Origin of the sequence: Agreia pratensis (assembly GCF_900177685.1) — a bacterium.
Classification (GTDB): domain Bacteria; phylum Actinomycetota; class Actinomycetes; order Actinomycetales; family Microbacteriaceae; genus Agreia; species Agreia pratensis.
Window position 1 is genome coordinate 111,319 of record NZ_FXAY01000003.1, and the last position, 56,540, is coordinate 167,858.

The 56,540-nt window shown below is 64.9% G+C and carries 55 protein-coding genes and 1 tRNA gene (2 of these 56 only partly in view); 35 read left to right on the forward strand and 21 right to left on the reverse strand.

Going from position 1 to position 56,540, the window contains the following annotated elements; all coding sequences use genetic code 11:
• From B9Y86_RS10105 to B9Y86_RS10120, 4 genes are all read right to left on the reverse strand, one after another.
• Window positions 1-595, reverse strand: the 5' portion of a protein-coding gene (locus B9Y86_RS10105; protein ID WP_085485632.1) for a sensor histidine kinase. The gene continues 572 nt to the left of window position 1, outside the view; only the first 595 of its 1,167 coding nucleotides appear in the window; the start codon lies at window positions 593-595; its stop codon lies beyond the left edge, outside the window.
• 204 nt (window positions 596-799) lie between these two features.
• Window positions 800-2,005 carry a homoserine O-acetyltransferase MetX gene (gene metX / locus B9Y86_RS10110; RefSeq protein ID WP_085485634.1) on the reverse strand — a complete coding sequence of 402 codons (1,206 nt, stop codon included), beginning with the start codon at window positions 2,003-2,005 and terminating at the stop codon, window positions 800-802.
• An 83-nt stretch (window positions 2,006-2,088) separates the two neighbouring features.
• Window positions 2,089-3,417: a bifunctional o-acetylhomoserine/o-acetylserine sulfhydrylase gene (locus B9Y86_RS10115; protein ID WP_085485636.1), complete on the reverse strand. Its 1,329-nt coding sequence runs from the start codon at window positions 3,415-3,417 to the stop codon at window positions 2,089-2,091.
• 51 nt (window positions 3,418-3,468) lie between these two features.
• On the reverse strand, window positions 3,469-4,575 hold the full coding sequence (locus B9Y86_RS10120; RefSeq protein WP_244894712.1) for an acyltransferase family protein: 1,107 nt from the start codon (window positions 4,573-4,575) through the stop codon (window positions 3,469-3,471).
• 133 nt (window positions 4,576-4,708) lie between these two features.
• On the opposite strand from B9Y86_RS10120, the gene B9Y86_RS10125 reads away from it, so the two are divergent.
• Window positions 4,709-5,497, forward strand: a complete 789-nt coding sequence (locus B9Y86_RS10125; RefSeq protein ID WP_085485640.1) for an SDR family oxidoreductase — start codon at window positions 4,709-4,711, stop codon at window positions 5,495-5,497.
• Between the two features lie 6 nt (window positions 5,498-5,503).
• Here B9Y86_RS10125 and B9Y86_RS10130 read toward each other — a convergent pair whose 3' ends face one another.
• Complete coding sequence (locus tag B9Y86_RS10130) at window positions 5,504-6,988, reverse strand: MFS transporter (RefSeq protein ID WP_085485642.1); 1,485 nt, start codon at window positions 6,986-6,988, stop codon at window positions 5,504-5,506.
• 53 nt (window positions 6,989-7,041) lie between these two features.
• Here B9Y86_RS10130 and B9Y86_RS10135 point away from each other — a divergent pair, with 53 nt between their 5' ends.
• From B9Y86_RS10135 to B9Y86_RS10150, 4 genes are read left to right on the forward strand one after another with little or no spacing between them, the layout of a single operon-like run.
• Complete coding sequence (locus B9Y86_RS10135; protein ID WP_085485644.1) at window positions 7,042-7,560, forward strand: phosphoribosyltransferase; 519 nt, start codon at window positions 7,042-7,044, stop codon at window positions 7,558-7,560.
• Entirely contained in the window at window positions 7,515-8,285 is a 771-nt protein-coding gene (locus B9Y86_RS10140) for a Type 1 glutamine amidotransferase-like domain-containing protein (protein ID WP_244894713.1), read from the forward strand. The genes B9Y86_RS10135 and B9Y86_RS10140 overlap by 46 nt, the downstream gene beginning before the upstream one ends.
• A 3-nt stretch (window positions 8,286-8,288) precedes the next feature.
• Entirely contained in the window at window positions 8,289-8,990 is a 702-nt protein-coding gene (locus B9Y86_RS10145; RefSeq protein ID WP_085485646.1) for a uracil-DNA glycosylase, read from the forward strand.
• A 9-nt stretch (window positions 8,991-8,999) separates the two neighbouring features.
• Entirely contained in the window at window positions 9,000-9,578 is a 579-nt protein-coding gene (locus tag B9Y86_RS10150; RefSeq protein WP_085485648.1) for a GNAT family N-acetyltransferase, read from the forward strand.
• A gap of 50 nt (window positions 9,579-9,628) precedes the next feature.
• Here the strand turns inward: B9Y86_RS10150 and B9Y86_RS10155 are convergent, their stop codons facing one another.
• Window positions 9,629-10,153 carry a DinB family protein gene (locus B9Y86_RS10155; RefSeq protein WP_085485650.1) on the reverse strand — a complete coding sequence of 175 codons (525 nt, stop codon included), beginning with the start codon at window positions 10,151-10,153 and terminating at the stop codon, window positions 9,629-9,631.
• A 29-nt stretch (window positions 10,154-10,182) separates the two neighbouring features.
• On the opposite strand from B9Y86_RS10155, the gene B9Y86_RS10160 reads away from it, so the two are divergent.
• Together B9Y86_RS10160 and B9Y86_RS10165 are read left to right on the forward strand one after the other, a co-directional pair.
• Complete coding sequence (locus B9Y86_RS10160) at window positions 10,183-11,640, forward strand: amidase (RefSeq protein WP_085485652.1); 1,458 nt, start codon at window positions 10,183-10,185, stop codon at window positions 11,638-11,640.
• A gap of 41 nt (window positions 11,641-11,681) precedes the next feature.
• Window positions 11,682-12,092: a siderophore-interacting protein gene (locus B9Y86_RS10165; protein WP_176223331.1), complete on the forward strand. Its 411-nt coding sequence runs from the start codon at window positions 11,682-11,684 to the stop codon at window positions 12,090-12,092.
• A 42-nt stretch (window positions 12,093-12,134) separates the two neighbouring features.
• On the opposite strand, the gene B9Y86_RS10170 is transcribed toward B9Y86_RS10165, so the two are convergent.
• The 10 genes from B9Y86_RS10170 to B9Y86_RS10215 form a co-directional block, all read right to left on the reverse strand.
• Entirely contained in the window at window positions 12,135-13,415 is a 1,281-nt protein-coding gene (locus B9Y86_RS10170) for a GNAT family N-acetyltransferase (protein ID WP_176223332.1), read from the reverse strand.
• Between the two features lie 44 nt (window positions 13,416-13,459).
• Complete coding sequence (locus B9Y86_RS10175; RefSeq protein WP_085485658.1) at window positions 13,460-15,967, reverse strand: glycoside hydrolase family 65 protein; 2,508 nt, start codon at window positions 15,965-15,967, stop codon at window positions 13,460-13,462.
• Window positions 15,964-16,761 (reverse strand): HAD family hydrolase, encoded by a 798-nt coding sequence (locus B9Y86_RS10180; RefSeq protein ID WP_425319471.1) that lies wholly within the window; start codon window positions 16,759-16,761, stop codon window positions 15,964-15,966. Before B9Y86_RS10180 ends, B9Y86_RS10175 begins: the two co-directional genes overlap by 4 nt.
• A gap of 109 nt (window positions 16,762-16,870) precedes the next feature.
• The gene (locus B9Y86_RS10185; protein WP_244894714.1) at window positions 16,871-17,746 is read right to left on the reverse strand and encodes an SDR family NAD(P)-dependent oxidoreductase; all 876 of its coding nucleotides are present in this window, start codon (window positions 17,744-17,746) and stop codon (window positions 16,871-16,873) included.
• The gene (locus tag B9Y86_RS10190) at window positions 17,743-18,114 is read right to left on the reverse strand and encodes a Fe-S oxidoreductase (protein WP_085486316.1); all 372 of its coding nucleotides are present in this window, start codon (window positions 18,112-18,114) and stop codon (window positions 17,743-17,745) included. Before B9Y86_RS10190 ends, B9Y86_RS10185 begins: the two co-directional genes overlap by 4 nt.
• 23 nt (window positions 18,115-18,137) lie before the next feature.
• Window positions 18,138-19,589, reverse strand: coding sequence for a dihydrolipoyl dehydrogenase family protein (locus tag B9Y86_RS10195; RefSeq protein WP_085485662.1), 1,452 nt, complete (start codon window positions 19,587-19,589; stop codon window positions 18,138-18,140).
• Between the two features lie 14 nt (window positions 19,590-19,603).
• On the reverse strand, window positions 19,604-20,410 hold the full coding sequence (locus B9Y86_RS10200) for a crotonase/enoyl-CoA hydratase family protein (protein ID WP_085485664.1): 807 nt from the start codon (window positions 20,408-20,410) through the stop codon (window positions 19,604-19,606).
• The gene (locus tag B9Y86_RS10205; RefSeq protein ID WP_085485666.1) at window positions 20,407-21,264 is read right to left on the reverse strand and encodes an arginase family protein; all 858 of its coding nucleotides are present in this window, start codon (window positions 21,262-21,264) and stop codon (window positions 20,407-20,409) included. The genes B9Y86_RS10200 and B9Y86_RS10205 overlap by 4 nt, the downstream gene beginning before the upstream one ends.
• 41 nt (window positions 21,265-21,305) lie before the next feature.
• A complete protein-coding gene (locus B9Y86_RS10210; RefSeq protein ID WP_085485668.1) occupies window positions 21,306-22,052 on the reverse strand; it encodes a PspA/IM30 family protein in 747 nt (248 codons plus the stop codon).
• Window positions 22,053-22,091: 39 nt separating this feature from the next.
• The gene (locus B9Y86_RS10215; RefSeq protein WP_176223333.1) at window positions 22,092-24,191 is read right to left on the reverse strand and encodes a TPM domain-containing protein; all 2,100 of its coding nucleotides are present in this window, start codon (window positions 24,189-24,191) and stop codon (window positions 22,092-22,094) included.
• Window positions 24,192-24,296: 105 nt separating this feature from the next.
• Between B9Y86_RS10215 and B9Y86_RS10220 the strand changes: the two genes are divergently transcribed.
• A complete protein-coding gene (locus B9Y86_RS10220) occupies window positions 24,297-25,040 on the forward strand; it encodes a gamma-glutamyl-gamma-aminobutyrate hydrolase family protein (RefSeq protein ID WP_085485672.1) in 744 nt (247 codons plus the stop codon).
• A gap of 17 nt (window positions 25,041-25,057) precedes the next feature.
• On the opposite strand, the gene B9Y86_RS10225 is transcribed toward B9Y86_RS10220, so the two are convergent.
• The 3 genes from B9Y86_RS10225 to B9Y86_RS10235 form a co-directional block, all read right to left on the reverse strand.
• Window positions 25,058-25,504, reverse strand: coding sequence for a MarR family winged helix-turn-helix transcriptional regulator (locus tag B9Y86_RS10225; RefSeq protein WP_085485674.1), 447 nt, complete (start codon window positions 25,502-25,504; stop codon window positions 25,058-25,060).
• A 60-nt stretch (window positions 25,505-25,564) separates the two neighbouring features.
• On the reverse strand, window positions 25,565-27,319 hold the full coding sequence (locus B9Y86_RS10230; protein WP_085485676.1) for a pyruvate dehydrogenase: 1,755 nt from the start codon (window positions 27,317-27,319) through the stop codon (window positions 25,565-25,567).
• Between the two features lie 96 nt (window positions 27,320-27,415).
• A tRNA-Arg gene (locus tag B9Y86_RS10235) sits at window positions 27,416-27,487 on the reverse strand.
• A gap of 112 nt (window positions 27,488-27,599) precedes the next feature.
• On the opposite strand from B9Y86_RS10235, the gene B9Y86_RS10240 reads away from it, so the two are divergent.
• The 26 genes from B9Y86_RS10240 (at window position 27,600) to B9Y86_RS10365 (ending at window position 53,521) form a co-directional block, all read left to right on the forward strand.
• The gene (locus tag B9Y86_RS10240; protein WP_085486318.1) at window positions 27,600-28,394 is read left to right on the forward strand and encodes a transglutaminase-like domain-containing protein; all 795 of its coding nucleotides are present in this window, start codon (window positions 27,600-27,602) and stop codon (window positions 28,392-28,394) included.
• A gap of 58 nt (window positions 28,395-28,452) precedes the next feature.
• Entirely contained in the window at window positions 28,453-30,132 is a 1,680-nt protein-coding gene (gene argS, locus B9Y86_RS10245; RefSeq protein WP_085485678.1) for an arginine--tRNA ligase, read from the forward strand.
• Between the two features lie 23 nt (window positions 30,133-30,155).
• On the forward strand, window positions 30,156-30,911 hold the full coding sequence (locus B9Y86_RS10250; protein ID WP_085485680.1) for an LmeA family phospholipid-binding protein: 756 nt from the start codon (window positions 30,156-30,158) through the stop codon (window positions 30,909-30,911).
• Entirely contained in the window at window positions 30,908-31,813 is a 906-nt protein-coding gene (locus tag B9Y86_RS10255) for a Vgb family protein (RefSeq protein ID WP_085485682.1), read from the forward strand. Before B9Y86_RS10250 ends, B9Y86_RS10255 begins: the two co-directional genes overlap by 4 nt.
• 120 nt (window positions 31,814-31,933) lie before the next feature.
• Complete coding sequence (gene lysA, locus B9Y86_RS10260) at window positions 31,934-33,367, forward strand: diaminopimelate decarboxylase (protein WP_085485684.1); 1,434 nt, start codon at window positions 31,934-31,936, stop codon at window positions 33,365-33,367.
• Window positions 33,364-34,722: a homoserine dehydrogenase gene (locus B9Y86_RS10265; RefSeq protein ID WP_085485686.1), complete on the forward strand. Its 1,359-nt coding sequence runs from the start codon at window positions 33,364-33,366 to the stop codon at window positions 34,720-34,722. The genes lysA and B9Y86_RS10265 overlap by 4 nt, the downstream gene beginning before the upstream one ends.
• 4 nt (window positions 34,723-34,726) lie before the next feature.
• Window positions 34,727-35,824: a threonine synthase gene (gene thrC, locus B9Y86_RS10270; RefSeq protein WP_055780736.1), complete on the forward strand. Its 1,098-nt coding sequence runs from the start codon at window positions 34,727-34,729 to the stop codon at window positions 35,822-35,824.
• A complete protein-coding gene (gene thrB / locus B9Y86_RS10275; RefSeq protein ID WP_085485688.1) occupies window positions 35,821-36,753 on the forward strand; it encodes a homoserine kinase in 933 nt (310 codons plus the stop codon). Before thrC ends, thrB begins: the two co-directional genes overlap by 4 nt.
• 167 nt (window positions 36,754-36,920) lie before the next feature.
• Entirely contained in the window at window positions 36,921-39,161 is a 2,241-nt protein-coding gene (gene rho / locus B9Y86_RS10280) for a transcription termination factor Rho (protein ID WP_085485690.1), read from the forward strand.
• A gap of 4 nt (window positions 39,162-39,165) precedes the next feature.
• A complete protein-coding gene (prfA, locus tag B9Y86_RS10285; protein WP_085485692.1) occupies window positions 39,166-40,248 on the forward strand; it encodes a peptide chain release factor 1 in 1,083 nt (360 codons plus the stop codon).
• Window positions 40,248-41,159, forward strand: coding sequence for a peptide chain release factor N(5)-glutamine methyltransferase (gene prmC / locus B9Y86_RS10290; RefSeq protein ID WP_085485694.1), 912 nt, complete (start codon window positions 40,248-40,250; stop codon window positions 41,157-41,159). Before prfA ends, prmC begins: the two co-directional genes overlap by 1 nt.
• Before the next feature lie 65 nt (window positions 41,160-41,224).
• Window positions 41,225-41,416, forward strand: a complete 192-nt coding sequence (locus B9Y86_RS10295) for a PLDc N-terminal domain-containing protein (protein WP_085485696.1) — start codon at window positions 41,225-41,227, stop codon at window positions 41,414-41,416.
• A 21-nt stretch (window positions 41,417-41,437) separates the two neighbouring features.
• A complete protein-coding gene (locus B9Y86_RS10300; RefSeq protein ID WP_085485698.1) occupies window positions 41,438-42,700 on the forward strand; it encodes an acyltransferase family protein in 1,263 nt (420 codons plus the stop codon).
• Window positions 42,701-42,735: 35 nt separating this feature from the next.
• Window positions 42,736-43,410 (forward strand): L-threonylcarbamoyladenylate synthase, encoded by a 675-nt coding sequence (locus B9Y86_RS10305; protein WP_085485700.1) that lies wholly within the window; start codon window positions 42,736-42,738, stop codon window positions 43,408-43,410.
• A 3-nt stretch (window positions 43,411-43,413) separates the two neighbouring features.
• Entirely contained in the window at window positions 43,414-44,628 is a 1,215-nt protein-coding gene (locus tag B9Y86_RS10310) for an MraY family glycosyltransferase (protein ID WP_085485702.1), read from the forward strand.
• A 1-nt stretch (window position 44,629) separates the two neighbouring features.
• The gene (locus B9Y86_RS10315) at window positions 44,630-45,103 is read left to right on the forward strand and encodes a Cg1360 family ATP-synthase-associated protein (protein ID WP_085485704.1); all 474 of its coding nucleotides are present in this window, start codon (window positions 44,630-44,632) and stop codon (window positions 45,101-45,103) included.
• Window positions 45,104-45,304: 201 nt separating this feature from the next.
• The gene (gene atpB / locus B9Y86_RS10320; RefSeq protein ID WP_085485707.1) at window positions 45,305-46,102 is read left to right on the forward strand and encodes a F0F1 ATP synthase subunit A; all 798 of its coding nucleotides are present in this window, start codon (window positions 45,305-45,307) and stop codon (window positions 46,100-46,102) included.
• A gap of 46 nt (window positions 46,103-46,148) precedes the next feature.
• A complete protein-coding gene (gene atpE / locus B9Y86_RS10325; RefSeq protein WP_035837596.1) occupies window positions 46,149-46,382 on the forward strand; it encodes an ATP synthase F0 subunit C in 234 nt (77 codons plus the stop codon).
• A gap of 34 nt (window positions 46,383-46,416) precedes the next feature.
• Entirely contained in the window at window positions 46,417-46,986 is a 570-nt protein-coding gene (locus B9Y86_RS10330) for a F0F1 ATP synthase subunit B (protein ID WP_085485709.1), read from the forward strand.
• A gap of 4 nt (window positions 46,987-46,990) precedes the next feature.
• Window positions 46,991-47,788: a F0F1 ATP synthase subunit delta gene (locus tag B9Y86_RS10335; protein ID WP_085485711.1), complete on the forward strand. Its 798-nt coding sequence runs from the start codon at window positions 46,991-46,993 to the stop codon at window positions 47,786-47,788.
• A gap of 59 nt (window positions 47,789-47,847) precedes the next feature.
• The gene (gene atpA, locus B9Y86_RS10340; protein WP_055929403.1) at window positions 47,848-49,485 is read left to right on the forward strand and encodes a F0F1 ATP synthase subunit alpha; all 1,638 of its coding nucleotides are present in this window, start codon (window positions 47,848-47,850) and stop codon (window positions 49,483-49,485) included.
• Window positions 49,486-49,488: 3 nt separating this feature from the next.
• Window positions 49,489-50,388 carry a F0F1 ATP synthase subunit gamma gene (locus tag B9Y86_RS10345; protein WP_085485713.1) on the forward strand — a complete coding sequence of 300 codons (900 nt, stop codon included), beginning with the start codon at window positions 49,489-49,491 and terminating at the stop codon, window positions 50,386-50,388.
• Between the two features lie 20 nt (window positions 50,389-50,408).
• Entirely contained in the window at window positions 50,409-51,872 is a 1,464-nt protein-coding gene (gene atpD, locus B9Y86_RS10350) for a F0F1 ATP synthase subunit beta (RefSeq protein ID WP_044438700.1), read from the forward strand.
• Window positions 51,873-51,874: 2 nt separating this feature from the next.
• Entirely contained in the window at window positions 51,875-52,138 is a 264-nt protein-coding gene (locus B9Y86_RS10355; protein WP_055780777.1) for a F0F1 ATP synthase subunit epsilon, read from the forward strand.
• Between the two features lie 21 nt (window positions 52,139-52,159).
• Window positions 52,160-52,912, forward strand: a complete 753-nt coding sequence (locus B9Y86_RS10360) for a YaaA family protein (protein ID WP_085485715.1) — start codon at window positions 52,160-52,162, stop codon at window positions 52,910-52,912.
• A gap of 72 nt (window positions 52,913-52,984) precedes the next feature.
• Window positions 52,985-53,521 carry a DUF5684 domain-containing protein gene (locus tag B9Y86_RS10365; RefSeq protein ID WP_085485717.1) on the forward strand — a complete coding sequence of 179 codons (537 nt, stop codon included), beginning with the start codon at window positions 52,985-52,987 and terminating at the stop codon, window positions 53,519-53,521.
• A 1-nt stretch (window position 53,522) separates the two neighbouring features.
• Here the strand turns inward: B9Y86_RS10365 and B9Y86_RS10370 are convergent, their stop codons facing one another.
• Window positions 53,523-54,128 carry a DNA-3-methyladenine glycosylase I gene (locus tag B9Y86_RS10370; protein WP_085485719.1) on the reverse strand — a complete coding sequence of 202 codons (606 nt, stop codon included), beginning with the start codon at window positions 54,126-54,128 and terminating at the stop codon, window positions 53,523-53,525.
• A gap of 190 nt (window positions 54,129-54,318) precedes the next feature.
• Here B9Y86_RS10370 and B9Y86_RS10375 point away from each other — a divergent pair, with 190 nt between their 5' ends.
• Window positions 54,319-55,404: a DUF4192 domain-containing protein gene (locus tag B9Y86_RS10375; RefSeq protein WP_176223334.1), complete on the forward strand. Its 1,086-nt coding sequence runs from the start codon at window positions 54,319-54,321 to the stop codon at window positions 55,402-55,404.
• Window positions 55,405-55,411: 7 nt separating this feature from the next.
• Here the strand turns inward: B9Y86_RS10375 and B9Y86_RS10380 are convergent, their stop codons facing one another.
• Window positions 55,412-56,540, reverse strand: the 3' portion of a protein-coding gene (locus B9Y86_RS10380; protein WP_085485721.1) for an aspartate aminotransferase family protein. The gene runs 263 nt beyond the window's last position; only the last 1,129 of its 1,392 coding nucleotides appear in the window; its start codon lies beyond the right edge, outside the window; its stop codon occupies window positions 55,412-55,414.

Sequence of the window (56,540 nt, forward strand, 5' to 3'; positions counted from 1 at the left end):
CCTGCCGGCGCTGAGCCTCGGTCTCCGTGGCATGCCGTTCAGCGAGATGCGCCCGCCCGAGGCGGGCGATGCGGTCGAGCGCGCGGGAGATGCTGACGGATAGCCAGACGGCGACGCCGACGAGCACAGACCAGCCGACGATGACGGAGACCAGAGTCTCGACCAGAGACAACGTACGCGACGTGGTGATGAGAGTCGCGGCAATGACAAGCGCCGCTCCCACGGCCAGGGTGATGATGCGGGCGGGGGTATCGAGATTGCAGACGACAAGGGCGGGAAACGCGGCTGAGCCGAGGAGGAAAGCTGCCGTCACCGTCGATCCCGCGCTGCCCCCGAGCGCGTCGGCACCGAGGAGGAGGATGGTCGCCACGCCCGCCAGGAGCACAGTCGCCGTCCAGCCCAGCGACCGATTTCTGCCGATCATCGTGAAGCCAGCCGCGATAAGACCGTAGAGCGGGAGCGTCACGGCAAGCACATCGAGGTCAGACGGGACGTCGAGGATGAGGGCGGCGAACGATGCGGAGAGAAAAGTGAGGCCGACGAGGCGCGTCGTGCGGGCGAGAAATCGCCGCTGACCGCTCGCGCTCAACGGCATGGTCGGCGCCCGACGACTGCGGAAAACCGGCGTTCTGTCACGAGAGTCATGCTAGCGACTCTGTGCCCTGAAGTGGGGGGACATGCACATATTGTGTTGCAGATTGGAGAAGCGTAACCTGAGTGAACTGCTTGGGGGGAACCGCCGGGAGTGTCGTTGGCAAGGCGACACTCTCGGCCTTTTTTCTGATGTCGCGCGCCCGGGTCAGGCATCCAGCAGTCGCCTGAGTTGCCGTCCTACTGCCTCGTTCTCGATGAGGAACCCGTCGTGCCCGAACGGCGACGACAGCACGACAGCGTCGTCGCCGTCGATGTTTCCCGGAACGTGCCTGGCGATCTCGAGCTGGTCCTCGATCGGAAACAGCCGGTCGCTGTCTATGCCGATGATGATCGTGGGGATCGTGACCTCCGAGAGAGCATTGGTCAGTCCGCCGCGCCCCCGGCCCACGTCGTGCGAGTTCATCGCCTGCACCAGTGTCACGTACGAGTTGGCATCGAAGCGGCGCGTGAATTTATTGCCATGAAAGTCGAGGTACGACTCGACGGCGAACCGCCCGTCGCTGCCGAGCGGACTGATGCCCGACTGCCAGCTTCGCTCGAATCTGTCGTTCAGCTCAGACGGGCTCCGGTAGTTGAGAAGGGCCATACGACGAGCCAGAGCGAGACCTCGGTGAGGGCCTTCTCCGTCGGCCGCGTCGTAGTAGTCGCCCCCGGAGAATCGGGGATCGATGTGGATGGCCTCGACCTGAACGGAATTCAGTGCGACCTGGTCTGCATTCGAGCGTGCGGGCGCGGCGATGACGGCCAGCCTGTCGATGCGCTCCGGCTGGGAGACTCCCCACTCGATCGCGTGCATTCCTCCCATGGAACCACCGATGACAGCGGCCCAGCGATCGATGCCGATGGCGTCGGAGAACGCTGCTTGGGCCCGAACCTGGTCGCCGACAGTCGTGTAGGGGAAGGATGCGCCCCATTCGATCCCGCCGGGACCGAGCGACGCCGGGCCGGTGCTTCCCTGGCAGCCTCCCAGCATGTTGGGGCTCACCACGAACCACCTGTTCGTATCGATCGCCAAGCCGGGTCCGACGATGCCGCTCCACCACCCGTCGGTCGGATGCCCCGGCGCAGCATGTCCGACGAGGTGGCTGTCGCCGGTCAGCGCGTGAAGAACGAGAACGGCATTGTCGCGCTCGGGAGAGAGTGTGCCCTGAGTCTCGTAGGCGATGCGTACATCGGGAATGCTCGCTCCGATATCGAAGTCGAACGACCCGATCGAGACGAAGCTGCGGCTTCCGATCGGGTCGCCGTCGCGCCAGGCTCCGGATGCGGGCGGCTTGCCGAGAATCGACCGGATCTGCGCGTCGGTGATGAAGCCGCTCGGAACGGTGTCTTCGGGTGTCTGCCAGTCCATATCACTTCATTCTGGCGTGCAGCGGGCGACCCGGTCCGATTGTTACGTCGGACCGGGTCGCCGGATGCGTCGGGAGGGCTGAACTAGACGGCAGCGTTGGCGCGTGCCACCTCGCGTGCGGCGCTGAGGCCGGCCTCGAGGTCGGCCTTGATGTCGTCGATGTTCTCGAGCCCCACAGAGAGCCGCACGAGTCCCGGGGTGACGCCGGAGGTGAGTTGTTGCTCGGGCGTGAGCTGAGAGTGCGTCGTCGACGCGGGGTGGATGACGAGACTCCGCACGTCGCCGATGTTGGCCAGGTGGCTGAACAGCGTGAGGTTGTCGACCAGCGCGCGCCCCGCATCCACCCCGCCTTTCAGCTCGAACGAGAGCACGGCGCCGACACCCTTGGGGGCGTACTTGTTGGCTGTGGCGTACCAGGGGCTCGTGGGGAGGCCCGCGTAGTAGACCGTGGCGATGTCGTCGTGCGCGTCGAGCCACTCCGCGACGTCTTGAGCGTTCTGAACATGGCGTTCGATGCGCAGGCTCAGCGTCTCGATGCCCTGGATGAGCTGCCACGCGCTCGCCGGAGCGATCGACGAACCCAGGTCGCGGAGCAGCTGCACGCGCGCCTTGATGATGTAGGCGATGCCATCTCCGAGTGCCTCGGAGTAGTTCACTCCGTGGTACGAGGGATCGGGCGACGTGAGACCGGGGAAACGGTCGGGATTCTTGCTCCAGGCGAACTTTCCGCCGTCGACGATGACGCCGCCGATGACGGTGCCGTGGCCGCCGAGGAACTTGGTGGCGGAGTGCACGATGATGTCGGCGCCGTGCTCGAACGGGCGGATCAGGTAGGGCGTCGCGATCGTGTTGTCGACGATGAGCGGCACGCCCGATTCGTGGGCGACGTCGGCGACGAGCTCGATGTCGAGGATGTTGATCTTCGGATTGCCGATCGTCTCGGCGAAGAAGAGCTTCGTGTTGGGGCGCACTGCACGGCGCCACTCCTCGGCGTCGTCCTGATTCTCGACGAAGGTGGTCTCGATTCCGAGCTTGGCGAGCGTGTACTTGAAGAGGTTGTAGGTGCCACCGTAGATCGATGCGCTCGACACGATGTGGTCGCCCGCCTCGGCGATGTTCAGCACGGCGAACGTCTCTGCGGCCTGACCCGAAGCGACCAGCAGCGCTGCGGTCCCTCCTTCGAGGGCGGCGACCCGCTCTTCGACGACGTTCTGCGTCGGGTTCTGGATGCGCGTGTAGATGTTGCCGAACTCGGCGAGAGCGAACAGGTTCTTCGCGTGGTCGGAGTTGTTGAAGACGTACGAGGTCGTCTGATAGATCGGTGTGGCGCGGGCGTTGGTCACCGGATCGGGTGCCGCCCCGGAGTGGATCTGCTTGGTCTCGAATCTCCAGCTGGCGTCGTTGTCGCTCATGAGTCCTGCTTCCTTGGGGCGGGTGCGAGAGCTGATCGCTCTCAGGCGAGCCTAGGAACCGGGGGTACGAGCGTCAACGGGCGCGGACACACGACGTAACAGCCACCGCGGATGCGGCTCGACCAGGGGTCTGAAGAGTTTTCGAACGGGTGTCGACGCGAGCACGAAGGTCACGATGATCGCGAATACGACCATGGCCGGCAGATACCAGAAGGGGACTTCGCCTTCGAGGACGCCCGATTCACGGAACGGATACAGCACGAAGGAATGCAACAGATAGATGTAGAGCGTCGCCTGGCCGAGGTCGGTGAAGACCGTGCGACGCCGGGGGACGAGTACGAGAAAAGCGAACGACAGGATGACGGCGACGCCGATGACGGCGAGGCGCGCGCCGCCGGACCACCACTCGGCGTAGCCCATGTCGGCGTAGGACTCGTCGAACAGGAGGAAGCGTCGGACTCCTATCTGCCGCCAGAAGTCGATCCCGGTGAAGGCGGTGACGGCGACGGCGGCGAACACGGCGACAGCGCCTACCCGCCACCAGAGCACGGTGGACGGCGACCACGACAACCACCGGCGTGTCAGGTCGCTGCTGCGAAGGCGCCAGCCGAGCACGAAGAAGGGCAACAGGCCGAGGGTGCGCGACACGGCGAACTCCGACGTGATCGCCCCGAGGTATCCCGCCCACACCGAGACGACGATGCTGATCAGCAGCGGATAGCGCAGTTGTGCGAGGTAGGGGAGGGCGATGCGCCAGGCGATGAGAGAGAGGATGAACCACAGGGTCCAGGAGGGCTGGGCGAGATCGAGGTTCAGGGTGCCGACGACCGCCCATCTCACCAGGGTCCAGATCGTCTCGAAGATGAGATACGGCAGCACGAGATCCGTGACAAGCCGCTTGAGCTGCTTCGCACCGGGAGGGCTGGACTTGGCGAAATAGCCGCTCACGAGGACGAAGACGGGAACGTGGAAGGCATAGATGACGAGGTAGACGCTGTACGAGGTGTCGGAGGCGTCGATGAGGCGCAGGATGGCGTGACCGATCACCACGAGCGTGATCGCCAGATAGCGGGCGTTGTCCCACAGCGGCAGTCGCACCTTCGATCCGGTGGCGGGCGCAGGGTTACCCGGCTGGTCTGGCTGATGCGGTGATGTCACGGCGACCAGCCTAGCTTCGGGTAGACAGCCCGGCTTTGGACGGGTCGTTACCTCGCATCGCGCGGTCGAGGCGAGGGTCTCGAACGCACTACCGTGGAAGTGAAGTTCGAACCTTGTCGGGAGAGGTAAGTCAATGATTCGTCGCGCGGTCGTTACTGGAGCAAGTTCGGGCATCGGAGAAGCGACGGTCGTCGCGCTCCGCGCCGCGGGCTGGGACGTCGTGGGCGTGGCGCGACGCAGGGACCGACTCGAGGCGCTCGCGGAGCGCACGGGCGCTCAGTACTTCGTCGCAGATCTGACAGTGCAGAGCGAGGTCGATGCGCTCGCGGCGTATCTCGCCGAGACCGGTGGCGTCAGCTCTCTGATCAACAACGCCGGAGGCGCGCGCGGTCTTGACTCGATCGAGAACGGCGATGTCGACGACTGGGCATGGATGTACGAGGTGAACGTGCTCGCCGTCAAAAGAGTCATCTCGGCTCTTCTGCCTCACCTGCGCGAGTCGGTCGGCGACGGTGGCGTCGCCGACATCGTCACCGTCACCTCGATCGCGGGCCACACGGCATACGAGGGCGGGGGCGGGTACAACGCGGCGAAGTTCGCGACGCACGCGATGCTCGATGTGCTGCGGCTCGAGGTCAGCGGTGAACCGATCCGCGTACTCGAGATCGCCCCCGGCATGGTGTACACCGAAGAATTCTCGCTGAACCGATTCGGGGGAGACAAGGAACGAGCGGAGAGCGTCTATGCCAATGTGCCCGAACCGCTCGTCGCAGACGATGTCGCCCGCGTGATCGTGTCGATGATCGAGCAACCCCCGCACGTGTCGCTCGACCTCGTCGTCGTCAAGCCCGTGGCCCAGTCGGCACCGCACAAAGTGCATCGGGGAGCCCTTCATGTTCGGCCCGAGGATCACCGGGCCTGAGTCGAGCTACGTCTGCCCGTCGATCGGAGCGACCGGGTCGGCGAACGCAAGGCGGGGCACGAAGAGAAGCAGAACGGTCGCCGCGAGTGCCCCGACGCCGCAGATGGTCCACACCTGCATGTAGCCGACGATGCTCGACGCGGTGGCCGTCACTGTGGAGGCTCCGGCAAACAGCACGACTCCGAAGATCGCCGAGGCGAACGAGCCCCCGATCGTCTTGGTGGTGTTCGTGAGCGCAGCGGCGATGCCTGTCTGGCCACGAGGAGCCGCAGCGGCAGCGGCGCTGGGAAGAGCGCCGACCAACGCTCCCGACCCGAGCCCGGCGAGGACCATATTGGCCGCCACCTGCGCCGCAGTGTCGTGGAAGGGCAGGAACAGAAGGTAACCGAGCGCCACCAGGCATGCGCCTCCGATGAGGGCGACGCGAGGAGTCGCCCAGGTCGAGACGATCGGAAAGAGGACCGCGCCGACGATCATCGATACGAGGTACGCGCCGATGAGGTTGGAGATATCGCTCGCGGCGAGGCCCAGACCGTATCCGTTGATGGGATCTGTCCCGGCGAATGTGCTGAGCGGCGCCTGCGCTCCCAGAAGGCTGATTCCGATGAGCCCAGCGGTGAGGAGCACTGGCCACATGGTGGGCTGAGCGAGCACCTTCATATCGATCGCCGGGTCGGGCTGTCGCCGCTCGTAGCGCACGAACGGCACAAAGACGAGGGTGCCGATGACGATGAGTGCCCAGACCCACCACGTTTCGGGGCCAGCGATTCTCAAGAAGGTCAGCCCCGAGGTGATGAGCAGCAGGCCGGCCGTGAGGATCACGAAGCCCATAACGTCGAGAGAACGTCCGGGTTGGGGTGATGAGTCGGGAACACCGATCAGCACCACGAAGAAGACCAGCGTGACGGCGATCGCCGGAATCATCAGCGTAGGAGCGACTGTGTCACCGAACGCGGCGAAGACACGGCCACCCGCCAGAGCGCCGAGGATCGCACCCGCCTCGAGGGCGACGACGAGCAGGCCCGCCGCACGTCGGGTCTGCGATGCCGCACGGCCGGTGCGTCGCCCCCGCTCGAAGATCAGCGCGACCTCGAGTGGCAGCCACACCACGTAGAACCCCTGCAGCGCCCAGGCGATCAGAAACGACACGAAGTCGTCTGCGAAGACGAGCCACCAGCTGGCCGATGCCGTCAGAACGGTCGTGAGCAGCAGCATCCGCTTGTGGCCCCACATGTCACCGAGCTTCGCGATGATCGGCACGACGAGGGCCGCCACGAGGAGCTGGCCGGCCTCGAACCAGTTGAAGTCGGCATCGACGATGCCCAGGTGCTTCACGAGGTCGGGTATGAGGGGAATGTAGTACCCCTGCAGGATTCCGCTGGTGATCTCGACGAGGAAGAGATAGCCGATCAGGCTCGCCGTGACGCCCATCGACGTCTTTCCTAGGGATCGCCTCTCACCGAATCTCCGCCTGCCCGGTTCGGTCGTCATGAGCGGATGTTACTCGCGCTGTGCCAGGTGAGAAAACCGGTACCGTATGAGGCATGGTTCGAAGCGACGAGACGACAACTGCCGACACGGCCCCCCTGGCCGAACCCGAGAGGGAGGTGCTCGGATGGCTGGAGTTCGGTGATGCGTCTCGTGACCTCGCGAGAGACGTCCTCGGAAGCGGCTTCGTTCCCGACTTCGTCATCGCCATTGCCCGAGGTGGGCTCCTGCCGGCTGGCGCGCTCGCCTACGCGCTCGGAACCAAGAGCTGCGGCAGCCTGAACGTGGAGTTCTACTCCGATATCGAGACCACTCTCGCCGAGCCCATTCTTCTGCCGCCGATGCTCGATAACACAGCTCTCATCGGTAAGAACATCCTCCTGGTAGACGACGTCGCCGACTCCGGACGCACCCTCGCCATGGTCGTCGGAATGCTCGAGAACGTCGGCGTGATCGTCAAGACGGCGACTCTGTACGCGAAGCCCCGTTCCGTGATCGAACCCGACTTCTTCTGGCGCAAGACCGACCGGTGGATCGTGTTCCCCTGGTCGGCGCATCCGCCAGTCAGCGTCTGATGTCCATCCACCTCTGCGGCGGCGGCTGGCCCTTCGACGACGACGGGGCCGTCTTTCGTCCTTTTCTCGACGAGGCAACCGCTAGGGCGACCGACGCGGGTCGCCTCGACGGCCCGCGTATCGCCATCGTGCTGGTTCGCGACGGCGACGGCCCGGAGAAGTTCGCGGAGCTGTCGGCGGTATTCGGCACCCTCGGCAAGATCGATCCGATCGCCGTGCTGGCGCCGGAGGGCGCACCGATCGAGGAGTCGCTTCTTGCCGACATCGATGGTCTCGTCGTGTGGGGCGGGCTCGTCCCGGCCTACCGCGAGAGCCTGCAGTCATCGTTCGGGGCCATCCGCGCGCTCGTGGCATCGGGTGTTCCCTACTTCGGAATGTCAGCCGGCGCCGCCGTCGTCAGCGACGGAGCGCTGATCGGGGGATGGAAGATCGGGGACGTTCAGGTCTGCCCCGTCGACGCATCCCAGGAGATCGAGCAGGTGACCGTCGTCGAGGGAATCGGTCTCATCGATACCGCGATCGATGTCCATGCGGCGCAATGGGGCACCGTGGCGCGGCTCATCGCAGCGACGGAGGCCGCGATCGTCGACGGCGGTCTGGCCATCGACGAACACACGGCACTGATCGTCGGCGACGGTTCGCTGCACGTGGTCGGATCGGGCAGCGTCTGGTCTGTGTCGCGTGAGAACGGCACCGTGCGAGTGTCGACCATCGGCGTCGGCTGAGCGATGGCGGGTTCGCTCCACACACTCGTCTCGGAAGGCCTGATCGACCCGGCTTGGGCTGAAGCGCTGGCACCGGAGGATGAGACCATCGTCGCGCTGGGAGATTTCCTGCGCACGGAGGTGGCCGAGGGGCGCGGATACCAGCCGAGCGGCCGCGATGTGTTCCGAGCATTCCGACGCCCTCTGGCGAAGGTGCGGGTACTCATCGTGGGGCAGGATCCGTATCCCACGCCGGGGCATCCGATCGGCCTCTCGTTCGCGACCGAGGCGCACGTACGCCCTCTGCCGCGCAGCCTGCAGAACATCTACCGCGAGCTACGCGACGATCTCGGATTGGAGACTCCGCCCCACGGAGATCTGAGCTCGTGGTCGAACTCGGGCGTCATGCTGCTCAACCGGGTGCTCACCGTGCGCCCCGGAGATGCCGGCTCACACCGCAAGAAAGGCTGGGAGCGAGTGACCGATCTGGCCGTGCGCACCCTCGCGGCACGCGGCGCACCCCTGGTGTCGATTCTGTGGGGCCGAGACGCCGCGTCGCTCGCGCCGCTTCTGGGAGATACCCCGGTCATCGAGTCCGCGCATCCCAGCCCCCTCTCGGCCAGCCGCGGATTCTTCGGGTCGCGACCCTTCAGCCGTGCGAATGCGCTGCTCGAAGCCCAGGGAGCTCAGCCAGTCGACTGGTCGCTCGCGACCGCAGCGGAATAGGCTTGCAGAATGCTTGAAGAGGAGTACCAGCCGCGCCGCAGACTGCCGCCCGCTCTGCGTCCGAAGGCGCCGCCGCCGCCGAAGTTCGAATACGTGATTCGCGATGCGACGACTCGGGATCTCCCCGACATTCGCGAGATCTACAACCACTACGTGGCGAACAGCACCGTCACATTCGACGAGGATCCGATGTCGCTGAAAGCGTGGCGCTCGAAGTTCGCCTGGGTCGCCAAGCTCGGATTCCCTTTTCTCGTGGCGGTGTCACCGAGCGGCAACGTTCTCGGCTTCGCCTACGTCGCCCCGTGGAAAGAGAAGGCGGCGTATCGTCGCACCGTCGAGAACTCGATCTACCTCGGTCCGGCTGCCACCGGCAAAGGCCTCGGCAAGGCGCTGATGGGCGAGCTTCTGACTCGAGCCAAGGCCGCGGGCATCAAGGAGGTGCTCGCCGTGATCGCCGACCAGGGCGCCGAAGCCTCGCTCAAGATGCACGAGGGATTCGGATTCAAGGAGGTAGGGCGCCTGGGACGGGTCGGTTTCAAGTTCAATCGCTGGCTCGGAACCGTCATGCTCCAGAAGTCGCTGAAGTAGCCCGACGACAGATCGCCGCGGCTTCTCGGGTCGTTCCGGACCGTATCCGTCTATTCGCCGGTTGCGCCGTCGAGCATCTCCCGCAGAATGTCGATGTGACCGATGTGGCGAGCCGTCTCCTCGATGAGGTGCACCGTGATCCAGCGCAGTGAGAACCGGCCATCACGGCCTCGGCACTCCTCGTCTAGGGAATGCTTTCTCTGCACCGCACGTGACTCGGCGACGGCGGATTCGTAGTCGGCGATGATGTCGGCGAGCGTGTCTTCGTCGGTGATTCTGAACTCGCCATCGGGGTCCTCCTCCGACCAGCGGTATGAGACATCCGACTCCCCGTCCATCACCTCGCGGAACCACGAGCGTTCTACATCTGCGAGGTGCCGGATGAGCCCGCCCACCGTGGTGAGCGATGGCAGCAGCCGGCGCGCTGCATCATCGTCGCCCAGACCCGTGGCCTTGTAGACGACGGTCGCACGCTGCAGATCGAGGAATCCCTCGAGGAGTTCGCGTTCGTCGCCGCGGTCGGGCGGTTGAGGGCGGTTGTCGTCTGGGAGGGTTCCGGTGCTTGTCGACGTCACGGAGTCCAGCCTAGAACTAGGCTCGATTCATGACTGCCCCGCACGAGTTCTCGGCTCTCGAACAGTACCGCTTCCTGCAACGAGGCGAGCTCGGCGTCGTCGAACTGACCCGGCACTATCTCGACCGCATAGAAGAGCGCAACGGCGAGCTCGGCGCGTTCTTCACCGTGACCGTCGAGCGCGCCCTCGAGCGTGCCCGACACGTCGAGATGCACGTTCCGCGGTCGACGCGTCTGTGGGGAATGCCGTTCGCCGACAAGGACCTGTGGCGACGGAAGGGGGTGCGCACGACATTCGGCTCGCGCGAGTTCGCCGACTTCGTGCCCGAGGCGAGCGACGAACTGCCCCGGGTGCTCGACGAAGCGGGTGGCGTCAGCCTCGGCAAAACCGCGACGCCCGAATTCGGCATGACCAGCCACAGCGAGACTCTCATCGCTCCGCCCGCCCGTAACCCGTGGGATCTCGATCTCGGTCCCGGCGGATCGAGCGGGGGAGCGGCAGCGGCGGTCGCGGCCGGAATGCTTCCGTTCGCACCAGGGTCGGATGGCGGCGGATCCATTCGTATCCCGGCAGCGGCCTGCGGTCTCGTGGGGATCAAGCCCTCTCGCGGGCGTGTGCCTGCTCTGTCGGGCATCGACGCGCTCGGAGGCCTTCCCGTGGCCGGGCCGATCGCTCGCAGCATCGTGGATGCGGCTTTTCTGCTCGACGGCATGATCGGGCGCCGCGGCTCGGTGATCGACGACCACTTCGCATTGCGTGCTCCGGGTGAGAACGATGGCGACTTTCTGGGCTACGCCATCAGGGGCGAGGGCCGCTTTCAGATCGGGGTCTGCGTCGACTCGCCGTGGTCGACATCGCACGAAATCGTCATCGACCCCGAGATCTCAACGGTGCTCGCCGACACGATCGCCCTCCTCTCCGAACTCGGGCACGGAATAGAGGAGGTCGCCCTCGACCCGGTTCCCGGCTACGGGGCGGCGTTCACCACCGTGTGGCAGGCGGGTGCGGCCCAGATCCGGCTCGGTTCGGGTGCGCCGGCTCGGGTGGGTGATACGGATGCCGATGGTCGCGTCGAGCCTCTCACCCGTTGGCTTCGACATCGCGGTCGGGAGCTGACAGCCGTGCAGCTCGCGGAGGCGCTGGCTGAGCTGGCTCGCTTCGAGCGTCGCATCATCGGCGACTTCTCTGGTTTCGATGCTGTACTCACGCCGACGCTCGCCCTGCTGCCCAGACCCATCGACTGGTACGACACCGTCGACCCCGAGCGCAACTTCGCCCAGCAGGTGGTGTATTCGCCGTTCTCGTCGTTCGTCAACGCGGCTGGGCTCCCCGCTGTCACTGTGCCGGTCGGCACGAGCTCGACCGGTCTCCCGATCGGCATGCAGCTCGTCGGCAGGCCCGGAGGAGAGGGCATACTCCTCGCGCTCGCACGTCAGATGGAGCGTCGGCTGCGGTGGGATGAGAGGCACCCGCCGATCTGGGCATAAAGGATTCTCTTCGCAGGTTAGGTATGCCTATACTAAGTCCGATGAGAGTTCTGATGACCGAGGCGGGAGCCATGCCCACGACCGCCGGGCGCGTACTGCTGGCAGGCGATTCGTCGATCATTCCCGTCATCCAGGGCCTGATAGAGACCCTTCCCGACAACGCTCGCGGGCAGATCTTCATCGAGGTGGAGTCGGCGCTCGACATCACCCCGCTCGTCACGCCCGAGCGCATCACGGTGAGCTGGCTCGCTCGCGACGTGCGCGCTGGCGCTCCGGGCCAGATCCTCGATCGCGCGATTCGAGCCTGGGTCAGCGAGATGACCACTGGCGACGTCGTGACAGACGGAGCCGAGTTGTGCGTCTGGCTCGGCGGTGAGGCCGCCCGCATCGACGATCTCCGTTCCGAGCTGGCTGAACGTCTCGGCTCCAGTCGCGAGACCCTCGCGCGGTAAATCGGCCCCGTCGGAGCTCCGGTTGTCCGGTGCAGCCGCCGCCTAGAACGCCGTGTTCGAGTACACCGGCACGGCCGGGGTGAGAAGTCGCTGCAGCGTCGCCGCCGCGCCCGGTGTGATCTCCCGTAGGGCACCGCCTGCCGCAGCAACACGGGCATCCGCGCCGCCGAGGTACAGGGCGCCGAGCACCCACGCATCCATCTCGATATCGACCGGAGCCGAGCCGAGACGCTCGAGTCGCCCCGCACCCTCTTCTGTCGACAGTCTGAACGAGCCGTCTGCGAATCCGAGCGGGTCTGTCACTCGGAACGAGATCGTGCCGTCTTGGGCGTAGTTTCGAGCGGTGAACGCCGCGATCGGGTCGAGGATGCGCAGCCAGATGCGGTCCTCAACGTTCGTGACCGTCACTACGCGCGGGTCGACCAGTGCCCAACGCAGAGCGTCGTCGGGCGCTCCCGATGAGAACGTCACACGGGTTGTCAGGTCGATCGAGGCGAGGTACTGCCAGAGCGCCAGGTAGGCGTCGGCAGACGCAGCAACGAGATCGGTGACCTCGATCGCATGAGGCTTCGACTCCCATCCACTGAAGCGGTAGGTGACGTAGCCGTCGACCTCACCGCTCTCGCCGTAGTGCACCGCGGCACGACGAGCCCGGTCTTCTTCGCCCTCGTCGGTCAGCCTGCCGGAGATACGATCCTGGTACGCGGTGTGCCGAGCTATTGAGCCAGGCTGCGCCTCGTGGAAAGCGTCGAACACATCGGGGGCGATGGCGGGAATATCGCCCGGGTCGACGACGCTGCAGTAGCCCGCAGGCGTCTTCGTGAGTGCGAAACGTGCGTCGGTATCGACGGTGAGGTCGTGGACCCACGTTGCCGCTCCGAAGCCGAAGCGGCGATAGATCGAGGCCTCTGACGCGGTGAGGGCGGCCACGGCGAACCCCGACGCTGCGGCGCGACCGAGATCATCGGTCATCATGCGCCTCAGGATGCCGCGGCGCCGGTGCGTCGCGCGAACGGTCACCGAGGAGATGAGGTGGGCCGGGATCTGAACTCCGGGGCTCACCGTGAGCGGCTTCTCGAACGAGGCAAAGGTGGCCACAGGAATGTCGGGATGCAACGAGTGCTTCGGCGATGCGGTGTCGTACACGCCCGTGAGCTCCTGTGCATCGGCGACGAGGTATCCGGCTACAGCCGCGGCATGAGCAGGCGTCGGCTTGCGCCCATGAAAGCCGAGGAAATCGGCCTCGAGCCAGCCGGCCGTCGGCGCATCCGGGGCGTCGCCGTCGCGGCCTGCGTGAAATGTGCGGTACTCGAGGGAATTCATGGAGGTGCTCACACCTTCAACGTTAGCGCCCGTCATCCGACGTCTCAGTCGATGGGCTCGAGCATTCCCGCTTCGGAGGTGTCGAGCGAGATGGTCGGGAGCGATGAGGTGATCACGCTTCCGTCTGCTCGGAGATTGCCTTCGACGTCGGCGGCGCGTGGGGCGCCAGGCAGTCGAGGGCCCTGGTGATCGAGCCCGATGAGAACGGGCTCGCCCGCCTGCACAGTGACGCGCTCGCCACGAACGAAGACCGTGGCCCTGTCGCCGTCTTCGACCGTCAATTCGATGTCCGCCTGTCGAACGTCTACCCGCACACGAGTGTCGCGCAGCGTGATGCGGTAGGTGAGTCCCTGCCATTCTTCGGGCAGGCGGGGGTCGATCGTGATGCGACCACCGTGGTCACGGAAGCCTCCGAACCCGTAGACCAGAGCACTCCACACTCCACCGGTCGACGCGACGTGCACGCCGTCGGCCGTGTTGTTGTGCAGATCAGCCAAGTCGACGAAGAGGCCCGAGGTGAAGTACTTCAGGGCCAAGCTCGAGTAGCCGACCTCCGCCGCGATGATCGACTGCACTACGGCCGACAGGGTCGAGTCGCCGGTGGTGATCGGGTCGTAGTAGTCGAAGTCGGCACGCTTCTCGGCCGCCGTGAACTGATCTCCTTGCAACAGCAGCGCGAGAACCACGTCTGCCTGCTTCAGCACCTGGAAGCGGTAGATCACCAGAGGGTGGAAATGCAGGAGGAGGGGACGCTTCTCGGGCGGGGTGTGCGAGAGATCCCAGCGTTCCTTCTCGAGGAACTGGGCGTCCTGCGGGTGGATGCGCAGATTCTCGTCGAAGGGGATGTGCATCGCCTCGGCCGCACGCGACCATTCGTCGATCTCGGCCTCGTCGAACTTCACCCGAGCGACCATGCGGTCGTACGCCTGCGGGTCCTCTTCGCGGATGCGTGTGACGGCCGCCGCAGCGGAGCGCAGATTCGAGCGCGCCATGACGTTGGTGTAGAGGTTGTCATTGACGACGGTGGTGTACTCGTCGGGTCCGGTCACGCCGTGGATGTGGAAGATATCTCCACCGTTCGCCCGCCAGAACCCCAGATCAGCCCACATGCGTGCGGTCTCGACCAGAATGTCGATGGCCTCTCGAGCCAAGAAGTCCTCGTCACCGGTGGCCGACACGTACTGGGTCAGCGCATGCGAGATGTCAGCATCGATGTGGTACTGCGCCGTGCCTGCAGCGTAGTAGGCACTGGATTCGAGACCGTTGATGGTGCGCCACGGAAAGAGCGCACCGAGCTGGTTGAGCTCGGTGGCGCGCATGCGGGCGTGGTCGAGCATGGCGTGCCGGAAGCGCAGGGCGTTGCGGGCGGCGATGGGGGACGTGTAGGTGAGGAAGGGGAGCACATAGACCTCGGTGTCCCAGAAGTAGTGGCCGCCGTAGCCCGATCCGCTGACGCCCTTGGCCGAGACTCCCTGACCGTCGGCACGCATCGATGCCTGCGCGAGCTGGAACAGGTTCCACCGGGTTGCCTGCTGAAGCACGGGCTGGCCCGGCAGGACCACATCGGTGCGTGCCCAGAACTCCGAGAGCCACTCGCGCTGGCGCTCGACGAAAGACTCCATACCCTCGTCACGCGCACGGTCGAGCGTGCGATCGCAGCGGTCTGCGAGTTCGCGGGTGGGAACACCCGATGACGTGTGATAGCTCACCGTCTTCGTGATGCGAATCGTCTTGCCCTGGTGGGCACGGATTCGATAGACGTGCTTGGCCAGATCGTCGCCGATCTGGGACGACTCCTCGAACTCGTTCTCGGTCTCGATCGTGTGATCTGCGCCGCAGGCGATCGTCATGCCCGAGTTCGTGCAGCGATAGCCCAGCACGTAGCGGCCGTCCTCGTCGCGCTTGTAGCGCGGCTGGAGCACCCGATCGGTGAAGGCCTCGGCCTTGCGGGGGTCGAAGTCTTTCGACGCAGCGGTTGGCGCGTGATACTCGTCGATGCCGTCTTGTCTGTTGAGGATCTGGCTCGAGATGACAACGGAGGCGTCGGCGTCGAGCAGGGTCACCTCGTAGTCCATGAATGCAAGGTGCCGGTCGGTGAACGAGACCATACGGCGTGAGTTGATAAGGACCCGTTTGCCTGACGGGGTGCGCCATTCGAGCGAGCGACACAGGATGCCGTCGGCGAAGTCGAGTCTCCGCTCGTACATCGGCAGGTCTGCTTCGGTCAGAACCAGCGGCTCATCGTCGACATAGAGCCTGATGATCTTGGCATCGGGAGCGTTGACGATGGTCTGCCCGACCCGGGCGAAGCCGAACGCCTCCTCGGCGTGCCTGATCGGCCAGGTCTCATGGAACCCGTTGATGTACGTGCCGTGCTCATGGCCGTCTCGGCCCTCGTCGACATTGCCGCGGAGCCCGAGGTAGCCGTTGCCGATAGCGAACAACGTCTCGGTTCTGCCCATGTCTTTCGAGCTGAAGTCCGTCTCGACGAGAGCCCACTCGTCGAGGGGAAACCGGTTGCGGTCGAGCGGGTCACGGGAGATCAGGTTCATGAGGGTTGCCCTGGGGTCGGTGTCGAAGAAGAAGAGAGGGGGAGCAGTTCGTCGAGGTCGTCGACGACGATGTCGGCACCGCTGCCCAGAAGCTCGGACGCGCCGGCGCCGCGGTTCACCCCGAGGACGAGACCGAATTTACCATCGCGTCCGGCCTGGACGCCCGAGTGGGCATCCTCGACGACGACGCACTGCTGCGGCGTCAGTCCGAGCAGCTCAGCGCCGTAGGCGTAGGTTGCGGGGGACGGCTTGCCGGCGAGACCCTTCTCGGCGGCGACGAGCCCGTCGACGACCACGTCGAAACGGTCACGGATACCGGCCGCGCGAAGCACGGGCTCGGCGTTGCGCGAGCTGGAGACGACGGCCACAAGCAGCCCCGCGTCAGCGACGGCATCGAGAAAACGAAGAGATCCCGGGTACGGAGCGACGCCCTCTGACTGGAGGGTCTCGGTGAAGGCGGAGTTCTTGCGGTTGCCGAGGCCGCAGACCGTCTCGAGTTCGGGCGCGTCCTCCGGGGTTCCCTCCGGCAGGGTGATCGAACGCGAGGCCAGAAAGGAGCGCACACCGTCGTAACGGGGCTTGCCATCGATGTAGGCGAAGTAGTCGGCATCGGTGTACGGCTCGTCGATGCCGCGCGACGCGAGATAGGGGGAGAAGAGGCGGGCCCATGCCGACATGTGCACGTCGGCGGTCGGTGTGAGTACTCCATCGAGGTCGAAGAGCACGGCGTTCAGCGACAGGAGTCGCACGCGTGCATCGATGGTGGAGAGCACCGGGATCGGGGCAGAAGTCACAGGAATCCTCGGGGGTTTCTGAGGCGAAGAAGAAAAGGGGAAGACGTCGGGTAAAGCGGGTAACTCCGCCATAGTAGCGGCTGCATGGAAACGTTTCCGCACTCCACGGTCAGCCGGTCACGGCGTCGAGATCGAGGAGTTTTTCGGACGCGGTCCAGAGATCTGCAGCAAGGGTGTCGTCTCGAGCCGCCTTGCTGGTTCTGCCATTGGGAACCAGCCCGTCGAAGTAGGTTCCACTGGGCGCAGCCGGCTCGGCGGCCGAGGCAAGCTCGATCAGCGGCACTGCACCGGTCTCGGGGGTGACGGCGAGCCCACCGTTGCCGAGCGCATTGCCGAGCCGGAGCATCCATGAACCGGCCCCGAACGAGGTCGTGACGAACCCTGGATGAAACGCATATGCGGTGATGCCGCTGCCCTGAGTTCTGCGCGCGAGTTCTCGAGTGCCGAGCAGCACCGCGGTCTTCGCCGAGCCGTAGGCCTGCCATCCGCCGAACCACGGTCTGGTGCGCGAGTCGAGGTCGTCGAGTCGGAGTCGGCCCCAGCGATTCGCCACGCTTCCGGTCGATACAACCGTCACGGAATGCCCCGCCGCCGCTGTTTCGCGCAGTCGCGGCAGTAGAAGTCTGGTGAGAAGGAAGGGCGCGAGGTGGTTGACCTGGAATGTCGTCTCGTAGCCGTCGACCGTCTGGGAGCGCCGCGAGAAGAGTCCGCCGGCGTTGTTCGCGAGCACATCGATGCGGTCGAAGCGCTCGAGGAGTTCGTCCGCCACGCGGCGCACGTCAGACAGCGATGCGAAGTCGGCCACGAACGGCTCGGCATTCGTCATGGATGCGGCCACGTCGCGCGTTCGGTCGGCATCGCGGCCGAGAACGGCAACCCGAGCGCCGCGTCGCGCGAGCTCTTCGGCTGCGGCCCGTCCGATCCCCGAACTGGCACCGGTGACGACCACCGTCGCATCGGTCATCGTGCGACTGGTTCGGGTCACCGGTAGTTGCCTTTCTCCAGCCCGGCCTCGATTTCGAAGCGGTTGGTGAGGGGGTTACGACCGGCGAGAAAGTAGAGCACGGGAAAGACCATGCCGTATTTCTTCCATTGCACTCGGTGCACGGCCTCGTGCTCGAGCACGGGTGGCTTCGTGTTCGTGTCGGTCAGGTAGACCCCTCCCACGCACGAACCCCCGCGCGAGAAAGACCATGTCGGCATGCCCTGGCACACGAAGAGTCCCTCGACGCGCCTCACCTTTCCGGTGCTGAGCATGAATCCCCAGGCGAGCGCCACCGACGTGGCGTACAGATAGCCGACGCGGGCCAGTGGGGGAGCGAGCAACACCGACTTCGCGGCCCTGGTCAGCATGGTGTCGGGTATGGCGATCGGCTTCACGCGCCGACGGGCCGTCCGTAGGTCTCGAGCAGACGGAGCCAGATCTCGTTCATGGTCGGGTAGGCGGGAACCGCGTGCCAGAGCCGATCGAGGGGAACCTCAGCGGTCACAGCGATGGTGGCCGCGTGAAGCATCTCTCCTACATCGGGGCCGACGAAAGTGACTCCCAGGATGACGCGGCGATCCTCATCGACCACCATGCGTGCAGTGCCTTTGTACCCATCGGCGTGCACGCTGGCACCGGCGACGTTGCCGATCTCGTAGTCGACGACACGGGTTCGGTAGCCGGCTTTCTCTGCCGAAGCCGCGGTCAATCCGACCGAAGCGACCTCGGGGTCGCTGAATGTGACCTGCGGAACGGCGCGGTGGTCGGCTGTGGCGACGTGTGCGCCCCACGGCTCGTCGAACACCGCGCGACCTTCGGCGCGAGCGGCGATCACGTCGCCGGCGGCTCGAGCCTGGTACTTGCCCTGATGAGTCAGGAGCGCACGGTGGTTGACGTCTCCTGTGGCGTACAGCCAGCCTCCGTCGAACGGTTCACCATTGTCGTCGACGACGCGCAGAGTGTCGTCGACCCTGAGCCATTCACCCGGCGTGAGCCCAATGGTCTCGAGTCCGAGGTCGTCGGTGCGCGGAGTACGCCCTGTGGCCACAAGGAGTTCGTCTGACACCACGGTCGATCCGTCGTCGAGATGGACGACGACGTCGCCGTTCGAGAGTCGGTCTACCGAGGCTGGTGAGGTGTGCAGGCGGAGAGTCACTCCGAGATCGGAGAGGGAGGCGCCGACGATCTCCCCGGCGAACGGCTCCATGGTGTCGAGGATGCCGTTGCGCGCAATGAGCGTGACGGCCGAGCCGAGAGTGGCGTAGGCCGTGGCCATCTCGACCGCCACGACGCCGCCGCCGATGATCGAGAGGCGTGGCGGGATCGACTGCGCGCTCGTGGCCTCGCGGCTTGTCCACGGCCGGGACTCCGCCAGTCCTGGAATATCCGGCAGCAGCGCCGCGGAGCCGGTCGACACAGCGATCGCGTGTGTTGCCGAGTACCTGGTCGTCGTGCCGTCGGCGCCCGTCACCTCAATCTGCTTCGGGCCGATGAAGCGGGCGTACCCGCGGATGAGGTCGATGCCCGCGCTGACGACCCAGTCGGCCTGGCCCGCGTCTTTCCAGTCTTTCGTGAACGAGTTGCGCCGCTTCAGTACCGCCGAGACGTCGATATCGCCCGTAACGGCTTCTTCAGCACCCTCGACCGAGCGGGCTGCGCGCAGCACTGCGCCGCTTCTCAGCAGAGCCTTGGACGGCATACACGCCCAGTAGCTGCATTCGCCCCCGACGAGTTCGCTCTCTACCAGGGCTGTTCGCAAGCCGCCCTGAACCGCGCGGTCTGCGACGTTCTCGCCGATGGCGCCGGCTCCGATGACGATGAGGTCGTATTCGGTCGTTGTCATGGTGCTTTCCTTCGTCAGTGGCCGGTGAACCGAGCTGTCGTGCGGGTGGCGAACGCTTCGAGCCCGATTCGCGCATCGTCGCTCGAGGCGAGGCGGACGAGGGCGGGTTGAAGCTCTGCCTCGGCGGCCGCATCGCCCGAGCGCACGGCGAGTCTGGCGTTGGCAAGCGCTGCCTGCACAGCGAGGGGCGCCTGTGCCGCGACGCGCTCGGCCAGCTCGAGTGCGCGGTCGAACTGCGTTCCATCGGGAACGACCTCCTGCACCAGGCCGATCCGAAGAGCCTCTGCCGCGTCGAACATGTCGCCCGTCAGAATCCATCGCATGGCGTTTCCCCAGCCGACGGCACGAGGAAAGCGCACGGTCGCACCGCCGAAGGGCAGGATGCCACGACTCACCTCGAGCTGACCGAATCGCGTCGAATCCGCCGCGACGACGATATCGCTGGCGAGCATCAATTCGATTCCGAGCGTCAGACAGATTCCCTGCACAGCCATGACGACCGGCTTGCTCAGGCTTCGGCCCGAGACCTGCCACGGATTGATGCCGTCGGCATCGACGTAGTCGATTCCCGATTCTGTGATGCGCGGGCCGATATCGGCGAGATCGAGTCCGGCGGTGAAATGGTCACCGGCCGCGTGCACGAGACCGACGCGCAACTCAGCATCGGAGTCGAGCTCGCCGTAAGCCGCCGAGAGTTGCTGCAGCATCGAGAAATCTGCGGCGTTGCGCTTGTCGGGCCTGTGAAGCTGAATCAGCAGAACGTGCCCGCGCTTCTCGGTCACGATCCGGGTCTCATCTGGCCGGCTGTCGGATTCGGTCATTGCGTGCTCTCTTCTGATCTCACCGCAGGGCGGGTGAGGGCCGAGATGATGCGAAGGATGCTGGGAAGGTCGTCGGATGCCGCTTCGGGTGCCGACGGAGCGAACTCCGTGATGCCGGCGCCGACGAGCGGGAAACGCGCACGGATCGCGGAGATCGCCTGCACGAGCTGCTGCACGCTGAGCCCGAACGGTTCGGGGTAGCCGACGCCGTCGATCTCGGCGGGGTCGAGGACATCGAGATCGACGTGGATGTACACGGAACGCGCTCCTGTCTCGGCGATCGCCTCGACGACGGACTCCGGCTGCTGCAGCTGTGCGACCGACACGACTCGAATGCCCGCCGCATCGATGTAGGCGGCTTCATCGTCGTCGAGAGCGCGCGTACCGGCGAGCACCACTCGTGTGCTCGGCAGGGGATCGGCGGGCAGCAGCGCGTCCGGACCATCGCCGAGCAAAGTGCGCAGCACCATTCCGTGGAACGCGTGCGAGGGTGAACTCTCGGGCGAGTTGAGGTCGCCGTGGGCATCGAACCAGACCACGGCGGTCGATTCGCCGGAGGATTCGAGCGCGTGTGGGATAGCACCGAGCTCGACAGCGCAGTCGCCACCGATCGTCACGACGGCCCCGGAGGTGGCACCGAGCACGCGCCGCTGGCTCGCGAGCACAGACTGGAGGGCCGTGTAGCGCAGAACACCGGTGCCCTGCGACTCGCCTGCTCCCACGGGCACGTCAACCACTCTGGTGGCTGCGGCGGGCAGATCACCCTGGATGGCCGATGCTCCATCGACGAGGCGCATCGCCCGTGACGAGCCGGAGCCCTGCCACTGAGGCACGATCACGAAAGTAGCTGGCACCTGTTCAGTCTTCCACGGTCTTCGGGCCGTAAGACCGGATGTTATTCGACCGGTGCGTCGATCGGACGAGCCGGCTGATTCTTTGCTTTCAGCTGCGCGAGGCGGGCGTCGACCTCGGTGAGCTCGCCGAGATCGTCGAGGCTCTCGAATTGGGCGTCGAGACTCGAAGCAGTGAGCTCCTCCTGCCCGCGGACCTTCGCTTCTTCGCGACGGATCTTGTCTTCGAATCGGCCCAGATCGCTCGTGGGGTCGAGGAGATCGATGCTCTTGAGTGCATCCTGCACGGTGCTCTGTGCCTCGACGGTCTTGGCGCGCGCCGCGAGCTCGTCGCGCTTGCGCGTCAGCTGCCCGAGCTTCTCTTTCATGGCGTTGAGGCCGGTCTTGAGCTTCTCCACCACCTCGGTCTGTGAGGCGATCGACGGTTCGGCGTCGGCTGCCTCGTTCTCGCTCTGCAGCTGGCGCGTCAGCGCGACCTTGGCGAGCGCATCGAACTTGTCGGCGTCGAGCGTGTTGCCGGCCACACGGAGCTCGTCGCCCTTCTGGCTCGCGGCGAGGGCCTTGCGACCCCAGTCTTCTGCCGTCTTCACGTCTTCGCGGTGGTCGTCTTCGAGCAGTCGTAGGTTGCCGATGGTCTGCGCGATGGCGCTCTCCGCGTCGGCGATGTTGTCGCTGTAGTCACGTACGAGCTGGTCGAGCATCAACTGAGGATCCTCGGCCTGATCGATCAGTGCATTGATGTTCGCCTTGGCGAGCTGCGTGATGCGACCGATGATGGATTGCTTTGCCATTGTCTTCTCCTTGGGTTGTGACCGTGGATCGTGCGTTTACTAAAAGCGCCCGCCACCACCGCGACGCCCGCCCGAGCGTCCCGACGACGAGCTTCGGCGCGAGCCCGACGAGCGTGATGACCGCGACGAACCAGAGGATCGGGAGCTGCCGCCCCAGCTCGACGATCCGCCGAACAGCCCCCCGGAGTATGAGCGCCGCGACGAGCCGCCGCCCGAGAAGAGACCCCCGAAGAGGCCGCCGAGCGCGGCCGAATCGCCGTCGTCGTCCGGCCATCCCTGGCTTGACGGTGAGCTGTAGGCATCGACATCGTTGCGGGCGGACTGGTCGGCGGACTGGGCGAAGCTGTTCGCCTGAGTTGCAGAGGCCAACGCGCGTTCCGGGTCGGTCGCCTGCAGACCGTGCGCCTCGGCAAGGAGCCGTTCGGCTTCGGCTATACGAGTGCGGGCATCGACGCTGACGGCCCCTCGGCGCGTCACCACATACTCTTTCACCCCAGAGATGGTGTCGGATGCCGTCCGGAGAGTCCTCGAGAGCTGCTCCTGTGTGCGGGCCAGCCGCTGTGTCTTCTCGCGCTCGACCGCGAGCGCGGCGTCGAGCGGTGCATTCGCCGACTGCAGCGACTGAAGCGCGGCGATCGGATCCGACGGACCGGAGGCCTGGGCCTGTGTGACGGCTGTCTCCACCTGGGTGATCAAAGGACTCAGCTCGGCGCTGCGGGCCGTTCCCTCGGCTGTCGAGAGCAGAGCTCGTGCTTCGGCGGTATCGCTGGATGCTTCGGCGATCGCAGATGTGAGCGCGGCGACCGCGTGGTGCAACGCGGTCGTCAGGGTGTCGATCGCTGCGAGCAGGACTCCGGCTTGCGCGACCGCGGCCTGCGCGCGTTGGATGCTCACGGCCGCCTCGCTCGCGCGGCCCGCGGTGATGAGACCGGGTACAGCATGAGCCGTAGCATCGGCGTACGACAGGAGTCTCTCGGCTTGGGACGAGTTGTCGCTGACCGTGGCGATGGCCTGCGGCGCGTATCGCCCGTTGAGAGAGGCGAGGGCGGCAGCCGCACTCGGCGCGCTCTCCCGAGTCGCCGCTACGCCCGACGCGATGGCGTCCAGGGCGGGCTGCGGATTCTTCTCGAGCTCGCGCAGCGCAGCGAACGCTTCGGCCTGGGCGTCGAGCTCAGCGTCTGCACTCGTGCAGAGCTCGATGATCTGCAGCGACCATGCCTTCGTGTCTTCTGCACTGTCGGGTGTGCTGTCGTCGATGCGCTGTTTGAGCGCGAAGCTCTCGCGCACCTTCTGTTTTGCGCTCTCGAGGGTCTGGGCGAATGTCGCCGTCGCATCGTCGCCGAACTGAGCTACGGCGAATCCCAGTTCCTGTTCGCTGGTCGTGACTGCGTCGTCGAGCTCAACGAGGAGCCTCCCCACCTCTCTGTCGAGGTCGACCTGGCTCGGGCCGGACTCGCCCGAGCGAGCGGATGCGGCCGAGGACGTCGTGCGTCTGCGCAGAAAGACGATCCCGACGATGGCTGCAACCACGACCACAGTTCCGCCGAGAACCCAGGTCAAGATGGTCGGACCCCCGCCGCGGCCAGTCGGATCGGCGTTGTTCGGCGTGATCACAGGGTCGGACACTCCCTGGCCTCTGAGCAGCTCGCCGAGACCGGTGGCAGTGTTGACAGCAGCCCCCGCCCAGTCGTTCTGGCGCAGCGACGGCCGGATCGCGGTGGTTTCCAGCTGCTCGAGCTGCGCGTCGCTCAGCGTGAAATCCGGATCGACGGACACCTGGTACAGGCGTTCGTCGGTGGCGATGGCCAGGAGCACGTCGTTGACGCCGAGATCGTTCTTGACGGCGGTGTCATCGGCCCATGCCTCTCTGTCGTCGGCGCCCGTGAAACTCGCGACGTAGACCACGAAGAGATTGACACCCTCTTCTTTCGACAACTCGTCGAGCGCATCCTGCACTTCGGCCGCGCGATTGCCGAGCACTCCTGTGCGGTCGACGATGTACGCACCGTTCAAGTCGACGGGGTCGGTCGCTGCGGCCGAGAGCGGTGCCTGAACGGCGAGCAGAGCGAGAACGAGCCCGATCCCGGCGAGGAGGCCGGATCGGAGGCGGAAGAATCGTCGGTGATCTCTACTGGACATCGCAGGCAGTCTAGAACAGCGGCGTGCATCGGCGGTATCGCCTCTTTGTGTCGCTCCGTTACAGCCGCGCTGTAGAGGACAGGCCGTAGTGACCATGATGGATGCATGCCCACCCGCACAGCGAAGCGACTCAGCGTCGTCGAGGTCACGCGTTTCCGCCCCCGCGATGTCGACTACCACGCTTACGTCGAGGTGCTCAACTCCCGAGCCGTCCGCGCTGCGGAGGATGCGGGTTGGAGCGTCAACCGCATTGCCGCCGCCGACGTCGGAACGGCATCGCTGCTCTCACTCACCGATGCCAGCGATGCGATCATGATCATGGGTGGCGAAGATATCTCGCCTCGCTTCTACGGCGGCGCAGCGAACTACCCGTTCGAGAGTCAGCATTTCGAGACCGCAGACGAGGGGCAGGTCTCGCTCGTGCACCGAGCACTTCGCAGGGGCACGCCTCTTCTAGGGATCTGCCGCGGCCTGCAGATCATCAACGTCGCCCTCGGTGGCACCATCCTTCAAGATCTCGGAACGCAGACCATCCACAAGAATCTGGGTGCCCCCATTCGCGACATCATGGCCGCACACACCGTGGCACTCGACTCCTCCAGCAGGCTGTCCGCCGACCTCGGCGTCTCCGAGATTCTCGTGCAGAGTGCTCATCACCAGGCCGTTGCGCGCCTCGGCGAGGGGCTGGTCGCTGTCGGCACCGCACCCGACGGTGTGGTCGAGGCGGTGGAGCATGCCGAGGCGCCGATAACCGGGGTGCAGTTCCATCCAGAGGACCCGGGTTCGCCGGCGGGGCAGCTCTCTGCTCTGGTCGCCCGACTCAGCGTGCGAGAGCGCGAGCTGGCCTGAGGTCGATCTCGGTCGTCTCAGCCGTTCGACCGTGTGGCCGCGGCGATGATCGCCGTCAGTGAGGCCTGCATGGCCTGAAGTTCGGCGACGGGCATTCCGAGCTGCTCGATCATCGCCTGCGGGATGCTCTCCGCACGTGATCGCAGAGCCCGGCCGGCTTCGGTGAGGGTCACGTCGAGTCGCCGCTCGTCGGCGGCACTCCGCCGCCGATCGATGAGACCGGATGCCTCGAGTCGCTTGAGCAGGGGAGAGAGGGTCGCGGGTTCGAGCTGAAGCGCTGCGCCGAGCTCTTTCACCGATCTCGGATCCTGCTGCCAGAGGGCTAGCATCACAAGGTATTGCGGGTGCGTCAGACCGAGTGGTTCGAGGACGGGACGGTAGAGCCCGATTACGCTGCGCGATGCCACAGCCAGAGCGAAGCACACCTGATTCTCGAGCGCCAGCACGTCGACGTCCTGAGCCATGCACGCTTCCCTTCGCCCGTGCGAAGCGCACGAATCAATAGGGCACTAAGTATAAGAGGCTCAGAGTCCAGGAACGTGTTTGATGTTCGATCGCGCCATCCGCACGGCCTCGCCGACGCCGCCGTTCAAAACGAGCTTCGACATGGCCAGGCCGAATCCGGTGACCTGCTTCGCCGTGATGGTCGGTGGCAGCGACAGGGCAAGCGGATCGGTGGCGATGTCGACCAGCGCGGGACCGTCGTGAGCGAACGCCTCGCCGAGTGCCCCGCGCAGGTCCTGCGGATCCTCGACGCGACGCGAGAAGAAGCCGAGGGCCGCGGCGACGGCGGCGTAGTCGACGCCGGGCACGTCCACTCCGAAGTCGGGGTAGCCGTCGACGAACATCTCGAGTTTCACCAGGCCGAGCGTGGAGTTGTTGAAGACGACGACTTTGATGGGCAGCTTGTAGGCGGCGATGGTCACCAGCTCGCCGAGAAGCATCGACAGCCCGCCATCACCCGAGATGGTGACGACCTGGCGACCCGGATACGCGGACTGTGCTCCGATGGCATGGGGAACCGCGTTCGCCATCGAGCCGTGCAGGTATGAGCCGATCAGACGGCGTCGCCCGTTCGGGGTGATGTAACGCGCCTGCCAGACGTTGCCCATTCCGGTGTCGGCAGTGACGATGGCGTCGTCGGACAGGAGCTCGTCGAGCACGGTCGCTGCGAATTCCGGGTGGATCGGCACGGTCTTGTCGACGTCGGTGTACTTTCCCACGACCGAGTCGAGAAGTCTGTGGTGCCGCTTCAGGGTCTTCTCGAGGAAGCTCCGGTTGCGCTCGCCCCGGATCAGCGGTGTCAGGGCAGCCAGGGTTGAGGCGACGTCACCGTGGATCGCGTGCGTCACGCTCGCTCGTCGACCGAGGTGCGACGCGTCGGCATCGATCTGAGCGATCTGCACCTTCGTTCCGTCGGGCAGGAACTGCTCGTACGGAAAATCCGTACCGAGCAGGATGAGCAGTTCGGCATCGTGGATTCCGGCGTGCGCCGCGCCGTAGCCGAGCAGCCCGGTCATGCCGACGTCGAACGGGTTGTCGTACTGAATCCACTGCTTGCCGCGCATGGTGTGGCCCACGGGGGCGGCGAGCAGATCGGCGAATGCGACGACCTCGTCGTGCGAGCCCTCGACCCCCGCGCCCGCGAAGATGGCGACCGTCTTCGCCTCGTTGATAGCGCTGGCCAGAAGAGCGATGTCGTGTTCGTCTGGCACGATCGCGGCAGTCCGGGGCAGAACGAATGCCGGAGCCGAGCCCACGGCATCCAGCTCGGCGACGTCGCCGGGCAGCGAGACGACGGCCACGCCGCCGAGTCCGGTCGCGTGCCGGATGGCGGAGTTCACGACGCGCGGTGCCTGCACGGCCGTCGAGACGAGCTCGCAGTAGTTCGAGCATTCGACGAACAGACGGTCGGGGTGGGTCTCTTGAAAGTACGAGCTGCCGATCTCGACGCTCGGGATGTGACTCGCGATCGCCAGAACGGGCGCTCCAGAGCGGTGGGCGTCGAACAAGCCATTGATGAGGTGCAGATTTCCCGGGCCGCAACTGCCGGCGCATACGGCCAGCTTTCCGGTGAGCTGAGCCTCGGCTCCGGCGGCGAAGGCCGCCGCCTCTTCGTTGCGCACGTGGATCCAGTCGATGCCGCCCTTGGCGGAACCTCCCGTGCGGCGGACGGCGTCGACCACAGGGTTGAGGCTGTCGCCGACGATGCCGTAGATGCGGTGGACCCCCGCGTCGACGAGTTGTGCGATGAGCTGATCTGCAACGGTATTAGCCATGTCACCAGTTAACCCCGCTGGTTTGTGTACAGGCTAAGACGCGTGTCGAAACTCCGGATTGCGTGGCACCGGGGTCGATGGTGCGGTGTCTAGATGTGCCCTCGACTGGATTTGAACCAGCGACCTATTCCTTCGGAGGGAAGCGCTCTTCCGCTGAGCTACGAGGGCGTACACCAGAAAACCTACCAGAAGCGGCACACTGTAGCGCGCGTGATGGCCGGCAAGGGACGGCCGCACGCGCAACATGAACTCGAAACATTCGAATGGCATGATGCATGCCATGAAGCGCTCCGTCTCAGCCCACATCGCCGTTCGAATCGACAGTCCCGTGACCATGGTCTTCGCCGCTTCGGTGGCCGAAGGGATCACCAAGGAGGTCGAGACCATCGACTTCCGATACGGCGACAGCAGCATCACGCCGGTTGAGATCAGCGATCTGCACGGCACAAGGCTGCATCAGTTCACGGTCGGAGCCGGAACGCTCACCATGGACTACTGGGCGACGGTGATGGGGGATGCGGTGCCCGCCGCCATCACAGCGATCGATCGCATCACCTATCTCAAGCCGAGCAGGTACTGCGAGTCCGACATCCTGCTTCCCACAGCCGTCTCCGAATTCGCCGGCCTCAAAGGCCGTTCTCTGCTCGACGCGGTGAGTTCCTGGGTCGGTGACAAGCTGAGCTACGTTCCGGGCTCGAGCCTGCCCACAGACGGCGCGGTTCGAACGCTGCTCGCACGGCAAGGCGTCTGCCGTGACTATGCGCACCTCGTCGTTGCTCTGCTGCGCGCACTGGACGTGCCCGCGCGATTGGTGGCCGTGTATGCGCCGGGGCTCGATCCGATGGACTTCCACGCCGTGGCCGAGGCATTCGTCGAGGGTGCGTGGTACATCGTCGATGCGACTGCACTGGCCCCGAGGCAGAGCCTGGTGCGCATCTCGACGGGACGCGATGCCGCCGACACCGCATTTCTCACGAACCACGACGGTCTCCTCACCCTGACCGAGCTCGAGGTGACGGCGACGGTCGACGAGCTGCCGACCGACGACGTGACCCAGCTGGTGCAATTGCGCTGACGACGCCCGTCGCGCGCGCACGGCGGCCGATGCGGGCTGAACGGTAAGATCGACGCTCGTGACTCCCGAACAGCTCTCCCTGGCCCTCTTCGACATCGTGACCGCTCGTATCGAGCGACGCCGAGCCGCGGGGGAGTCCGTTCCCGACTCCAGCATCACCCTCGCAGACCTGGCGCTCGAGCGTCCACGCAACCGCGACCACGGCGACTGGGCCTCCAACGTGGCGATGAAGTTCGCCGGCCGGCTCGGAACAAACCCCCGCGCCTTCGCGGCGGAGATCACGCCCGAGATCGAGGCCATCGCAGGCGTGGCGTCGGTGGATGTCGCGGGCCCGGGATTCATCAACATCACCCTCGACGTCGCCGCGGCTGCCGAGATCGCCCGCCAGATCGTCGACGCCGGTGACGCGTATGGGCGCAACGACTCGCTTGACGGGCTCTCCGTGAACATGGAGTTCGTGTCGGCGAACCCCACGGGTCCGCTGCACCTGGGGCACACCCGGTGGGCCGCGCTCGGCGACGCGATCGCTCGCGTGCTGCGCGCATCCGGTGCGGTCGTGGCGACCGAGTACTACATCAACGACGCCGGCAATCAGATGGACAACTTCGGCCTCTCTATTCTCGCGGCCGCCAAGGGCGAACCGACTCCCGAGAAGGGATACCCGGGCGCGTACATCGGCGAACTCGCCAAGCACGTGCTCGAGAGCGTGCCGAATCTCCTCGACCTTCCCCTCGACGAGGCGGTGCCGCTCGCCCGCGACCTCGGGTATCTGAAGCAGCTCGAAGAGATCAAGGAATCGCTCGAACGCTTCCACGTGCACTTCGATGTGTTCTTCTCCGAGCGCACGCTGCATCAGGCCGACCCGGAGACAGGGCGAAGCCTCATCGACGACGCGGCCGACCGGCTGCGCGCCCAGGGCCACGTGTTCGAGGCCGACGACGCCGTGTGGGTGCGCACCACCGACTTCGGCGACGACAAAGACCGGGTGCTCACCCGCGGCAACGGTGTCGTCACCTACTTCGCCGCTGACGCCGCCTACTACCTCAGCAAGAAAGACCGCGGCTTTACCGAGAAGATCTATCTCCTGGGCGCCGACCACCACGGCTACGTCGGGCGTCTCAAGGCCTTGGCCGCTGCCGCGGGGGACGATCCGAACGTGAACATCTCGGTGCTCATCGGCCAGCTGGTGAACCTCAACGGAGCCAAGCTCTCGAAGCGCGCGGGCAACATCATCGAGCTCGACGACCTGCTCGAGTGGGTCGGCGCCGATGCGCTGCGCTACTCGCTCGCCCGGTATCCCGCCGACTCGCCGCTCTCGCTCGACGGCGACGTTCTGCGCTCGAAGACCAACGACAATCCGGTCTTCTACGTGCAGTACGCGCACTCGCGCACCCGTTCGGTTGCGCGGAACGCCGCCGCGGCCGGTGTCGAGCGCTCCACCTTCGGTCCGTCTCTTCTGTCGCACGAGTCGGAGACCGAGCTGCTCGGCTCCCTGCAGGAGTTTCCGCGGATCGTGCAGAAGTCGGCAGAGCTGCGCGAGCCGCACCGCATCGCGCGCTACCTCGAAGAGGTCGCCGGTCACTATCACCGCTGGTACTCGCAGGCCCGCGTGCTGCCGTTGGGCGACGAGCCCATCAGCGATCTGCACCGCACCCGTCTGTGGCTGAACGACGCGACAGGACAGGTCATCCGCAATGGGCTCGACCTCCTCGGCGTCTCGGCTCCGGAACGGATGTAAGCGCAGTCGTGAAAGAGCCGGTGATGGCTCGTGGGCAGAGCGCTGCGCCTCGTCGACGGAGAAGGGGGATCGTCGTCGTTCTGACGGTCGTCCTCCTGCTTGCGGTGGTGGTCGTGATCGCGGACTTCGGCCTTCGAGCGTATGCGGAGGACCGGGCGAAGGCCGAGATCTCTTCGAGCCTGCCAGACACGGTCGATGGGAACATCGACGTGACGATCGGCGGGTTCTCTTTTCTGCAGCAGTACCTGTCGGGCACTCTCGATCAGGTCACCATCGATGCGCCCCAGTTGTCGGTCGACGGCGTTCCCGTCGAGGCTCACGTCGTCGCCACGGCGGTTCCCACCGATCTTTCACAGCCGGTCGGCGCCATCTCTGCGCGCCTCTCGCTCAGTGAAGACGCCGTCAACAGCGTCATCCAGGTTCCGGGCGCGGCCACTCTGACCCTTGACAATCAGGCGGTTGGTTACGACGGGTCGATCTCCGTTCTGGGGCTCCGTCTGCAGTACCTGGTGACCGCCGGGGTGTCGGTCACCGCCGACTCCGTCGTGCTGACGCCCGAGACGGCGAAACTCACCGCAGGTTCCACCGTCGTCGACGCATCGAGCGCACTCAACGCGATCCTCGACGAGTCGATTCCACTGTGCGTCGCCGACCGCCTGCCCCGAGGCGTCGAACTGACGTCGCTGTCAGTCACTCCCGGCTCGGCAACGGTCGCGCTCGACGCATCCGACTTCACGATCGACGAGACGAGTCTTCGCACGATGGGAACCTGCCCGTGACCGCCTCATCGATCGTCGTCCACTCTGTCGCAGACTCGCAAGCCGGTGCTCGCGACATCGTGGTGACCGACGACGGTGCCGTGTGGTGTGCGTTCGCCGTGGCCGGCGTCGTCGTGCGGATAGCGCCCGACGGCCAACAACAGAGGATCGCGCTCGGCGCAGAGCCCGCCGAACCCCACTCGCTCACTGCAGCGACCCGTGATTCGGTGTGGGTCACCGATCGGGCGTCTGATCGCATCCTCAGACTCGATTCCTCCGGGGTCGTGTTCTCAGCCGCGGTCACGCCGGGTGCCGCGCCGGCCGGCATCGTCGGGCAGCACGATGGCAGCGCGTGGTTCGTCGAAGAGCGGGCGGATGCCGTGGGGTACGTCGACATTCTGGGCCGCGTGAGCGAATTCGACACGGGCGTGCCCGACGGAGCACCTTCGTCCATCGCCTCGAATGGGTCGTCTGTCTGGTTCGCGCTGCCCGGTGCCGGCGCGATCGCCCACGCCAGGGGCGGCGACTCCGTGCCGTCTCTCGTGGAGTTCGACGACCCGTTGGCGGCGCCCACGACGGTGAGTATGGGCGACGACGGATTCCTGTGGTTCGCCGATCCCGCACGTCACGTCGTCGGCCGCATCGGCAGTGGCGGCGCGGTCACGGAGTTCGTGCTGCCCGAGCCGGAGTGGAGGCCCGTTCGCATCGCCTCCGATGAGACGGACGGATGCTGGTTCACGATCGACGGGGAGGAGGCGATCGGTCGCCTCGACGGTGAGGGCCGCTCGGCGATGATCGCCACGCCCGGCGGCGTCCCGACGTCGATCGCCCTATCTCGCGACGGAGAGCTCTGGGTGGCCATGGAATCCGGTGAGCTCCTGCAGATCCCCGACCCCGAAAGCTTTGCGGCGGACATCCAGTAGTATTCTGCTGTCGCCCTATCTGTGGGCGCGCGAAGGCTTCAGGAACCAATCCGGGTTCGCTCGCCCCCACCCGACCATTGGTCCCGTGACGGGACGATCGATTTCACGTCAGGATTCTCCATGACCTCTGTCGCACATCCGCTCGCCCCCGATTGGCTGTCACTGCCCGTCGATGCGAACGCGTTGTCTCCGGCCGTCTGGCCGTCGAGCGCTCTCCGTGACCGGCACGGAGTGCTCTCTGTCGGCGGAGTACCCGCATCCGACCTCGCTCGGCAGTTCGGAACCCCGCTGTACGTGGTCGACGAGGAGCACGTCCGCTCTCGCGCCCGCGAGACTCTCGCGGCCTTCTCCTCGCAGTTCGAACGCATCGGAACGCGGGCGAAGGTCTATTACGCAGGCAAGGCGTTCCTCAGCACGGCCGTGGCTCGCTGGGTCAGCGACGAAGGTCTCGGGGTCGATGTCTGCTCGGGAGGAGAACTCGCCGTAGCCCTGGCCGGCGGCGTGGACCCCGCTCACATCGGCATGCACGGCAACAACAAGTCGATCGACGAGATCGAGCGCGCCGTCGCCGCGGGGGTGGGCACTATCGTGATCGACAGCGAGATCGAGATCGAACGGGTGGCGGATGCTGCGGCTCGGCTCGGCACGGTTCAGGCGGTCAGGCTGCGGGTCAACAGCGGAGTGCACGCCCACACACACGACTTCCTCGCGACCGCCCACGAAGACCAGAAGTTCGGGTTTCCACTCGAGCGGGCCGAAGCGGCTGTCCGGACGATCCGTTCGCACGCAGGCTTGACGTTCCTCGGGCTGCACTGTCACATCGGCTCGCAGATCTTCGGAGCCGACGGGTTCGCCGAGTCGGCAGCGCGCCTTCTCTTGCTGCACGCGAGGCTCCTCGAAGACGGTCCGGTGCCCGAGCTCAACCTCGGGGGAGGATTCGGCATCGCGTATACGACGGCCGACGATCCGACACCCATTGCCGAGCTGGCGGCCCGTATCGCCGACATCGTCGCGGCGGAGTGCGCCAAGCTGGGCATCGCTCTGCCCGTCGTCGCGTTCGAACCGGGCCGATCGATCGTAGGCGGCGCGGGAGTGACTCTCTACAGCGTGGGCACCATCAAAGACGTCGACGTCACGCTTCCCGCAGACGATTCGGGAGCCACGGCGGTGCGTCGCTATGTGAGCGTCGACGGCGGCATGAGCGACAACGCCCGACCGGCGCTCTACGGTGCCGACTATTCCGTGCGCATCGCGAGCCGCGCATCCGATGCCGACGCCGCGCTCGTGCGCATAGCCGGCAAACACTGCGAGTCAGGAGACATCGTCGTCTACGCCGACTACCTTCCAGGAGATGTGGCTCCCGGCGACCTGCTGGCGGTTCCCGCCACGGGGGCATACTGCTGGGCGCTGGCGAGCAACTACAACATCGTCGGTCGTCCGTCCGTCGTGGCCGTCGCCAACGGAGAGGCGCGCCTGCTCATCCGTGGCGAGACCGAGCACGACCTTCTTGCACGCGACACGGGTGTCGCATCCGACGAACCAGGAGCATCATGATCGCCTACCGCAACCTTCGAGTAGCGCTGCTGGGAGCCGGTTCTGTCGGTGCCCAGGTGGCGACTCTGCTCACCGAACACCACGACGAACTCGCCTCACGAGTCGGCGCCGGTCTCGACCTCATCGGTATCGCCGTGCGCGATGTCGACGCTCCCCGCACAGCACCCATCGACCCGGCACTGTTCACCACAGACGCGATGGGCCTGATCGAATCAGCCGACATCGTGATCGAGCTGATGGGTGGCATCGAGCCCGCGCGCAGCTATATTCTGCATGCCCTCAACTCGGGCGCCGACGTCGTCACGGGCAACAAGGCGCTCCTGGCGGCTCACGGACCCGAGCTGCAGGCCGCCGCCGAGCAGGTGGGCGCGCAGGTCTACTACGAGGCCGCTGTCGCCGGCGCCATTCCGATCATCCGTCCGCTCCGCGACTCTCTCGCCGGCGACCGGGTCAAGCGCATCCTGGGCATCGTCAACGGCACCACGAACTTCATCCTCGACAAGATGGACGTGGAGGGTGACACCTTCGAGAACGCCCTCGCCGTGGCGACCGAGCTCGGCTACGCCGAAGCCGACCCCACCGCCGATATCGAGGGGTATGACGCGGCGCAGAAGGCGGCGATTCTCGCGCGCCTCGCGTTCCACACCGACGTTCCGGTCGAGGCGGTGCACCGCGAAGGCATAACGCAGATCACGGCCGCTCAGGTGGCTCAGGCCCAGAAGGCCGGCTACGTGGTCAAGCTGCTGGCGATCTGCGAACGGATCACCGACCCGTCGTCCGGCATCGACGGCGTCTCGGCTCGGGTCTATCCCGCCCTGATCTCGCGTCAGCATCCGCTGGCCGCTGTGCACGGGGGCAAGAACGCCGTATTCGTCGAGGCCGAGGCTGCCGGCGACCTCATGTTCTACGGCGCCGGAGCCGGCGGGATCGAGACCGCGTCGGCCGTACTCGGCGACGTCGTGTCCGCCGCACGTCGGCACGTCGCCGGAGGTCCGGGTGTTGCGGAGACGACACACGCCAACCTGACGATCCTGCCCATCGACAGTGTGAGCACCCGCTACCAGATCACGCTCGAGGTCTCGGACGCGCCGGGCGTGCTCGCCCGCATCGCCTCGCTGTTCAGCGAGCACGGCGTTTCGGTGGAGACCGTGCAGCAGTCGATCGCCTCGGTGGAGTCCGGCGCTACGAGGCCCGACGCGCTGGCGACGGGGACATCCGAGTCCTCCGGCACCGCTACCCTTGTCATTGTCACGCACGTGGCCAGCGAGCGCGCCCTATCGCGCACGGTGGCCGACATCGCAGACCAGCAGGTCGTCGTGCGGGTCGAATCCGTCTTGAGAGTTGAAGGAGCATAATCCCGTGAGCACCACACGAGCATCCCGCCAGTGGCGCGGAGTGCTGCACGAGTACGCGGACCGTCTCAACATCTCGGAGGCGACCCCCATCGTGACCCTGGGGGAGGGCGGCACGCCCCTCATCCCCGCACCCGCGCTGTCTGCTCGCACGGGCGCCCAGGTCTACGTCAAGTTCGAGGGCATGAACCCGACCGGCTCGTTCAAAGACCGCGGCATGACGATGGCCATCTCGAAGGCCGTGGAGCACGGTGCCAAGGCCGTCATCTGCGCCTCGACCGGCAACACCTCTGCGTCGGCCGCCGCCTACGCCACGCACGCCGGCATCACCGCAGCCGTTCTCGTGCCCGAGGGCAAGATCGCGCTCGGCAAGCTCAGCCAGGCGATCGCGCACAACGCCGAACTGCTCCAGGTCCGCGGCAACTTCGACGACTGCCTCGACATCGCGCGCGATCTCGCAGAGAACTACCCCGTGCACCTCGTCAACTCGGTGAACCCCGACCGCATCGAGGGTCAGAAGACGGCGGCGTTCGAGGTCGTCGAGGTTCTGGGCGACGCACCCGACTTCCACATCGTTCCCGTGGGCAACGCCGGAAACTACACGGCCTACTCGCGGGGGTACTCCGAAGAACTCGTTCGGGGCGAGACCACCAAGCTGCCCCGCATGTTCGGGTTCCAGGCCTCCGGCAGTGCTCCGATCGTTCGCGGCGAGATCGTTCGCAACCCCGAGACGATCGCCTCCGCGATCCGCATCGGAAACCCGGCATCGTGGGAGCTCGCTCTCGCCGCTCGCGAAGCAAGCGACGGCTACTTCGGCGCCATCGACGACGACAAGATCCTCGAGGCCTACCGCATCCTCTCGGCAGAGGTCGGAATCTTCGTGGAGCCCGCCTCCGCGATCAGCGTCGCAGGACTGCTCGAGCGCGCCGACGCCGGAGTGATCGGGAAGGGCGCCGTCGTGGTGCTCACCGTGACCGGCCATGGGCTCAAAGACCCGCAGTGGGCGCTCAAGACCGCCGACGGCTCCGATGTGACTCCCACCTCGGTCGCAGTGGACACCGATGAGATCGCCGGTGTGCTCGGTCTGTCGAAAGCCTCGTCGTGAGCCTTGCCGGCCGTTCGGTGACGGTCAAGGTTCCGGCTACGACGGCGAACCTCGGACCGGGTTTCGACACCCTCGGTCTGGCGCTCGCGCTGTACGACGAGTTGACGGTCACTGTCAGGGAACAGCCTGGCGCGACCGTGCAGGTCACCGGTGTCGGCGAGGGCGAAGTGCCCACCGATGAGTCCAATCTGGTGGTGCGGGCGATCGCCCATGCGTTTGCCGCCTACGACCAGCCCATGCCGGGCCTCGACCTCGTGGCGCACAATGTCATTCCGCACGGTCGTGGTCTCGGCTCCTCTGGTGCGGCCATCGTGTCCGGCATCATGGCGGCCAAGGGGCTGCTCGACGGAATCGTCGACATCGATGCGCTCGGTCTGCTCGCGCTCGCCACCGAGATGGAGGGGCACCCCGACAATGTCGCTCCCTGTCTTTTCGGTGGTCTCACCATCGCGTGGGTCACAGAAGACGGTCCGCAGTTCAAGAAACTGATCGTTCACCGTGGCGTCTCTCCACTCGTGCTCGTTCCCCAGGCGACGATGTCCACCGCTCTCGCTCGCAGCCTTCAGCCGGAGTCGGTGCCGCATGCCGATGCCATCTTCAACGTCTCGCGCTCGACTCTTCTGATCGCGGCGCTCATCCAGAGCCCGGAGCTGCTGCTGGCCGCGACCGAAGACCGTCTGCACCAGAACTATCGCGCGGAGGCCATGCCCGATACGTCGCGCCTGATCGGCCTCTTGCGCGAGCAGGGCTTTCCGGCTGTCGTCTCCGGAGCGGGCCCGAGCATCCTGGTGCTGTGCAGCGACCCGGCCCAGCGTCTCGCCGCCGTCGAACTCGTCGAGTCTGAATCGGCCGCGCCGTGGAAGTCGCTCGTTCTGGCGGTCGACTTCAAAGGTGCTACAGTGGTCACGCATCCGGTTGAAGCGGCTTGATCCAAGCTCGTACCCGGTAGCACTCTCACATTCATCGCTGCCCCGCGACTTACGCGTACTGGCTCAGCACCTCTCGCCCATACGCCTCGTACACGGACAGCTCTCTGCGTAGTACCGCCCCGGCTTAAGGCTCGGAGCGGACAGCAGTGGAAGGAAACCCCACACACGTGACTGACGTCAATCTCCGCGCCCCGGGCGCGGAAACCCCCACAGCTCTTGCCGGCCTCAAGGTCGCCGAGCTTCAGGCCCTTGCACAGTCCCTCGGCATCAACGGTGCCGCCAGACTCCGTAAAGGCGAGTTGGTGCAGGCGATCACAGACCGCCAGGCATCCGACTCGGCTGCACCGGCGCTCACCGCAGACGACTCCGTCGTCTCTGCGCCCGTCGAGTCGCCGGCGGAGCAGCCGACACTCGTCGAGGTCTCGGAGACCACAGAGAAATCAGACGACGTGGTTGTCGACGGCGGCGTCGATGCTGCCCTGGTCGACGCATTCGTCGCAGCGCCGCTGAACGACATCGTTCCCGCAGACGAGATCGTCGAGGCCGAGCGGCCGCAGACCGACACCTCTGCTCCTCGCAAGCGTGCGCCCCGCCGGGCGAAGTCCGTCGACGGTGCCGGCGCAGTCGAGTCGGACACTCGTGTCTCGGCCGTCTCGCACGTGAACGCGAAGAGCGACGAGCTCTCCGCGCTCCTTCCGCCCGTCACCCGTGGCCGCGCGGCAGATAAAGACGCTCGTACGTCGGAGCCGCGTGCGACCGAGAACGTTCAGTCGAGCGATGCCGACGAGTCCCGCTCGGAGCAGCCCCGTGAGCAGGGCGGTCGTCAGGGCCGCAACCGCAACCGGAATCGCGATCGCGATCGCAACCAGGACAAGCAGAACAGCGCGGATCAGCCGGCTGACGTGCAGAACGCCGACCGAGCATCGACCGAACGCTCGGGCGCCGCCCGCGGCCAGAGCGACCGCGCTCAGGCAGAGAACGGCCAGAACGGCCGTGGCCAGAACGAGAACGGTCGCAATGCTCGTACACAAGACGAGAACGGCCAGAACGGTCGAGGCCAGAACGGTCGCAACCAGAACGAGCGCGCTCAGAACGAGCGCCCACAGAACGATCGCGGCGACTCCAACGGGCCTGTTCTCGAAGAAGATGGTCGTGGTGACCGCAGCGCGCGCAACCGCTACCGCGACCGCAAGCGTCGCGGACAGACGGGCAACGACGAGCTCGAGCCCGAGATCAGCGAAGACGATGTTCTGATTCCTGTTGCCGGAATCCTCGACATCCTCGACAACTACGCGTTCGTTCGCACCAGTGGCTACCTGCCGGGCAACAACGACGTCTATGTCTCACTCGGTCAGGTCAAGAAGTACAACCTGCGCAAGGGCGACGCGGTCGTCGGATCGATCCGCCAGCCACGCGAGGGCGACGGCAACGGGCGCCAGAAGTACAACGCGATCGTCAAGATCGAGTCGATCAACGGCCTGCCCGTCGACGAAGCGGCGAACCGCGTCGAGTTCAACAAGCTGACCCCGCTGTACCCCCAGGAGCGTCTGCGCCTCGAGACCGAGCCGGGCAAGCTGACCCAGCGCATCATCGACCTCGTGGCCCCCATCGGAAAGGGCCAGCGCGGTCTGATCGTGGCGCCGCCGAAGGCCGGTAAGACGATTGTCCTGCAGCAGATCGCCAACGCGATCTCGACGAACAATCCCGAGGTCCACCTCATGGTCGTTCTCGTCGACGAGCGCCCCGAAGAGGTCACCGACATGCAGCGCACGGTCAAGGGGGAGGTCATCGCCTCGACCTTCGACCGTCCCGCCGAAGACCACACCACGGTTGCCGAACTCGCCATCGAGCGCGCCAAGCGCCTGGTCGAGCTGGGACACGACGTCGTCGTGCTGCTCGACTCGATCACTCGACTCGGACGCGCGTACAACCTCGCCTCGCCGGCGTCCGGACGTATCCTCTCCGGCGGCGTCGACGCCTCGGCGCTCTACCCGCCGAAGCGATTCTTCGGTGCCGCGCGCAACATCGAGAACGGTGGGTCGCTGACCATTCTCGCGACCGCTCTCGTCGAGACCGGCTCGAAGATGGACGAAGTGATCTTCGAAGAGTTCAAGGGAACCGGCAACAGCGAGTTGCGCCTGTCACGCCAGCTCGCCGACAAGCGCATCTTCCCGGCTGTCGATGTCAACGCATCGTCCACACGCCGCGAAGAGCTGCTGATGGGCGTCGACGAGACCAAGATCACCTGGAAGCTGCGTCGCGCTCTCGCGGGCGTCGACCAGCAGCAGGCTCTCGAGATCGTTCTTGGTCGTCTCAAGGAGACCACGTCGAACGTCGAGTTCCTTATGCAGGTGCAGAAGACGATGCCTAATCCGACGGGTCACAACGGACGCGACCTGGAGAAATAAGGACATGTTCGAGTCAGTCGAAACACTGCTGACCGAGCATGACGAGTTGCAGGAGCAGCTCGCCGATCCCGCACTGCACTCGGATCCTGCCCGGTCGAAGAAGGTCAATCGCCGCTACGCGGAGCTCAGTCGCATCATCGCGGCCTACCGTCAATGGCAGCAGCTCGAGAGCGACCTCGCGGCCGCTCAGGAGATGGCTTCCGAGGACGCCTCGTTCGCCGAAGAGGTGCCCGTGATCACCGATGACCTCGCCGTGGCAGAGGAGCGCCTCCGCCGACTTCTGATTCCGCGTGACCCCAACGACGGCCGCGACGTGATCATGGAGATCAAGATGGGCGAGGGCGGGGCCGAATCGGCACTGTTCGCGGCCGACCTCCTGCGCATGTATCTGCACTACGCCGAGAGCAAGAAGTGGAAGACCGAGATCATCGAGCAGACCTCGAGCGACCTCGGCGGCATCAAGGACGTTCAGCTCGCGATCAAGGGCTCTTCGTCTGACCCGGCGCAGGGAGTGTGGGCGCACCTGAAATACGAGGGTGGAGTTCACCGTGTGCAGCGCGTTCCCGCCACCGAGTCGCAGGGACGCATCCACACGTCCGCGGCGGGGGTGCTCGTCTTCCCTGAGGTCGACGAGCCCGAAGAGGTCGAGATCAGCCCGAACGACCTGAAGATCGACGTATATCGTTCGTCCGGCCCGGGCGGACAGTCCGTCAACACGACGGACTCCGCCGTGCGCATCACCCACCTTCCCACCGGAATCGTGGTGGCGATGCAGAACGAGAAGAGCCAGCTGCAGAACCGTGAGGCCGGCATGCGTGTTCTGCGCGCCCGCGTGCTCGCGCGTCAGCAGGAAGAGATCGACGCTGCGGCATCCGTGGTTCGCAAGAGCCAGATCCGCACGATGGACCGATCCGAGCGCATCCGCACGTACAACTTTCCCGAGAACCGCATCGCGGATCACCGCACGGGCTACAAGGCATACAACCTCGACGGTGTCATGAACGGAGCTCTCGAGCCCGTGATCGAGTCATGCATCGCAGCCGACGAGGAAGCTCGTCTGCAGGAGCTCGGGGGAGCGGCCGAGTAATGAGCGCGGTCGTCCTCGAACCGACGGGAACGCTCGGGCCCCCCACGGTCAGAAGCCTCCTCGAGCATGGCGTCGCCGTGCTCGCTCGCAGTGGAATCTCCGATCCGCAGGTGGATGCGGAGCTTCTCGTGGGCTTCGTGCTCGGAGCGAGCCGCGGCCAGGTTCAGGCCATGACCATCACAGACAAGACCCTCGGCGTGGAGGACGCGGTCGCCATCAGCGAGGCCATCGAGCGCCGTGCTGCGCGAGAACCGCTTCAGCACATCACGGGCGTGGCCTGGTTCCGCAACCTCGAGCTCGAAGTCGGCCCTGGCGTGTTCGTGCCGAGACCTGAGACGGAGTTCGTGGCGGGCCTCGCCATCGATTCGCTGCGTTCCATCGTCATCGATCCTCGTCGCGAAGACGGCCCGATCGCGGTCGACCTCGGAACGGGGAGCGGCGCCATAGCTCTGTCGCTCGCGACGGAGGTTCCCCACGCCCAGGTGGTCGCTGTCGAGAACAGCTCGGCCGCGTTCGTCTGGACCAAACAGAATTTTCGTCGAGTCGACGCCCCGAACGCGCGCCTGGTCTTCATCGATCTGCTCGACGCGGTGCCGGAACTCGACGGCCGCGTGTCGGTCGTCGTGTCGAACCCTCCCTATATCCCTGCTCAGGCGATCCCGCGCGATCCTGAGGTGCGTCTCTTCGATCCGGAGCACGCGCTCTACGGGGGAGACGACGGCCTCGACGTCGTCAGGAACGTCTCTCGCACCGGTCTTCGACTGCTGCATTCGGGCGGCGTCCTGGTGATCGAGCACGGCGAGTCGCAAGGGTCCGAGATCAGGCAACTACTGGATGCCGATGGCTGGCATGCCACGGCAACTCACCGCGACCTCACAGGGCGAGACCGGGCGACAACCGCGCTGCGCTGACACCGCAGCTATGCTTGGTCGGCGGCATCCCACCGGACGCCGCCCCACGACGATCAGGAGTGACCATGGAACCGATCAGCGCCACCATCGGAAGCATCGTGCTGTTCGTCATCTTCGTGGCCACGGTCGTCTCCATCGTCCGCAACCCGAATCACGGGTTCGTCGGCAAACTGGTATGGCTGATCGTCGTGCTGCTGACCTCGGTCGTCGGATCGATACTGTGGCTTCTCTTCGGCCGCGGCAAGGTCACTCGGTAGGCTCGCCGCAGAGCGAACACGATGTCGAAAGCTGACGCTGCGCTCGAGGCGACCGCTCGCCGCGCCCCTCTCATCGGGGCTCTGACCGGTATTCGCGCCGTAGCCGCGTTCTGGGTCTTCCTTCGGCATTTCCGCACGGAGATCGTGGATTCTCTCGGTCCTGGCCCCTTCACACAGTTCATCATCCATCTGTCGTCGGCGGGGTATCTCGGGGTGGACCTCTTCTTCATCCTCAGTGGATTCATCCTGACCTATACGCATATGTCGACGATGACGAGCGCGTACACCTGGCGCACCGCCGTCGGGTTCATCTGGCTGCGGCTGGCGCGAGTCTGGCCGCTCACAGCTTTCGTACTCATGCTGTTCGGGGCATATTTCATTTTCCAGGCTCTGTCGTCCGGAGACCCCTCGTTTCTCGCTCAGGCCGATGCCGGCCAGCTTCTCCTGCACCTCACTCTCCTCAACGGGTGGTTCCCCTCGACGCTCGACTGGAACGGAGTGGACTGGTCTGTCAGCGCCGAGTGGATGGCGTATCTGACCTTCGCCGTCGGAGTCGTCGCGCTGTCGCGGTTCGCAGCCGTCGCATCCCGCCGTGTCATGGTGATCGTCATCGTGCTGCTGATGCTGCCGGTGCTCATCGTGGGAGTGAGTATGCAGGACGACACGATCTTCCTGTTCTCCAACGACAGCTATGTGACGGCGGCGGGAGTGCTTCCCATCAGGGTTCTCGGCGAGTTCTGGATCGGCGCGGTGCTCTCGTTGCTGCTGCGGCGGTTCCTCGGAGGCACGACTGAATCGCTCGCATCCGGTGGAATCAGGCGTGTGCCCCTCGCAACGCTGACGGCGGCAGCCTCGGTGGCCGTTCTCCTCGTCGTCGCCTACAACGATCCGCTGCACAATATGCGCGCGGGTCAGCAGGAGTTTCACGATGGCATCGACATGATCGCGCCGGCGGAATCGATCGTCGTGCTTCCTCTGCTGGTCCTCCTCATCGCGACCCTCGCGATCTGTCCTCGGGATCCTCTTTCGAGATTCCTTTCGACGAGGCCGCTCCTTCTGGCCGGCCGGATGTCGTTCGCGTTCTATCTGGTGCATCCTCTCGTCATCGGAGCGGGACTTCTGGTCGCGTCGAGATTGCACGCCGAGTCCGGGCCTCTGCTGCTCGGAGTCGTCATCGCCACAGCTGTTGCCGCATGGCTCAGCGCCTGGGTCCTGTGGAGATTCATCGAGGAGCCGTCTCGCAGACTGCTGCGCCGGATGCTTCCTCCGAGCGTCATTGTCTGAACCCCCAGGGCCCACGCACTATCATTGGGGTCGATATGGCTGCCCTCTATGACTGCTCGGTTCCGTCTGAGCTCCTGACGGGAATGCGACTCGCCCGCGCCGCTATCGGCCGCGGCGCGCTTGTCGTCATTCCGACGGACACGGTGTACGGCATCGCCGCCGACGCTTTCAATCCGGTCGCCGTGCAGGCGCTGCTCGATGCCAAGGGACGCACTCGTAGTTCGCCTCCTCCGGTTCTCGTACCCGGTGTCGCCACACTCGACGCCCTTGCGGAGACCGTGAGTCAGCCGGTGCGCGACCTCGTCGACGCGTTCTGGCCCGGGGGACTCACGATCATCGTTCCCGCGCGGTCATCGCTCGCCTGGGATCTCGGGGAGACCCGTGGCACGGTGGCTTTGCGTCAGCCGTCCGATCCCATCGCCCTCGAGCTGCTCACCGAGGTGGGGCCACTGGCCGTGTCGTCGGCGAATCTCACCGGCGAGCCTGCGGCGACCACCGCATCCCTGGCTCTCGAGAGCCTCGGCGACAGCGTCGACGTCTATCTCGAGGGCGGTGCCACCGACACAGTGACGTCGACCATCGTCGATGCAAGCACGTTCGGCGACGACGGTTCGATCCGAATCGTGCGTCACGGCGCCGTGTCCGAAGAACAGTTGCGGTCGATTCTGGGTGATGTGCTTTCGTCGCCCGACGATCGACTGAACGGCTGATCCGTGCGGATCTATCTGCTCGTCGCGGCCATCTCGGCCGTTGTCACGTTCGGGCTGGCGCTCGTCGTGTACAAGCTGAGTCACCGATTCAGGCTCTACCCGAAGATCCGCGAACGAGATGTGCACACCCGGCCGACACCGCGACTGGGCGGCGTCGCGATGTTCATCGGCATGGTCGTGGCCTTCGCCGTGGCCTCACAGGTCGACGGTTTCAGGCTGGTCTTCGTCAATCCGGGCCCGGTGTTCGCCATTCTGGGTGCGGCCCTGATCATCGTGGTGATCGGAGTCATCGACGATCTCATCGACCTCGACTGGACAATCAAGCTCGCGGGGCAGATCATCGCGGCGTGGCTCCTCGTGTGGCAGGGTGTCGCGATCGTCTCGCTTCCGATCGCTGGAACCCTCGCCGTCGGATCCGGCGTGATGTCGCTGATCATCAGCCTGTTCGCAGTCGTTCTGGTGATGAACGCGATCAACTTCATCGACGGCCTCGACGGGCTCGTCGCGGGTGTCTGCCTCATCGCCAACGGCGTCTTCTTCCTCTACACATTCCTGCTCATCCAAGAGGGGTCGGCGACCGACTACTTCAACCTCGCGGCTCTCATCTCCGCCATCCTCATCGGCGCATGCGCTGGGTTCCTCCCGCTGAACTGGCACCCGGCGAAGCTGTTCATGGGCGATGCCGGCGCCATGCTCGTCGGCCTCCTGATGGCGACCAGCGCCATCGCGGTGACGGGGGTCATCGACCCTGCGACTCTAGGTCGGCGTGAACTGCTTCCCGCGTTCATTCCGATCCTCCTTCCCTTCGCCATCCTCGTGCTCCCGCTTCTCGACTTCGGGCTCGCGGTCTTCCGTCGGCTTCGCGCGGGCAAGAGCCCCTTCAGCGCAGACAGAAAACACCTGCACCACCGGCTCCTCGACATGGGGCACTCGCACTTCCACGCCGTCCTCATCTTCTACGCGTGGACTGCAGTCGTCTCGGTCGGCTGTCTGCTGTTCTTCCTCGTTCCGACCGGCTACGCGGTCGTCTTCCTCCTCGTCGGTCTGGTCGTCTGCACCGTGCTGACGCTGGCTCCACTCAGCCGACGCAAGGTCGTCGAGGCCACAGCTCAGTCGACGGAGGTCGAGAGCCCCGAAGCATCGATGGCCGCCTCTCTCGACCCGCTCGACGCAGCGTCCGAATCAGTGCCACCGCCCGCAGAAACGAAAGGCGCCTAGCGTGTCGACCCCCACCCCCCGTGCCACCTCGGCCGCCACAGGCTCCTCCGCGCGGCCGGTTTTCGTGCGCATCCTGAAATGGGGAGGGCTGCTCGCCCTCGCCATAGCGGTGATCGGGGGAGTGACGGGCTTTCTCGTCGACTCCGAGCGCGGGCTCGTGAGCGCCCTCGTGGGAACCGCCATGGCTATTCTGTTCACCGGTCTCACCGCAACATCGATCCTCGTCGCCAACCGCTTCTCGGGAACCGACTTCTTCACGGCCATCTTCTTCGCCGTGGTGATGGGCGCGTGGATCGTCAAGTTCGCGATCTTCCTGGTGCTCGTGTTCCTCCTCCGTGACCAGCCCTGGATCAACCCCGTCGTGATGTTCCTCTGCATCATCGCGGGCGTGCTCGGTTCACTGATCGTCGACGTCGTCGTGGTCGCTACATCCCGCATGAGCTATGCAAGCGACGTGACATTGCCTGGCGAGTAGGAATATGTCCGATCCGGCACATTCGGGCCATCAATCGGCCTCCTCGATTGGTCAGGGGGGCCTAACTCTTGATAGGGTTCATAAAGATCGTTCCGCTGCGTCACTCTGGTTGTCACCCAGAAGCAGCACCCCCCATCATTCGTCGTCGCGAGAGCCTCGCTCCACGCCCCGAACCAGGAGATAGCGCTGTTAGCTAACGCTCTGAACTTGCTTGTGCCGTTGGCTACCGATGATGGTCAATTCCACGGTCCGTCCATCGAGGAATTCTTCCCAGAAGCCATTTTCTTCCCCGGTACCGCCTTTGAGATCAACCGGGTCATCATCATCCGCTTCATTGCGGTCGCGGCGATCCTGATCCTCTTCTGGCTCGGTACGCGCAAGATGAAACTGGTTCCCACACGGGGCCAGAGCATCGCCGAGATGGCCCTCGACTTCGTGCGGGTAAACATCGCCGAAGATCTGCTGGGCAAGAAAGACGGCAAGCGTTTTCTGCCGATCCTGACCACGATCTTCTTCATGGTTCTCGCGATGAACCTCACGGGAATCGTGCCGTTCCTCAACCTGGCAGGAACATCGGTCATCGGCGTGCCGCTCGTGTTGGCTGTCGTCGCCTACGTCACGTTCATCTACGCGGGCATCAAGAAGCACCCGGGGGCCTTCTTCAAGAATGCCCTGTTCCCGCCCGGTGTTCCCAAGGGCCTCTACATCATCGTGACGCCGATCGAGTTGCTCTCGACATTCATTCTGCGTCCGGTCACCCTGACCCTGCGACTGCTGATGAACATGGTCGTCGGTCACCTCTTGCTGGTGCTGTTCTTCGGCGCCACCTGGTTCTTCTTCTTCACGGCTGGCAGCTGGTTCGCGCTGTTCGGTGTCGGCACGTTGGCTTTCGGCTTCGTGTTCACGCTCTTCGAGATCCTCGTCGCCCTGCTTCAGGCCTACGTCTTCACCCTGCTCACCGCTGTCTACACCCAGCTCGCGCTGGCTGAGGAACACTAAACGAATTAGGCGCCCGCCTCGTTCGACATCACGGAAGGAAACACACGTGGACGCAACAACCGTTCTCGCCGAGATCAACGGAAACATCGCGACGGTCGGTTATGGTCTCGCGGCCATCGGCCCGGCCATCGGCGTCGGTATCGTCGTTGGAAAGACCATCGAGGGTGTCGCCCGCCAGCCCGAGCTCGCAGGTCGCCTGCAGGTTCTCATGTACATCGGTATCGCCTTCACCGAGGCGCTCGCCTTCATCGGCATCGCCACGTACTTCATCTTCGTCTGATCCCGCTTCGCTCACTAACAGATAGGAGGCTGGAGTGCTTCACGCATTTCTAGCTGCCGCAGAGGAAACGGCCGAGCAAACGAACCCACTCCGGCCCGAGTGGTACGACATCATCTGGTCGTCGCTCTGCTTCGTCATCATCCTGTTCTTCTTCTGGAGAATGGTGCTGCCTCGCGTCAAGACGATGCTCGATGAGCGGTCCGCCGCCATCGAGGGCAACATCGCCAAGGCAGATGCTGCCCAGGCGCAAGCCGAAGCCGCTCTCGAGCAGTACACCGCTCAGCTCGCCGAGGGGCGCGCCGAAGCAGGCAAGATCCGCGAGCAGGCTCGCGCCGACGCTCTGAAGATCGCCGCAGAGCTCAAGGAGCAGGCGCAGCTCGATGCTGCGCGCATCCAGGCGCAGGCGACGAGCCAGATCGAAGCCGAGCGCCAGGCGGCCGTCGTGTCACTGCGCGCCGAGGTCGGAAGCCTCGCTCTCGACCTTGCGTCGGGTGTCATCGGCGAGTCCGTCAAGGACGACGCCAAGGCTGCCGGCATCGTCGATCGCTTCCTTGCCGACCTCGAGGCGTCCGAGGCATCAGCCCCGACCGCCGGAAACAAGTAAGAACATGGGATCAGCGACAAGAGAAGCGATCGCCGGCGTTCGAGCCAGACTGGCCGGGCAGGGCGGTTCCGCCACTCTCGCCACGGGGGAGCAGCTGCTTCTCGCGGGCCGAGTCATCGGCGAATCGTCTGCGCTGCTGTCGCTTCTCGCTGACCCCTCGGCCGATCAGGCATCGAAGGCAGGAGTCGTGTCCGAACTCTTCGGCTCGAAGCTCGACTCTGAGGCCGTGCGCATCCTGAGCGATGTGGCAGCCAGCCGTTGGTCGAGCCACGACGATCTGCTCTCAGCCATCGAAGAACTCGGCTTCCGAGTCCTCGCAGATTCGGCAACGAACGCCGAATCTATCGAGGCCGAACTCGCTCGCTTCGGCGAAGCGGTTTCGACGAGCGATGAGCTCGAGCTCGCGCTCGGCTCGAAGCTCGGCGCCGTCGACGCGAAATTGGCTTTGGTCAATGCTTTGCTGCAGGGCAAAGCATCGGCTCAGACGCTTGCGATCGTGCAGCAGCTCGTTGCCCAGCCTCGCGGTCGGCGCATCGGAGAGCTGCTTCGGGTTGCTGCGAATATCGTGGCCGATCAGGCCGGCAAGTCCATTGCCACGGTCACCAGCGCTGCTCCGATCGCTCCCGCACAGCTGGAGCGCCTGGAGAAGGGGCTTTCGTCACTGTACGGACGAGCCCTCTCCGTCAACCAGCAGATCGATCCCGCCCTTATCGGCGGTCTTCGCATCCAGGTGGGAGATGATGTCATCGATGGCAGCGTCTCCGCCCGCATCAACGATTTGAGACTTCAGCTCGCTGGCTAGCCCTTGTGGCTGGCTTGCTACACGCCGGAGCGAATCCTTCGGCAGAAAAAGGAAAAACGATGGCAGAACTATCGATCAGCCCCGACGAGATCCGTGGTGCTCTTCAGGACTTCGTGAAGTCCTACGAGCCCGGCAAGGCGACCAAGACCGAGGTCGGTTACGTCACCGACGCCGGTGACGGCATCGCCCACGTCGAGGGTCTTCCCGGCGTTATGGCCAACGAACTGATCCGCTTCGCCGATGGAACTCTGGGTCTTGCTCAGAACCTCGACGAAGACGAGGTCGGTGTCATCATCCTGGGTGAGTTCTCGGGCATCGTCGAAGGCATGGAGGTGCAGCGCACGGGCGAGGTCCTCTCGGTTCCCGTCGGTGACGCTTACCTGGGCCGCGTCGTCGACCCGCTGGGAAACCCGATCGACGGTCTCGGCGAGATCGCCTCAGAGGGACGCCGCGCACTCGAGCTGCAGGCACCCGGTGTCATGCAGCGCAAGAGCGTGCACGAGCCCATGCAGACCGGCATCAAAGCGATCGACGCGATGATCCCGGTTGGCCGCGGCCAGCGCCAGCTCATCATCGGTGACCGCCAGACCGGTAAGACCGCCATCGCGATCGACACGATCATCAACCAGAAGGCCAACTGGGAGTCGGGCGACGTCAACAAGCAGGTTCGCTGCATCTACGTCGCCATCGGCCAGAAGGGCTCGACCATCGCCTCCGTCAAGGGCGCGCTGGAAGACGCCGGAGCTCTGGAGTACACGACCATCGTCGCGTCTCCTGCATCCGACCCCGCGGGCTTCAAGTACCTCGCTCCGTACACGGGCTCGGCCATCGGCCAGCACTGGATGTACGGCGGCAAGCACGTTCTGATCATCTTCGACGACCTGTCGAAGCAGGCCGAGGCCTACCGCGCCGTCTCCCTTCTTCTCCGTCGTCCGCCGGGACGCGAGGCATACCCGGGTGATGTGTTCTACCTGCACTCCCGTCTGCTCGAGCGTTGTGCCAAGCTCTCCGACGAGCTGGGTGCGGGTTCGATGACCGGTCTCCCGATCATCGAAACCAAGGCCAACGACGTTTCGGCCTACATCCCGACCAACGTGATCTCGATCACCGATGGCCAGATCTTCCTTCAGTCCGACCTGTTCAACGCCAACCAGCGTCCCGCGGTCGACGTGGGTATCTCAGTGTCGCGAGTCGGTGGTGACGCTCAGGTCAAGTCCATCAAGAAGGTCTCCGGAACGCTGAAGCTCGAGCTCGCTCAGTACCGCTCGCTCGAGGCCTTCGCGATGTTCGCATCCGACCTCGACCCGGCATCGCGCCGCCAGCTGGCCCGTGGTGCGCGTCTCACCGAGCTGCTGAAGCAGCCTCAGTACTCGCCGTACCCCGTCGAAGACCAGGTCGTTGCAATCTGGGCGGGAACGAACGGCAAGCTCGATGAGGTTCCGGTCGAAGACATCCTGCGCTTCGAGCGCGAGCTTCTCGACTACCTCGCTCGCAATACCGAGGTGTTGACGACGCTGCGCGAATCCAACGTTCTCTCAGACGAAACCGCGTCGTTGCTCGACTCCGAGGTCGACAAGTTCAAGCTCGAGTTCCAGACGGGCGAGGGCAAGCCCCTCGCCTCGGTCGGACGCGAGGAGTTCACTGCGACCAAGGTTGAAGACGTCAACCAGGAAAAGATCGTGAAGGGTCGCCGCTAACTTATGGGAGCGCAACTCCGCGTCTACCGGCAGAAGATCAAGTCTGCCCAGACGACCAAGAAGATCACCAGGGCCATGGAGCTCATCTCCGCCTCGCGCATTCAAAAAGCGCAGGCGAGGGTGGCGGCTTCGACTCCTTATTCGCGGGCGATCACTCGCGCCGTGTCGGCCGTGGCGTCGTACTCGAATGTCGATCACATCCTCACCACCGAGCCTGAGAAGATCGAGCGCGCTGCGATCGTCATCTTCTCGAGCGACCGTGGTCTGGCCGGTGCGTTCAACAGCAACGTGCTCAAGGAATCGGAGCAGCTCGCCGAGCTCCTCCGGAGCCAGGGCAAAGACGTCGTGTACTTCCTGGTCGGCCGCAAGGCGAACGCATACTTCGCGTTCCGTCGACGGGCTTCCGAGAAGACCTGGCAGGGCGGCACCGACAACCCCGAGTTCGAGACGGCTAAAGAGATCGGCGATGCCATTCTCGAGTCGTTCCTGAAGCCGGCGGCAGAGGGCGGTGTCGACGAGATCCATATCGTCTACAACCGCTTCGTGTCGATGCTCGTGCAGGTACCCGAGGTCGTTCGCCTGCTTCCACTCGAGGTCGTCGAGGGTGTCGAAGAGCCTGATTCGAAGGCGGTACTGCCGCTTTACGAGTTCGAGCCCGACGCGTCTTCTGTTCTCGATTCGCTGCTTCCCGTCTACATCGAGTCGCGTCTGTTCAACGCCATGCTCCAGTCCGCCGCTGCAAAGCACGCGGCCACGCAGAAGGCGATGAAGGCAGCCAGCGACAACGCGGATGGACTCATCCGCGATTACACCCGACTGGCGAACAATGCTCGTCAGTCCGAGATCACCCAACAGATTTCCGAGATCGTCGGCGGCGCCGACGCGCTGAGCTCGGCAAAGTAGCGCGAAAGAAGAGAGAAGCAATGACACTGACCGCACCTGAAGCTGCGACGACGACTGCGCCCGGCGCTGTCGGCCGTATCGCCCGCGTCACCGGCCCTGTCGTGGACATCGAGTTCCCCCACGACTCGATCCCGGGCATCTACAACGCCCTCAAGACCACGATCGCCATTCCGGGCGCTCCCGAGACCGTGCTGACCCTCGAGGTCGCCCAGCACCTCGGAGACGACCTGGTTCGCGCTATCGCCCTGAAGCCCACCGACGGACTCGTCCGCGGCCAGGAGGTCACCGACACCGGAGAGCCCATCACGGTTCCCGTCGGTGACGTCACCAAGGGCAAGGTCTTCAACGTCATCGGCGAGGTGCTCAACGCTGAGCCGGGCGAGAAGATCGAGATCACTGAGCGCTGGCCCATCCACCGCAAGCCCCCGGCGTTCGACCAGCTGGAGTCGAAGACGGAGCTCTTCGAGACCGGCATCAAGGTCATCGACCTGCTCACCCCGTACGTTCAGGGTGGAAAGATCGGACTCTTCGGAGGCGCCGGAGTCGGCAAGACCGTTCTGATCCAGGAGATGATCCAGCGCGTTGCGCAGGATCACGGTGGAGTATCGGTGTTCGCCGGTGTCGGCGAGCGTACCCGTGAGGGCAACGACCTCATCGCCGAGATGGAAGAGGCCGGTGTCTTCGACAAGACGGCCCTCGTTTTCGGCCAGATGGATGAGCCGCCGGGAACGCGTCTGCGCGTCGCCCTGTCGGCCCTGACGATGGCGGAGTACTTCCGCGACGTGCAGAAGCAGGACGTTCTGCTCTTCATCGATAACATCTTCCGGTTCACTCAGGCGGGTTCCGAGGTCTCCACCCTTCTCGGTCGCATGCCGTCCGCGGTGGGCTACCAGCCCAACCTGGCCGACGAGATGGGTATCCTGCAGGAGCGCATCACGTCGACCCGCGGTCACTCGATCACGTCGCTGCAGGCTATCTATGTGCCTGCCGACGACTACACCGACCCGGCGCCGGCCACCACCTTCGCCCACCTCGACGCGACCACGGAGCTGTCGCGAGAGATCGCGTCGAAGGGCCTCTACCCGGCCGTCGACCCGCTGACCTCGACCAGCCGCATCCTCGACCCCCGCTACTTGGGCGAGGATCACTACAACACGGCTGTGCGCATCAAGGCGATCCTTCAGAAGAACAAGGAACTCCAGGAGATCATCGCGATCCTCGGCGTCGACGAGCTGTCCGAAGAAGACAAGATCACCGTCTCGCGAGCACGTCGTATCCAGCAGTTCCTGTCGCAGAACACCTACATGGCCAAGAAGTTCACGGGCGTGGAGGGTTCGACGGTTCCGCTGAAGGACACGATCGAGTCGTTCTCGGCGATCGCCAACGGTGACTTCGACCACGTGGCCGAGCAGGCCTTCTTCAACGTCGGTGGCATCAATGACGTCGAAGAGAAGTGGGCACAGATCCAGAAAGAGAACGGCTAATCATGGCTTCGGCTCTTACCGTGAGTGTCGTCTCGGCCGATCAGGAAGTCTGGTCGGGCGAGGCCACGATGGTCATCGCCAAAACCGTCGAAGGCGAGATCGGTATTCTTGCCGGCCACGAACCTCTGCTGGCTATCCTGGCCGAGGGCGAGGTTCGCGTCACTCAGGCGTCCGGCTCACGCATCACGGCTCAGGCCGACGACGGGTTCCTGTCTGTAGAGAACAACACCATCACGATCGTCGCGCGCAACGCGGCTCTCGTCTAACGCAAGCGGGTCGACCACCTCGTGATCATCCTCCTTCCGCCGTCCGAGACGAAGCGGGAGGGGGGTGATGCTACGGGGCTGGATCTGGCCCGCTTGCGTTTTTCTTCGCTCACAGCGACTCGTCGTGGTCTTCTTAGAGAACTGCGTGCGATCTCTCGTGATGAAGACGCGAGCCTCAAAGCGCTCAAGATCAGCCCGCGGCAACGCGCGGAGGTCCTTCGCAATCGCGAAGTGATGACGTCGCCGACGATGCCTGCAATCGACAGGTATACGGGGGTCGTCTTTGATGCCCTCGACTCGGCCAGTCTGCCTGAGAGAGCCAGATCGTTCGCGGCGTCGCATCTTGTGATCCAGTCGGCCCTCTTGGGACCGATCGGCGCCATGGATCCTATTCCGGCCTACAGGCTGTCGCATGATTCGAAGTTGCCCGGGGTTCACCTCGCCAAGACGTGGGCTCCCGTTGCACCGCTAGAGATCGGCGCGGGCGACGACCTCGTGCTCGACTTCAGATCTGAAGCGTATGTCGCTCTTTCGCCGTTGCCGTCTGGCGCCAACTCCTGGTTCCTCAAAGTCGTCACCGAGTCCGACGACGGCACCGTTCGTGCCTTGAACCATTTCAACAAGAAGTCAAAAGGGCTGCTGACCCGAACACTGCTGATGCACGCGCGCGATCTGGCGACGATCGACGAGGTCCTCGCGGTGGCCAGGGCGGCGGGGCATCGGATGGAACTCGGTGATCCGGGAGAGCTCCGGCTCTACGTCTCGAAGGACTGACCGCGGTCTAGAGGCGGCTTCGCTGACGAGTTGCCGGCGCGGATGGTTCGTGGTTGGCGCTAGTCTTGCTGCATGATCTCGACATACGACTCGGACGGTACTGCGGCCGGAGCTGCAGCCGGACTGATTATCACTCTGATCTTCACCGCGTTCTATGTGGTTCTGGTAGTCGGCATCTATGTTGTCAGTTCGTGGTTTCTGAGCAAGATCTTCGTGAAGGCTGGAGAGCCCGCCTGGAAGGGGTGGGTTCCGGTCTATAACTCCTGGACGTTCCTCGAGCTCGGCGGACAGGCAGGGTGGTGGGCGCTCGTCGCCTTTGTGCCTGTCGTCAACATCGCATCGAGCGTGTTCATCTGCATCGCGGCGTACAACATAGGATTGCGCTTCGGCAAGACCGGGGTATGGCTCATCCTCTATATCCTCGTTCCCTACGTGTGGTGGGGAATCTTCGCGTTCAACGCGTCTGTCTGGAATCCGCAGCCGATCGCGGGTATCTTCATCGCCCCGGATTGGGCGAGACCCACCAGTGCGGTTCTGCGCTACGTGCCACAGGCGCGTCCGGTCTACGCACCTCCGCCGTCGAGCGGGCCTCAGAACCCCGGCTATTGATTCACCTCACCTCGACGTCAAGCTGATCGCCGCGCGCACAGCCGCGCGCGTGATCGTTGATCAGCCCGGCTGCCTGCATTAATGCGTGCATCGTCGTCGGCCCGACGAAGGTGAGTCCGATACGCCGCAGCTCTGTGCTGAGTGCGTGCGATCGGTCTGTTACCGTCAGCATCCCTTCCACCGTTGCGGGGCGCTCGTGCGATGATGGCGCGTGGCTCCAGATGAGGCGATCGAGCGCTCCCGGGTTGTCGCGTATCAGCTCGCGTATTGTCCGGGCGTTCTTGATCGTGGCGGCGATCTTGTGACGATTGCGGATGATCGACGCGTCGAGGGCCAATTCGTTGACCTTGTCCTCGTCGAATTGAGCGACTCGTTCGATCGAGAACTGCTCGAAGGCGGCGCGGAAGGCGGGCCGTCGCCTCAGAATAGTGATCCACGACAGACCCGCCTGGAACCCCTCCAGTGCGATCGTCTCGAAGAGGGCGGCATCGCCGTGCTGCGGTTTGCCCCACTCTTCGTCGTGATATCGCTGATATTCGGGGTCGTCGGAGACCCAGCCGCATCGCGCAATGCCGTCGTCTCCCGCTCGCAGAAGTTCTCGTGTCATGACTCCGACAGTATCGCCGCATGAGAGAACGGAGCGCCCTCGTCGTCTCGGCTGGGAATCCACAGGACTGCCCGTGCGTGTGAAGAGTACTGCGACCATCCCTTCCCTCACAGGACGGTGTGCGGATCGACTCTTCACAGACTGGTCGACGGCCCTCATCTCGGTATGCATGAGACAGCAGACTTTCGCCATGACTTCCTCGGTTAAGGCGAAACGGCCATCAGATTTCTTGATCGCTCTGCCCCGCGTCATGGGATACACACCCGTGAACAGCATTGTTGTGCAGACTTTCCAGAGTAGGCAGACTGCCGCCTCGCTGCGAGTCGATCTGCCCACTGCAGAACATCAGAAAAACCCCCGTCTGATCGCTGATGCCATCATCCGGCTGATCAGTCGTGTTCCCGGAGTCGACGCCGTTCTGATCGCCATCTACACGGATGAGGCGTGGTCTGCGGCGGATCGACCTCCGCGACCGCAGCTCGTCGAGGCTATCGTCACACGCATGGCATCGGCGGGTTTGGGCATCGTCGATGCCCTGTGCTGTTCGGGGCGGAGCTGGGCGTCGTATCTCGACGCTGAGCGCGGCACATTCGACGAAAACGAGAAGACGCGGATCGAGGCTGAGCTCGACGGCGTCGGTGCGCCGCGCGACGTGGAGGCCATCGCTCAGGGAGCTCCGCCGATATGTGAGGGGCCGAGCGCTCAGCGTGACGGTGTGGCAGAAGCCTCGACCGCGATCATGCACGACGCTCGCGAGAGAGAACGGCTCTGGGAGTGGCCGGTGGCGCACGTTCTCTGGACCGACGCGATCGAATCGACGCCCACCGACCTTCCACCGAAGGCGGTGGCTGCTCTGCTCTGGAGCATCCGAGACAAGGGCGTGCGGGACTGCGTGCTGATGCTCATGGCCTGGGGTAATGACGCCGGAGACCGAGCCGCCGCCGACACTGCGCTGCTTCGTCGGGGGCTTACCGTGCCCGACGGGTCGATCCTCGAGACCTTCGTCGGTGAGGGGCGACAGTGCCCTGATGGCCTGAGGATAGAGGGAGCGGTTCGTCTTCTCCGCCATCTCATCTCGCTTGCCCCGCGGCCGTGGCAATTGGCTCCGTTCACGATGCTCGCCTGGTTCGAGTGGGCTCGAGGACAGGGTTCAGCCGCGGGCGACTATCTCGAACAGGCACTGTCGATTGGGCCGGGATACGAGCTGGCACGACTCTTCGAGCAGCTGATCAGTACAGGCCGTGTACCCGACTGGGTGGGCAGGCAGGCTGTGTGAGCGGCAATCAGAGTCTGTTCCACGCCTCAGTGAGCACCCCGCGCAGGATCTGCTCGATCTCGTCGAACTCGGCCGCACCGATAGTGAGAGGTGGGGCGAGCTGGATCACAGGGTCTCCTCGATCGTCGGCGCGGCAGTAGAGGCCGGCGTCGAAGAGCGCCTTCGAGAGGAAGCCTCGCAGGAGCCTTTCGGACTCGTCGTCGTCGAACGTCTCCTTCGTGATCTTGTCCTTCACGAGTTCGATTCCGAAGAAGTATCCATCGCCCCGCACATCGCCAACGATCGGAAGATCGTTCAACTTTTCGAGAGTGGAGCGGAAGAGAGGTGAGTTGGCTCTGACATTCTCGTTGAGTTTCTCTTCTTCGAAGATGTCGAGATTCGCCAACGCGACCGCCGCCGAAACGGGGTGTCCGCCGAAGGTGTAGCCGTGCGCGAACGATGTCTGACCGTGTTTGAAAGGCTCATAGACCCTGTCGCTCACGATGGTCGCACCGATGGGGGAGTACCCGCTGGTCATGCCTTTGGCGCAGGTGATCATGTCGGGAACAAAACCATATTCGTCGCAGGCGAACATGTGCCCGATGCGTCCGAATGCGCAGATCACCTCGTCGCTGACCAGGAGAACGTCGTGGCGGTCGCAGATCTCACGAACTCGCTGGAAGTATCCGGGAGGTGGAGGAAAGCATCCTCCCGAGTTCTGCACAGGTTCAAGAAAAACCGCTGCGACGGTATCGGGGCCTTCGAACTGGATCATCTCCTCGATGCGATCGGCAGCCCAGATCCCGAACGCTGTCAGGTCGTCGCCGTGCTCGGGTGCGCGGTAGAAGTTCGTGTTGGGCACGCGGAAGCCGCCTGGTGTGACCGGTTCGAACATCGCCTTCATGCCCGGGATACCGGTGACCGCCAGCGCTCCTTGGGTGGTGCCGTGATAAGCGACGGCGCGAGAGATGACTTTGTGCTTCGTCGGACGCCCTTGGAGCTTCCAGTAGTACTTGGCCAGTTTGAACGCGGTCTCGACGGCTTCTCCGCCCCCGGTCGAGAAGAACACGCGGTTGAGGTCGCCAGGCGCATAGTGGGCGAGCCTGTCGGCGAGCTCGATCGCGTTCGGATGGGCGTACGACCACACGGGGAAGAAA

Excerpts from the sequence above, each read along its gene's own strand:
- B9Y86_RS10220 (WP_085485672.1), top strand. The coding sequence starts at position 24,297 with ATGCCCACCCGCACAGCGAAGCGACTCAGCGTCGTCGAGGTCACGCGT.
- B9Y86_RS10210 (WP_085485668.1), bottom strand. The coding sequence starts at position 22,052 with ATGGCAAAGCAATCCATCATCGGTCGCATCACGCAGCTCGCCAAGGCG.
- B9Y86_RS10265 (WP_085485686.1), top strand. The coding sequence starts at position 33,364 with ATGATCGCCTACCGCAACCTTCGAGTAGCGCTGCTGGGAGCCGGTTCT.
- B9Y86_RS10200 (WP_085485664.1), bottom strand. The coding sequence starts at position 20,410 with ATGACCGAATCCGACAGCCGGCCAGATGAGACCCGGATCGTGACCGAG.
- B9Y86_RS10115 (WP_085485636.1), bottom strand. The coding sequence starts at position 3,417 with ATGAGCGACAACGACGCCAGCTGGAGATTCGAGACCAAGCAGATCCAC.
- B9Y86_RS10130 (WP_085485642.1), bottom strand. The coding sequence starts at position 6,988 with ATGACGACCGAACCGGGCAGGCGGAGATTCGGTGAGAGGCGATCCCTA.
- prmC (WP_085485694.1), top strand. The coding sequence starts at position 40,248 with ATGAGCGCGGTCGTCCTCGAACCGACGGGAACGCTCGGGCCCCCCACG.
- B9Y86_RS10375 (WP_176223334.1), top strand. The coding sequence starts at position 54,319 with ATGACTTCCTCGGTTAAGGCGAAACGGCCATCAGATTTCTTGATCGCT.
- B9Y86_RS10190 (WP_085486316.1), bottom strand. The coding sequence starts at position 18,114 with ATGCTGACCAGGGCCGCGAAGTCGGTGTTGCTCGCTCCCCCACTGGCC.
- B9Y86_RS10345 (WP_085485713.1), top strand. The coding sequence starts at position 49,489 with ATGGGAGCGCAACTCCGCGTCTACCGGCAGAAGATCAAGTCTGCCCAG.
- B9Y86_RS10150 (WP_085485648.1), top strand. The coding sequence starts at position 9,000 with ATGCTTGAAGAGGAGTACCAGCCGCGCCGCAGACTGCCGCCCGCTCTG.
- B9Y86_RS10195 (WP_085485662.1), bottom strand. The coding sequence starts at position 19,589 with ATGACAACGACCGAATACGACCTCATCGTCATCGGAGCCGGCGCCATC.
- prfA (WP_085485692.1), top strand. The coding sequence starts at position 39,166 with ATGTTCGAGTCAGTCGAAACACTGCTGACCGAGCATGACGAGTTGCAG.
- B9Y86_RS10170 (WP_176223332.1), bottom strand. The coding sequence starts at position 13,415 with ATGAATTCCCTCGAGTACCGCACATTTCACGCAGGCCGCGACGGCGAC.
- B9Y86_RS10225 (WP_085485674.1), bottom strand. The coding sequence starts at position 25,504 with ATGGCTCAGGACGTCGACGTGCTGGCGCTCGAGAATCAGGTGTGCTTC.
- B9Y86_RS10295 (WP_085485696.1), top strand. The coding sequence starts at position 41,225 with ATGGAACCGATCAGCGCCACCATCGGAAGCATCGTGCTGTTCGTCATC.
- B9Y86_RS10370 (WP_085485719.1), bottom strand. The coding sequence starts at position 54,128 with ATGACACGAGAACTTCTGCGAGCGGGAGACGACGGCATTGCGCGATGC.
- B9Y86_RS10305 (WP_085485700.1), top strand. The coding sequence starts at position 42,736 with ATGGCTGCCCTCTATGACTGCTCGGTTCCGTCTGAGCTCCTGACGGGA.
- B9Y86_RS10125 (WP_085485640.1), top strand. The coding sequence starts at position 4,709 with ATGATTCGTCGCGCGGTCGTTACTGGAGCAAGTTCGGGCATCGGAGAA.
- atpA (WP_055929403.1), top strand. The coding sequence starts at position 47,848 with ATGGCAGAACTATCGATCAGCCCCGACGAGATCCGTGGTGCTCTTCAG.
- B9Y86_RS10215 (WP_176223333.1), bottom strand. The coding sequence starts at position 24,191 with ATGTCCAGTAGAGATCACCGACGATTCTTCCGCCTCCGATCCGGCCTC.
- B9Y86_RS10160 (WP_085485652.1), top strand. The coding sequence starts at position 10,183 with ATGACTGCCCCGCACGAGTTCTCGGCTCTCGAACAGTACCGCTTCCTG.
- B9Y86_RS10240 (WP_085486318.1), top strand. The coding sequence starts at position 27,600 with ATGAAGCGCTCCGTCTCAGCCCACATCGCCGTTCGAATCGACAGTCCC.
- B9Y86_RS10250 (WP_085485680.1), top strand. The coding sequence starts at position 30,156 with ATGGCTCGTGGGCAGAGCGCTGCGCCTCGTCGACGGAGAAGGGGGATC.
- B9Y86_RS10165 (WP_176223331.1), top strand. The coding sequence starts at position 11,682 with ATGAGAGTTCTGATGACCGAGGCGGGAGCCATGCCCACGACCGCCGGG.
- atpD (WP_044438700.1), top strand. The coding sequence starts at position 50,409 with ATGACACTGACCGCACCTGAAGCTGCGACGACGACTGCGCCCGGCGCT.
- B9Y86_RS10365 (WP_085485717.1), top strand. The coding sequence starts at position 52,985 with ATGATCTCGACATACGACTCGGACGGTACTGCGGCCGGAGCTGCAGCC.
- B9Y86_RS10230 (WP_085485676.1), bottom strand. The coding sequence starts at position 27,319 with ATGGCTAATACCGTTGCAGATCAGCTCATCGCACAACTCGTCGACGCG.
- lysA (WP_085485684.1), top strand. The coding sequence starts at position 31,934 with ATGACCTCTGTCGCACATCCGCTCGCCCCCGATTGGCTGTCACTGCCC.
- B9Y86_RS10355 (WP_055780777.1), top strand. The coding sequence starts at position 51,875 with ATGGCTTCGGCTCTTACCGTGAGTGTCGTCTCGGCCGATCAGGAAGTC.
- B9Y86_RS10335 (WP_085485711.1), top strand. The coding sequence starts at position 46,991 with ATGGGATCAGCGACAAGAGAAGCGATCGCCGGCGTTCGAGCCAGACTG.
- B9Y86_RS10175 (WP_085485658.1), bottom strand. The coding sequence starts at position 15,967 with ATGAACCTGATCTCCCGTGACCCGCTCGACCGCAACCGGTTTCCCCTC.
- B9Y86_RS10145 (WP_085485646.1), top strand. The coding sequence starts at position 8,289 with ATGGCGGGTTCGCTCCACACACTCGTCTCGGAAGGCCTGATCGACCCG.
- B9Y86_RS10135 (WP_085485644.1), top strand. The coding sequence starts at position 7,042 with ATGGTTCGAAGCGACGAGACGACAACTGCCGACACGGCCCCCCTGGCC.
- metX (WP_085485634.1), bottom strand. The coding sequence starts at position 2,005 with ATGGACTGGCAGACACCCGAAGACACCGTTCCGAGCGGCTTCATCACC.
- B9Y86_RS10300 (WP_085485698.1), top strand. The coding sequence starts at position 41,438 with ATGTCGAAAGCTGACGCTGCGCTCGAGGCGACCGCTCGCCGCGCCCCT.